This window comes from Patescibacteria group bacterium, assembly GCA_024238995.1.
GTDB lineage: Bacteria > Patescibacteriota > Minisyncoccia > Minisyncoccales > JANBVM01 > JANBVL01.
This window is the reverse complement of sequence record JANBVL010000002.1, coordinates 1-56854: the sequence shown is the minus strand read 5'-3', so window position 1 is coordinate 56854 and position 56854 is coordinate 1. Positions and strand designations below refer to the sequence as shown.

General features: G+C 32.6%; 64 protein-coding genes, 3 tRNA genes and 1 pseudogene (1 of these 68 cut by a window edge). 59 read left to right on the top strand and 9 right to left on the bottom strand.

What is annotated here, in order from left to right:
• The 26 genes from KJI70_01125 to rpsI all read left to right on the top strand — a co-directional run.
• Positions 1-105, top strand: partial view of a type Z 30S ribosomal protein S14 gene (locus KJI70_01125; protein ID MCP6718135.1) — the 3' portion only. 81 nt of this gene lie to the left of the window's left edge; the window shows 105 of its 186 coding nt (coding positions 82-186); its start codon lies off the left edge, out of view; its stop codon occupies positions 103-105.
• Complete coding sequence (rpsH, locus tag KJI70_01120; GenBank protein ID MCP6718134.1) at positions 99-494, top strand: 30S ribosomal protein S8; 396 nt, start codon at positions 99-101, stop codon at positions 492-494. The genes KJI70_01125 and rpsH overlap by 7 nt, the downstream gene beginning before the upstream one ends.
• A gap of 6 nt (positions 495-500) precedes the next feature.
• Positions 501-1049 carry a 50S ribosomal protein L6 gene (gene rplF, locus KJI70_01115; protein ID MCP6718133.1) on the top strand — a complete coding sequence of 183 codons (549 nt, stop codon included), beginning with the start codon at positions 501-503 and terminating at the stop codon, positions 1047-1049.
• A 13-nt stretch (positions 1050-1062) separates the two neighbouring features.
• Positions 1063-1449 (top strand): 50S ribosomal protein L18, encoded by a 387-nt coding sequence (gene rplR, locus KJI70_01110; protein ID MCP6718132.1) that lies wholly within the window; start codon positions 1063-1065, stop codon positions 1447-1449.
• A 7-nt stretch (positions 1450-1456) separates the two neighbouring features.
• Entirely contained in the window at positions 1457-1960 is a 504-nt protein-coding gene (locus tag KJI70_01105) for a 30S ribosomal protein S5 (GenBank protein MCP6718131.1), read from the top strand.
• Positions 1961-1980: 20 nt separating this feature from the next.
• Positions 1981-2412: an uL15 family ribosomal protein gene (locus KJI70_01100; protein MCP6718130.1), complete on the top strand. Its 432-nt coding sequence runs from the start codon at positions 1981-1983 to the stop codon at positions 2410-2412.
• Positions 2413-2424: 12 nt separating this feature from the next.
• Complete coding sequence (secY, locus tag KJI70_01095) at positions 2425-3702, top strand: preprotein translocase subunit SecY (GenBank protein ID MCP6718129.1); 1278 nt, start codon at positions 2425-2427, stop codon at positions 3700-3702.
• A gap of 4 nt (positions 3703-3706) precedes the next feature.
• Positions 3707-4402, top strand: a complete 696-nt coding sequence (locus KJI70_01090) for a nucleoside monophosphate kinase (GenBank protein MCP6718128.1) — start codon at positions 3707-3709, stop codon at positions 4400-4402.
• Positions 4399-5151: a type I methionyl aminopeptidase gene (map, locus tag KJI70_01085; protein MCP6718127.1), complete on the top strand. Its 753-nt coding sequence runs from the start codon at positions 4399-4401 to the stop codon at positions 5149-5151. Before KJI70_01090 ends, map begins: the two co-directional genes overlap by 4 nt.
• Before the next feature lie 244 nt (positions 5152-5395).
• On the top strand, positions 5396-6127 hold the full coding sequence (locus KJI70_01080) for a glycosyltransferase family 2 protein (GenBank protein MCP6718126.1): 732 nt from the start codon (positions 5396-5398) through the stop codon (positions 6125-6127).
• Complete coding sequence (gene galT / locus KJI70_01075; protein MCP6718125.1) at positions 6117-7163, top strand: galactose-1-phosphate uridylyltransferase; 1047 nt, start codon at positions 6117-6119, stop codon at positions 7161-7163. Before KJI70_01080 ends, galT begins: the two co-directional genes overlap by 11 nt.
• A 1-nt stretch (position 7164) precedes the next feature.
• On the top strand, positions 7165-7845 hold the full coding sequence (gene tpiA, locus KJI70_01070) for a triose-phosphate isomerase (GenBank protein ID MCP6718124.1): 681 nt from the start codon (positions 7165-7167) through the stop codon (positions 7843-7845).
• A gap of 112 nt (positions 7846-7957) precedes the next feature.
• On the top strand, positions 7958-8467 hold the full coding sequence (locus KJI70_01065; GenBank protein ID MCP6718123.1) for a ribonuclease H-like YkuK family protein: 510 nt from the start codon (positions 7958-7960) through the stop codon (positions 8465-8467).
• A gap of 2 nt (positions 8468-8469) precedes the next feature.
• Positions 8470-10314: an alanine--tRNA ligase gene (locus KJI70_01060; protein MCP6718122.1), complete on the top strand. Its 1845-nt coding sequence runs from the start codon at positions 8470-8472 to the stop codon at positions 10312-10314.
• Between the two features lie 500 nt (positions 10315-10814).
• Positions 10815-11645, top strand: coding sequence for an FTR1 family protein (locus KJI70_01055; GenBank protein MCP6718121.1), 831 nt, complete (start codon positions 10815-10817; stop codon positions 11643-11645).
• A gap of 172 nt (positions 11646-11817) precedes the next feature.
• Positions 11818-12246, top strand: a complete 429-nt coding sequence (locus KJI70_01050) for a hypothetical protein (GenBank protein ID MCP6718120.1) — start codon at positions 11818-11820, stop codon at positions 12244-12246.
• Positions 12247-12396: 150 nt separating this feature from the next.
• Positions 12397-13695, top strand: a complete 1299-nt coding sequence (locus KJI70_01045) for a hypothetical protein (protein MCP6718119.1) — start codon at positions 12397-12399, stop codon at positions 13693-13695.
• A 53-nt stretch (positions 13696-13748) separates the two neighbouring features.
• Complete coding sequence (gene infA, locus KJI70_01040; protein ID MCP6718118.1) at positions 13749-13967, top strand: translation initiation factor IF-1; 219 nt, start codon at positions 13749-13751, stop codon at positions 13965-13967.
• An 83-nt stretch (positions 13968-14050) separates the two neighbouring features.
• Positions 14051-14167 carry a 50S ribosomal protein L36 gene (gene rpmJ, locus KJI70_01035; GenBank protein ID MCP6718117.1) on the top strand — a complete coding sequence of 39 codons (117 nt, stop codon included), beginning with the start codon at positions 14051-14053 and terminating at the stop codon, positions 14165-14167.
• 5 nt (positions 14168-14172) lie between these two features.
• Positions 14173-14562 carry a 30S ribosomal protein S13 gene (gene rpsM, locus KJI70_01030; protein MCP6718116.1) on the top strand — a complete coding sequence of 130 codons (390 nt, stop codon included), beginning with the start codon at positions 14173-14175 and terminating at the stop codon, positions 14560-14562.
• Between the two features lie 14 nt (positions 14563-14576).
• Complete coding sequence (gene rpsK / locus KJI70_01025; protein MCP6718115.1) at positions 14577-15029, top strand: 30S ribosomal protein S11; 453 nt, start codon at positions 14577-14579, stop codon at positions 15027-15029.
• 2 nt (positions 15030-15031) lie between these two features.
• Entirely contained in the window at positions 15032-15661 is a 630-nt protein-coding gene (rpsD, locus tag KJI70_01020; protein MCP6718114.1) for a 30S ribosomal protein S4, read from the top strand.
• A gap of 80 nt (positions 15662-15741) precedes the next feature.
• Positions 15742-16533, top strand: a complete 792-nt coding sequence (locus tag KJI70_01015; GenBank protein MCP6718113.1) for a DNA-directed RNA polymerase subunit alpha — start codon at positions 15742-15744, stop codon at positions 16531-16533.
• A complete protein-coding gene (gene rplQ / locus KJI70_01010) occupies positions 16502-16852 on the top strand; it encodes a 50S ribosomal protein L17 (GenBank protein MCP6718112.1) in 351 nt (116 codons plus the stop codon). Before KJI70_01015 ends, rplQ begins: the two co-directional genes overlap by 32 nt.
• A gap of 7 nt (positions 16853-16859) precedes the next feature.
• Positions 16860-17216 (top strand): 50S ribosomal protein L13, encoded by a 357-nt coding sequence (rplM, locus tag KJI70_01005; protein MCP6718111.1) that lies wholly within the window; start codon positions 16860-16862, stop codon positions 17214-17216.
• A gap of 170 nt (positions 17217-17386) precedes the next feature.
• On the top strand, positions 17387-17776 hold the full coding sequence (gene rpsI / locus KJI70_01000) for a 30S ribosomal protein S9 (protein MCP6718110.1): 390 nt from the start codon (positions 17387-17389) through the stop codon (positions 17774-17776).
• A 67-nt stretch (positions 17777-17843) separates the two neighbouring features.
• Here the strand turns inward: rpsI and KJI70_00995 are convergent, their stop codons facing one another.
• Entirely contained in the window at positions 17844-19067 is a 1224-nt protein-coding gene (locus tag KJI70_00995; protein ID MCP6718109.1) for a hypothetical protein, read from the bottom strand.
• 143 nt (positions 19068-19210) lie between these two features.
• Here KJI70_00995 and KJI70_00990 point away from each other — a divergent pair, with 143 nt between their 5' ends.
• From KJI70_00990 to gatB, 24 genes are all read left to right on the top strand, one after another.
• Positions 19211-20215: a rod shape-determining protein gene (locus KJI70_00990; protein MCP6718108.1), complete on the top strand. Its 1005-nt coding sequence runs from the start codon at positions 19211-19213 to the stop codon at positions 20213-20215.
• Between the two features lie 7 nt (positions 20216-20222).
• Positions 20223-21071 carry a hypothetical protein gene (locus KJI70_00985; protein MCP6718107.1) on the top strand — a complete coding sequence of 283 codons (849 nt, stop codon included), beginning with the start codon at positions 20223-20225 and terminating at the stop codon, positions 21069-21071.
• 3 nt (positions 21072-21074) lie between these two features.
• The gene (locus KJI70_00980; GenBank protein ID MCP6718106.1) at positions 21075-21650 is read left to right on the top strand and encodes a ribosome recycling factor; all 576 of its coding nucleotides are present in this window, start codon (positions 21075-21077) and stop codon (positions 21648-21650) included.
• A gap of 1 nt (position 21651) precedes the next feature.
• Entirely contained in the window at positions 21652-22731 is a 1080-nt protein-coding gene (locus KJI70_00975) for a site-2 protease family protein (protein MCP6718105.1), read from the top strand.
• Positions 22732-22736: 5 nt separating this feature from the next.
• Positions 22737-24179, top strand: a complete 1443-nt coding sequence (gene proS, locus KJI70_00970; GenBank protein MCP6718104.1) for a proline--tRNA ligase — start codon at positions 22737-22739, stop codon at positions 24177-24179.
• Positions 24180-24199: 20 nt separating this feature from the next.
• Entirely contained in the window at positions 24200-25243 is a 1044-nt protein-coding gene (locus tag KJI70_00965; GenBank protein ID MCP6718103.1) for a rod shape-determining protein, read from the top strand.
• Between the two features lie 11 nt (positions 25244-25254).
• Entirely contained in the window at positions 25255-25542 is a 288-nt protein-coding gene (gatC, locus tag KJI70_00960) for an Asp-tRNA(Asn)/Glu-tRNA(Gln) amidotransferase subunit GatC (protein MCP6718102.1), read from the top strand.
• Entirely contained in the window at positions 25543-26961 is a 1419-nt protein-coding gene (gatA, locus tag KJI70_00955; GenBank protein ID MCP6718101.1) for an Asp-tRNA(Asn)/Glu-tRNA(Gln) amidotransferase subunit GatA, read from the top strand.
• Positions 26958-27470 (top strand): hypothetical protein, encoded by a 513-nt coding sequence (locus KJI70_00950; protein MCP6718100.1) that lies wholly within the window; start codon positions 26958-26960, stop codon positions 27468-27470. Before gatA ends, KJI70_00950 begins: the two co-directional genes overlap by 4 nt.
• Positions 27471-27512: 42 nt before the next feature.
• Positions 27513-27583: transfer RNA gene (locus KJI70_00945), tRNA-Met, on the top strand.
• 15 nt (positions 27584-27598) lie between these two features.
• Positions 27599-27671 (top strand) — tRNA-Met (locus tag KJI70_00940).
• A gap of 30 nt (positions 27672-27701) precedes the next feature.
• Positions 27702-27775: transfer RNA gene (locus tag KJI70_00935), tRNA-Asp, on the top strand.
• Between the two features lie 383 nt (positions 27776-28158).
• Positions 28159-28509: a hypothetical protein gene (locus KJI70_00930; protein ID MCP6718099.1), complete on the top strand. Its 351-nt coding sequence runs from the start codon at positions 28159-28161 to the stop codon at positions 28507-28509.
• Between the two features lie 208 nt (positions 28510-28717).
• Entirely contained in the window at positions 28718-29740 is a 1023-nt protein-coding gene (pheS, locus tag KJI70_00925; GenBank protein ID MCP6718098.1) for a phenylalanine--tRNA ligase subunit alpha, read from the top strand.
• Positions 29741-29745: 5 nt separating this feature from the next.
• Positions 29746-31776, top strand: coding sequence for a phenylalanine--tRNA ligase subunit beta (pheT, locus tag KJI70_00920; GenBank protein MCP6718097.1), 2031 nt, complete (start codon positions 29746-29748; stop codon positions 31774-31776).
• 57 nt (positions 31777-31833) lie between these two features.
• Entirely contained in the window at positions 31834-33795 is a 1962-nt protein-coding gene (gene gyrB / locus KJI70_00915; GenBank protein MCP6718096.1) for a DNA topoisomerase (ATP-hydrolyzing) subunit B, read from the top strand.
• Between the two features lie 36 nt (positions 33796-33831).
• Complete coding sequence (secE, locus tag KJI70_00910) at positions 33832-34035, top strand: preprotein translocase subunit SecE (protein MCP6718095.1); 204 nt, start codon at positions 33832-33834, stop codon at positions 34033-34035.
• 4 nt (positions 34036-34039) lie between these two features.
• On the top strand, positions 34040-34585 hold the full coding sequence (gene nusG / locus KJI70_00905; protein MCP6718094.1) for a transcription termination/antitermination protein NusG: 546 nt from the start codon (positions 34040-34042) through the stop codon (positions 34583-34585).
• Positions 34586-34593: 8 nt separating this feature from the next.
• The gene (gene rplK / locus KJI70_00900; GenBank protein MCP6718093.1) at positions 34594-35016 is read left to right on the top strand and encodes a 50S ribosomal protein L11; all 423 of its coding nucleotides are present in this window, start codon (positions 34594-34596) and stop codon (positions 35014-35016) included.
• 20 nt (positions 35017-35036) lie between these two features.
• Positions 35037-35606 carry a dCTP deaminase gene (dcd, locus tag KJI70_00895; protein ID MCP6718092.1) on the top strand — a complete coding sequence of 190 codons (570 nt, stop codon included), beginning with the start codon at positions 35037-35039 and terminating at the stop codon, positions 35604-35606.
• 161 nt (positions 35607-35767) lie between these two features.
• Positions 35768-36280, top strand: a complete 513-nt coding sequence (locus tag KJI70_00890) for an NYN domain-containing protein (GenBank protein ID MCP6718091.1) — start codon at positions 35768-35770, stop codon at positions 36278-36280.
• 67 nt (positions 36281-36347) lie between these two features.
• Positions 36348-37061, top strand: a complete 714-nt coding sequence (locus tag KJI70_00885) for a thymidylate kinase (GenBank protein ID MCP6718090.1) — start codon at positions 36348-36350, stop codon at positions 37059-37061.
• Positions 37058-37720: a deoxyribose-phosphate aldolase gene (gene deoC / locus KJI70_00880; GenBank protein MCP6718089.1), complete on the top strand. Its 663-nt coding sequence runs from the start codon at positions 37058-37060 to the stop codon at positions 37718-37720. Before KJI70_00885 ends, deoC begins: the two co-directional genes overlap by 4 nt.
• Before the next feature lie 3 nt (positions 37721-37723).
• Entirely contained in the window at positions 37724-39193 is a 1470-nt protein-coding gene (gene gatB, locus KJI70_00875) for an Asp-tRNA(Asn)/Glu-tRNA(Gln) amidotransferase subunit GatB (GenBank protein ID MCP6718088.1), read from the top strand.
• Here gatB and miaB read toward each other — a convergent pair.
• From miaB to KJI70_00855, 4 genes are all read right to left on the bottom strand, one after another.
• A complete protein-coding gene (gene miaB, locus KJI70_00870) occupies positions 39188-41347 on the bottom strand; it encodes a tRNA (N6-isopentenyl adenosine(37)-C2)-methylthiotransferase MiaB (protein MCP6718087.1) in 2160 nt (719 codons plus the stop codon). The genes gatB and miaB overlap by 6 nt on opposite strands.
• 85 nt (positions 41348-41432) lie before the next feature.
• Positions 41433-43193, bottom strand: coding sequence for a DUF5667 domain-containing protein (locus KJI70_00865; protein ID MCP6718086.1), 1761 nt, complete (start codon positions 43191-43193; stop codon positions 41433-41435).
• A gap of 73 nt (positions 43194-43266) precedes the next feature.
• Positions 43267-45021: a threonine--tRNA ligase gene (gene thrS / locus KJI70_00860; GenBank protein ID MCP6718085.1), complete on the bottom strand. Its 1755-nt coding sequence runs from the start codon at positions 45019-45021 to the stop codon at positions 43267-43269.
• A gap of 190 nt (positions 45022-45211) precedes the next feature.
• Entirely contained in the window at positions 45212-48379 is a 3168-nt protein-coding gene (locus KJI70_00855) for a DNA polymerase III subunit alpha (protein MCP6718084.1), read from the bottom strand.
• Positions 48380-48591: 212 nt separating this feature from the next.
• Here KJI70_00855 and KJI70_00850 point away from each other — a divergent pair, with 212 nt between their 5' ends.
• From KJI70_00850 to trmD, 8 genes and pseudogenes are all read left to right on the top strand, one after another.
• On the top strand, positions 48592-48876 hold the full coding sequence (locus tag KJI70_00850; protein ID MCP6718083.1) for a hypothetical protein: 285 nt from the start codon (positions 48592-48594) through the stop codon (positions 48874-48876).
• Between the two features lie 135 nt (positions 48877-49011).
• Complete coding sequence (locus tag KJI70_00845; protein ID MCP6718082.1) at positions 49012-49647, top strand: ribonuclease HII; 636 nt, start codon at positions 49012-49014, stop codon at positions 49645-49647.
• Positions 49648-49691: 44 nt separating this feature from the next.
• Positions 49692-49868: pseudogene (gene rpmF, locus KJI70_00840) on the top strand (50S ribosomal protein L32).
• A gap of 137 nt (positions 49869-50005) precedes the next feature.
• On the top strand, positions 50006-50470 hold the full coding sequence (nusB, locus tag KJI70_00835) for a transcription antitermination factor NusB (GenBank protein ID MCP6718081.1): 465 nt from the start codon (positions 50006-50008) through the stop codon (positions 50468-50470).
• A 90-nt stretch (positions 50471-50560) separates the two neighbouring features.
• A complete protein-coding gene (rnc, locus tag KJI70_00830; GenBank protein MCP6718080.1) occupies positions 50561-51247 on the top strand; it encodes a ribonuclease III in 687 nt (228 codons plus the stop codon).
• A 2-nt stretch (positions 51248-51249) separates the two neighbouring features.
• Positions 51250-51852, top strand: a complete 603-nt coding sequence (rpsP, locus tag KJI70_00825) for a 30S ribosomal protein S16 (GenBank protein ID MCP6718079.1) — start codon at positions 51250-51252, stop codon at positions 51850-51852.
• A gap of 133 nt (positions 51853-51985) precedes the next feature.
• Positions 51986-52300 carry a KH domain-containing protein gene (locus KJI70_00820; protein MCP6718078.1) on the top strand — a complete coding sequence of 105 codons (315 nt, stop codon included), beginning with the start codon at positions 51986-51988 and terminating at the stop codon, positions 52298-52300.
• 76 nt (positions 52301-52376) lie between these two features.
• Complete coding sequence (trmD, locus tag KJI70_00815) at positions 52377-53078, top strand: tRNA (guanosine(37)-N1)-methyltransferase TrmD (protein MCP6718077.1); 702 nt, start codon at positions 52377-52379, stop codon at positions 53076-53078.
• A 69-nt stretch (positions 53079-53147) separates the two neighbouring features.
• On the opposite strand, the gene KJI70_00810 is transcribed toward trmD, so the two are convergent.
• From KJI70_00810 to KJI70_00795, 4 genes are all read right to left on the bottom strand, one after another.
• Positions 53148-53327, bottom strand: coding sequence for a hypothetical protein (locus tag KJI70_00810; protein MCP6718076.1), 180 nt, complete (start codon positions 53325-53327; stop codon positions 53148-53150).
• Between the two features lie 55 nt (positions 53328-53382).
• Positions 53383-53526, bottom strand: coding sequence for a hypothetical protein (locus KJI70_00805; protein MCP6718075.1), 144 nt, complete (start codon positions 53524-53526; stop codon positions 53383-53385).
• Between the two features lie 276 nt (positions 53527-53802).
• Positions 53803-54348 carry a hypothetical protein gene (locus KJI70_00800; GenBank protein MCP6718074.1) on the bottom strand — a complete coding sequence of 182 codons (546 nt, stop codon included), beginning with the start codon at positions 54346-54348 and terminating at the stop codon, positions 53803-53805.
• Positions 54349-54362: 14 nt separating this feature from the next.
• Positions 54363-54674: a hypothetical protein gene (locus KJI70_00795; GenBank protein MCP6718073.1), complete on the bottom strand. Its 312-nt coding sequence runs from the start codon at positions 54672-54674 to the stop codon at positions 54363-54365.
• Positions 54675-55188: 514 nt separating this feature from the next.
• Here KJI70_00795 and KJI70_00790 point away from each other — a divergent pair.
• Positions 55189-56854: hypothetical protein (locus tag KJI70_00790; protein MCP6718072.1), on the top strand; the 1666-nt coding region annotated here is incomplete at its 3' end.

Genomic DNA, 56854 nt, shown 5'->3' with positions numbered 1-56854 from the left:
GGAAGAAAAAGAGCTTACATGAGAAAGTTCGGGCTTTGCAGAATTTGTTTTAGAGAAATGGCAAACAAAGGTCTAATTCCGGGAATAAGAAAAAGTAGCTGGTAAATATGGATCCAATAGCAGACATGTTAACATCAATAAGAAATGCTCAAGCTGTTTTAAAAGAAACAGTGAGTTTTCCTTATTCTGAAATGAAGTTTGAAATTGCCAAAATTTTAAAGCAGGAAAATTTTGTTGGAGAAATAGAGAAAAAAGGGAGAAAGCCTAAAAAGCTTATTACAATAAAACTAAAATACGACAATAATGAGCCAGTCATATCAGGATTAAAAAGAATTTCAAAACCAGGTCAAAGAATTTATACTGCAGCTGGAAAAATTAGAAGAGTAAAATCAGGCTATGGAATATTAATTATTTCAACTTCTAAAGGTTTAATGGCAGATAAAGAAGCCAGAAAAAAGAATTTAGGAGGTGAGATATTGTGCGAAATTTGGTAAATATATATGAGTAAAATAGGAAAAAAACCAATTGAAATACCGGAAAATGTAGAAGTTAAAATTAAAGAGCAGAAAGCTTTGATAAAGGGTCCAAAAGGTGAGCTTTCTTTTGAAGTTAGGCCTGAAATTAAAATTCAATTAAAAGATAAAAAATTACTTGTTTTAGTTAAAAGGCAAACAAAAAACAGCAAGGCTTTTTGGGGTTTAACCAGAGCTATTTTAGCAAACATGGTTAATGGAGTTGTGTCTGGTTATGAAAAGAAACTGGAAATTCATGGTTTAGGCTATAAGGCTAAGATGGAGGAAGAAGAGCTGGTTTTGTCTGCTGGCTTCACTCATCTTGTTAAAATAAAGTCTCCAGAAGGGATTAAAATTACAGTTGAGAAAAACATAATCACAGTTTCTGGTATTGATAAAGATCTTGTTGGTTTGATTGCTGCAAAAATTAAAAAAGTCAGGCCTGCTGAACCTTATAAAGGAAAGGGTTTAAGGTATTATGGAGAAACAATTAGAAGAAAAGCAGGCAAAAAGGTTGCGACTGCTGGTCCAGGTTAATGTAGGTTGAATTATGAATGTTAAAAAGAAAAGAAAAAAAAGATTAAAAAGGCATAAAAAAGTAAGAGCCAAAATTTCAGGGACAGATAAAATTCCAAGACTTTGTGTTTTTCGTTCAAACAAATATATTTATGCCCAGTTAATTGATGATAAGAATAATAAAATATTAGCTTCAGCCCGTGATTCACAAGCAAAGGGAAAGAAAACAGAGGCTAAAAAAGAAAAGGACAAGAAATTATCAAAAAAACTAAGTATTGCATTTGAGACTGGTAAATTAATTGCCAAAAAAGCAAAAGATTTAAAGGTTGAAAAAGTGGTTTTTGATAGAGGAGGATATAAATATCATGGAAGAGTTAAAGCTTTAGCTGACGGCGCTAGAGATGGCGGTTTAAAATTTTAAAACAATTATGAGAGGAAGAAGAATGACAAAAGATTTTAAAAGGAAAGATGAGTTTGACTCAAAGCTTTTGGACTTGGCAAGAGTATCTCATACAAGGGCAGGAGGAAAAAAGATAAGATTTAGAGTTGTTATGGTTATTGGTGATAAAAAAGGAAAAGTTTCCATAGCTTCAGCTTCTGGGCTTGATGTTGCGCAAGCAATAGAAAAAGCAACAAGATTAGCAAAGAAAAGAATTATAGAAGTGCCAATTGTAAATGAAACAATTCCTTATGAGGTTTCTGCAAAATTCAGCTCAGCAAGAGTTTTGTTAAAGCCTCAAAGAAAAGGAAGGGGTTTGGTAGCAGGGGGAACAGTAAGAATTATTTGTTCTTTAGCTGGGATTAAAAATATTTCTTCCAAGGTTTTAGGGTCAACTAGAAACAAGCTTAATAATGGAATGGCAACAATAAAAGCATTGAAAAAGTTAAAGCTATCAAAAAGAGTAAAAAAAGAAAAAACTGTTAAAGAATAATTTTTTATTATTTTAATGCTATGCAAATTCATCAGTTAAAAGCAAAACATAAAAACAAAAAGGGAAAAAGGATAGGAAGGGGAGGAAAAAGAGGAACTCATTCTGGGAGGGGGATAAAAGGCCAGCAAACAAGAGCTGGTCGTAAAAAGGTTCCTGATATCAGGCAGTTGATTAAAAAATACCCTAAATTAAGAGGGTATAAGTTTAAAATAAGAAGGGAAAAGCCAGAAATTGTAAATATTAAAACTTTACAAAAATATTTTAAGGAAAAAGAAATTGTTTCTCCAAAAACCTTGCTTGATAAAAAGCTAATTAGTAGAATAAAAGGCAGATTGCCAAAGGTTAAAATTTTAGGGCAGGGAGAAATAAAAAACAAGTTAATTATTAGAGATTGTATAGTTTCAAAATCAGCAAAAGAAAAGATTGAGAAAACAGGAGGCCAAATAAAATAACAGATGTAGACTATGTGGTACGAGAAAGTTATTCAAATGTTTAAAGTCAAGGAGTTAAGGGATAAGTTCCTTTTTGTTTTTGGGATTTTTGCTGTTTTCAGAATAATGGCCAATATTCCTATTCCAGGGATTAATCCAGAGAACTTAAAAGCTTTTTTTGACCAATTTCAAGTTTTAGGACTTTTAAATATTTTTACAGGCGGTGCTTTAGAAAAACTTTCAATTGTAATGCTTGGTTTAGGTCCTTACATTACTGCCACAATTATTTTGCAGTTGTTGACAATGATTTTTCCCCAACTAGAAGAACTTTATAAAGAAAGCGGGGAAGAGGGGAAAAAGAAGTTTGAACAGTACGGAAGGATTTTAACGGTTCCTTTGGCAGCAGTTCAGGGTTTTTCAATGCTGGTTTTATTTACCAGGCAGGGATTAATTGGAGAAATGGATTTTGCTACTAAGCTTAGTGCTGTTTTAACAATTGCTGCAGGAAGCATTCTCTTAATGTGGTTTGGTGAACTAATTTCAGAAAAAGGTATTGGAAATGGAGTTTCGCTCTTAATTTTTGCTGGTATTATTGCTGAATTTCCCAGGAATATTGGTGAAATGATATCTACTTATGACTCTTCAATGATTGGCTCTTATTTAATATTTTTTATAATGGCGCTTTTGATTATTGCTGGAGTAACATTAGTAAATGAAGCAAGAAGAAACATTTCAGTTTCTTATGCAAAAAGAGTAAGGGGAAGAATGGTTTATGGCGGATCTTCAACTTATCTTCCTTTAAGTATTAACCCTGCTGGAGTAATGCCAATTATTTTTGCCTTGTCAATTTTAACCTTTCCATCATTAATTACTAATTTCTTAAGTGGCTCAGCTGGTTTTTGGGGCAGGGTTTCTCAGCTTGTTGAAGCTTTTTTCAATAACCTTTGGGCTTATGGAATTACTTATTTTGTTTTAGTTTTTGTTTTCACATACTTTTACACTCTTATCACTTTTGAACCTAAATCAATTGCTAGTAATTTGAAAAAAATGGGAGGGTTTGTTCCTGGAATTAGGCCAGGAGAATCAACTGCTAAGTTTTTAGAGTTTGTTCTAAACAGAATTCTGCCTGTTGGAGCTTTCTTTTTAGGTCTTATTGCATTGATGCCAACTATTATGCAGGTAATAACCAATATCGCTGTTTTCAGTTTTTTAGTTGGAGGGACTTCTATAATGATTATTGTTTCAGTTGTTTTAGAAACAATGAGAGAAGTTGATTCTCAGCTTGAAATGAGGGAATACGATAGTTTTTAAATATATGGATAAAAAATCAAAAATCATTATTGTTTTAGGTCTTCCTGGCGCAGGAAAGGGAACTCAGGCCGAGCTTTTATCAGAAAAGTTTGGTTTTTATCATCTTGAAAGCAGCAAAGTTATTCAGGACAAGCTTGCTGATATGAAAAATAGTGATATTGAAGTTGTTGATGGAAAAGAGTATTCATTTTTAGAAGAAAAAAACAAAATTGATGCTGGAATATTAATGAGTCCTCCTTTAATTACTTTCTGGATGAAAAAAAAGATAAAGAAGTTAACAGAAGAAGAAAAAGGAATAATTATGAGCGGTTCTCCTAGAACTCTATATGAAGGAGAATCATTAGTTCCCTTTTTAAAAGATTTATCTGGCGTTACAAACATTAAAGTAGTTTTCATAAATATTAGTGAAGAGAAATCGCTTCACAGAAACTCTCACAGAAAGACTTGTGAACTTGCTCGCCATACCATAATTTATAATGAAGAAACTGATAAGCTTACAAAATGTCCTTTTGATGGTTCAAAGTTTTTAATAAGAAAAGATGATGATCCAGAAGTAATTAAAGTAAGATTTAAACAGTATAAGGATAGAACCATGCCTTTAATTGAGCTTTTCAAAAAACAAGGTTTAAGCATTATTGAGATAGATGGGTCTCCTTCACCAAGTGTTGTGTTTGAAAGTATTTTAAAAGCAGTAGAATGATTTCGATAAAGACTGATTCAGAGATTAAAATAATGAGAGAAAATGGTAAGATTCTGGCCTCTATAATTAATCAATTAAAAGATAAAGTAGAGCCGGGTATTACCACTTTAGAACTAAATAGGCTTGCTCAAAGCCTTGTTTTAAAATATGAAGGAATTCCTTCGTTCAAAGATTATGAGGGATTTCCAGCAACACTGTGCACTTCAATTAATGAACAGATTGTTCATGGTGTTCCATCTGACAGGATTTTAAAAGAAGGTGATATTTTATCTTTAGATCTGGGATTTTTTAAAAATGGATTTCATAGCGATATGGCAATTACTGTTCCTGTTGGAGAAATTGATTCTGAAACAAATAGATTAGTTAAAGCAACTAAGAAAGCCTTAAAGCGCGGGATTAAAAAATCTAAAGTTGGAAATACATTTGGTGACGTTTCAAATACAATTGGCAGGTTTATTGAAGATTCTGGTTTTGTAGTAGTAAAAGATTTATGTGGTCATGGTATTGGGAAAAATTTGCACGAAGAACCTCAGATTTTAAATCATGGAAAAAGACATAAAGGTGAAAAGATTGCAGTTGGCATGGTGTTTTGCTTGGAGCCAATGCTGGCAATGAAGGGGGAGGGAGAAATTAAAAAATCTGAAGATGGTTTCGGTTTTGAGACAAATAATAATCATTTGTCTGCTCACTTTGAACACACAATAGCAATCACTGAGAAGGGTCCAGAGGTATTGACTTTTTTTGAGTAAAGCAGCATGATTTTATTAGAGGTGATTCCTTGAAAAGTAAAATACTAAAAAAATTTAATGATATTGTAGAATGGACATTAGAAGGAATTCTAATGATAATTATTAAAATTCTTTATCCAAAAGGCATAAAGATTAATCTTCCCCCTACTCGTGGTAGCAGTGCTAAAATAAAATAAAAAGAGTGTATTTTTAAAAGCACTCGCTTTTTTTTATTTCTTTTTTAGATGTGATAGAATGTATGAATATGTCTCAAGTATATCTTTCAGTTGTTATCCCTGCTTATAACGAGGCAAAGAAACTTCCTGATACTTTGCCTAACATGTATGAATATTTGAAAAAACAATCATATGATTGGGAGATTTTAATTGTGAATGATGGTTCAAAAGATGATACTGCCCAAGTTGTAAAAGATTTAAGTTCTCAAATCGAGAATTTAAGATTAATTGATAATAAAGAAAATAATGGTAAAGGTTACGTTGTTAAGCAAGGCATGTTATCAGCCAGAGGAAAATACAGACTTTTTACTGATGCCGATAATTCAACCTCACTTGATCAAGTTGAGAAAATGTGGCCAGAATTTGAAAAAGGAAACGAGGTAGTAATAGGTTCTCGCGATATTAAGGGTTCTAAGTTAGCCGTACCTCAGCCTTTCTGGAGAATAATGATAGGGAATGTTTTTAATTTGATGGCCCAAATTTTAACTGGGCTCTGGGGTATTCCAGATACTCAATGCGGTTTTAAAGGGTTTACTGAGCAATCAGCAAAAGATATTTTTTTAAAAACCAGGATTGCAAGATTTGCTTTTGATCCTGAAATATTAGTGATTGCTAAAAAGATGGGATACAAAATAAAAGAGATTCCGGTTTACTGGGTTAATGACAAAAGAAGCTCAGTAAAGTTTAAAAGCATGGTTAAAATGGCAATTGATTTATTTAAGATAAGATTAAACATGATTCAAGGTTTTTATGAAAGGTAAAAAACCTAAATTTCCATCAGAGCTTCGTTTTGATTTAGTTTCTAAAGACTGGGTTATTATTGCGACAGGAAGAGCGAGAAGGCCAAGTTTTTTTAAAAAAAAGAAAAGGATAAAAATTGATATTTCTAAAAAAGATTGCCCTTTTTTTGATTTAAGAACACAAGAGCGTCCTGTTCTAGCTTATTTCAAAGGAAAAGAAGCACTGTTTAAAATGGGTGAGATTCCTAAAAAATGGACAACAATTGTTATTCCCAATAAATATCCTGTGCTTTTACCTTATTCAAAATTAGAGGAAAGAAAAGAAGGTAAGTTTTATAAAACCATGAATGCCGTTGGTTTTGCCGAACTTGTTTTGATGAAAGATCATAAAAAACATTTTCCTCATTTTAATGTTTCTCAAATAAAAGAAGTTTTTGAAGTTTATCAAAAAAGATATTTGGATTTAATGAAAAAAAGGTTTGTAAACTATATTTCAATTTTTCATAATCATGGCATTGAAGCTGGTGCTTCCCAGCCTCATCCTCATTCCCAGATCATTACTACCCCTTTAATTGATGTTGATTTAAAGAAGGCTCTTGTTAATTCAGGAGATTATTTTAAAAAGAACAAGAAATGCATTTATTGTGAAATGAATGCTTGGGAAAGAAAGGTGAGAAAAAGAATCGTTGCTGAGAACAAATATTTTTTAGCAGTTTGTCCTTTTGCTTCTAAACATGCATTTCAGGTTATTGTTTCTCCTAAAAAACATCTTTCATATTTTGAAAAAATCGATGGAGAAGAAAAACAATTCTTAGCAGAGATTTTTAGCAAAGTAATGAAAGCGCTTTACAGGGGTTTAGCAGACCCTTCTTACAATTTCTATCTGCATACTGCTCCTTGTGATGGAAAAGATTATTCATATTACCACTGGCACTGGACAGTGCTTCCTAAAACCGCTATTCCTGCTGGTTTTGAACTTGGCACCAGAATGGAGATTTCAATTATTGAGCCTGAAAAAGCAGCTCAGTATTTAAGAGCTCAGTTTAAGAAAAAATAATATGAAAAAATTAGTTGTTGCAAATTGGAAATGTAATCCTATAACACTAGCTTTAGCTAAAAAACTTTTTAATTCAGTGAAAAAAGGATTAAAAAATATTAAAAAAACTACAGTAGTATTTTGTCCCCCCTTTGTTTATTTGGAGGAATTATCAAAGCTTAAAAAAGAATTAAAGCTTGGAGCTCAAAACTGTTGTTGGCAGGAAAAAGGCGCTTTTACTGGAGAAGTCTCACCAAAAATGCTCAAAGATTTAGGTTGTGAATATGTTATTTTAGGCCATTCTGAAAGAAGAAAATATGGCTGTGAATCAAACAGTTTAATAAACAAAAGAATTAAATCAGCCATCAAGCAAGGATTAAAACCAATTTTATGCATTGATAGTATTTCCCAAATCAAGCCTTGCTTGAAAGGGGTTTCAAAACAAAATGTGATAATAGCTTATGAGCCTGTTTGGGCAATTGGCACTGGCAAAACACCAAGCTTTAAGCAGGCTATGGCGTTTAATAATAAGGTTAAAAAGGCTTTAGATTCCAAAACAATTATTTTATATGGGGGCAGTGTCAGCGCCAAAAATGTTAAAGGCTTTATTAACCAATCAGGGTTTGATGGAGTGCTTTTAGGAGGGGCATCTTTGCAAGTAAAAGAGTTTGCGAGCATAGTTCAAGCTGTTGAGAATATTTGATTTTTCTTATATATTTCTGCTATAATGCGCAATATTTCAAAGTTCTGACAAACTTATTCAAAATATGATTTTAAAAGGGTAAAAACCCCTTTTTTAAGCACTAAAACAGTTTATGAGTAATATACTTAACGGTCATTTTCATAATCCAAGCATTGGAAATTTAGAATTTAATCAAGTGATTGATGAGATTTTTAATTATATAGATAAAAAGCCAGAATGTTTTTATGATATTATTGTTGGTTGCGACTCTTCTTCTCAAGAACATCCTCAATTTCCAGTTGCAATTGTTGTTTTAAGAGTTGGAGAAGGGGGAAGAATATTTTTGAAAAAAATTAGATATGGTGACAGAAAGTTTTATTCTTTAAAAGAAAGGATTTTAGAAGAAGTTTTAATATCTTGTGAACTCTCTTTGGAACTTAAAGATGCGCTTAATGCGAAAATTCAAGAACTTAAAAAAGATTATAATTACCAATTCCGATATATCCATGCTGATATTGGAGAAAATGGCGATACTAAAAACATGATTAAAGAGGTTGTTGGACTTATTAAAGGCAATGGTTTTGAAGCAAAAATTAAGCCTGAAGCTTATGCGGCTTCAACAGTAGCAGACAGATATACTTAAACATGACCTCAAAAGAAATTAGAGAGAAATATTTGGAATTCTTTAAGTCAAAGGGACATGTCATTATTCCAAGTGCTTCTTTAATTCCAGAAGATTCTACAACTCTTTTTATTGGTTCTGGAATGCAGCCACTTGTTCCGTATTTGCTGGGGAAGAAACATCCTAAAGGAACAAAACTAACAAATTCTCAGAAATGTTTTCGTGCAGAAGACATTGAAGAAGTAGGTGATAATCGTCATACTACTTTTTTTGAAATGCTTGGAAATTGGTCTTTGGGTGATTATTTTAAAAAAGAACAGTTAAGCTGGTACTTTGAGTTTTTAATAAAAGAATTAAAGATTAATCCAGAAAAACTTTATGTTACAGTTTTTCGGGGCAATAAAGATATTGGGATTGATAAAGATTCTGAGTCTGTAGAAATATGGAAAAAGTTATTTAAACAAGTTGATATAGAGGCAGAAGATGTTGATTTCGCTGAAAAAAATGGAATAAAAGATGGTAGGATTTTTTATTATGATGAAACAAAAAACTGGTGGTCTCGTTCTGGTATGCCTAAAAATATGCCAGTAGGCGAGTTAGGTGGGCCTGACAGCGAGGTTTTCTATGATTTAGGTGTTGAACTAAAAAGGCATGAAAATTCTGAGTATAAAGGCAAGGTTTGCCATATCAATTGTGACTGTGGAAGATTCATTGAAATTGGAAATAGTGTTTTTATGGAATATGTTAAAACTGAAAAAGGATTTGAACAATTAGAACAAAAGAATGTTGATTTTGGTGGAGGACTAGAAAGAACAACAATAGTTGTCCAGGGAAAAGACAATGCTTTTGAAACAGATTTATTTATTGACGTTATAAATGAAATTAAAAACCTGTCCGGAGGCAAAGAGTATAGAGATAATGTAAAGTCATTTGAAGTTATTGCTGACCATATTAGAGGCACTGTTTTTTTAGCTTCTGAAGACGTTATACCTTCTAATACAGAAAGAGGTTATATTCTAAGAAGGCTAATAAGAAGAGCAATTAGGTTTGGCAAGCTGATTAGTATGCCTAAAAACTTTTTAATTCCTTTAGCTGAAAAAGTTATTGAAACTTACAAGGATGTTTATACTAAAACAAAATCTGAAGAAAAAAATATTTTAACAATTATTCAGGACGAAGAAGAGAAATTTGGAAAAACTTTAAATCAGGGGTTAAAACAATTTGAAAAAGTGGCTGAAAAAGGTGATGTTTCTGGAATTGATGCCTTTCATTTATATGATACATATGGTTTTCCATTGGAGTTGACTGAAGAGCTTTCTAGAGAAAAGGGATTAAAGGTTGATAAGCCTGGCTTTAAGAAAGCTTTTGAAAAACATCAAGAAGTGTCTCGTGCTGGAGCAGAGAAAAAGTTTGGCGGCATTGGTAAAGAAGCTGGTTATGAAGCTACAAAGCTTCACACTGCTACTCACTTGCTTCATCAGGCCCTAAGAGATGTTTTAGGCGATAGTGTTAAACAAATGGGTTCTGATATTACTCATGAGCGTTTAAGGTTTGATTTTTCTTATTCTAAAAAATTAACTGAAAATGAGATTAAAGAAGTTGAGGGGTTGGTGAATAAAAAAATCAAAGAAGATTCAAAAGTTGAGAAAAAAGAAATGAACTATTCTGACGCAATTAAATCTGGCGCTTTAGCATTTTTTAAAGAAAAATATCCTGACAAAGTTACAGTTTATTCTATTGATAAGTTTTCAAAAGAAATTTGTGCAGGTCCTCATGTTAAAAAAACAGGAGAGTTAGGTAGTTTTAAAATTATTAAAGAAAAATCTGTTGGTGTTGGAATAAGAAGAATAAGGGCAGTTATTGAATAAGTTCGAGTCCTGCCACCGGAGTTTTAAAGCCCGAGTATTAAGTTCAGGTTTTTGATATTGACACAGCTTTCAGATATGATAATTTAGTGAACAGGAGGTCAGAACTAAAATGCCCAACAATAAAGAAACAGAGAAAGATTGTCCAGTATGTAAAGAAAGAACTAAACACAAGGAATGGCGATGGAATCTTAATGCAGAATATTGTACGAAATGTAAAGTAGTTAGGGTTCTTGATTAAGAGTAAATTAAAAACTTATTTCCAAAATTAATTATAGAGATAAATTTATCTCTTTTTTATTGAAAACAGGTCCTAACTTTGTCCAGTCTCTTTGGAGTCAATTTATTCTGTTTTTTGGCAAAGTAGTTATTTTGTAAAGAATGAAATATAATAAGGGAGAGATTAATTGTCAAGTAAATTCCTAATCATATACGTTTGTTTAATAAATTAAGCAAACAGTCGATTAAAAAAGATAAATAAAAATTTAAATATATAATAAAATATGATAGCAGGATTTTTAATTACATTTAGAGAAACTCTGGAGGCTGCTTTAGTAGTAGGGATTGTTTTAGCTTATTTGGTGAGAATAAAACAGCCTAACTATAAAAAATTTGTTTGGTGGGGAGTCTTATTCGGCATTTTAGCTTCTATAGCTGGAGCAATAATATTTACAGCATTGTTTGGGGGTCTAAGCGGAAGAACTGAAGAAATTTTTGAGGGAATTCTTATGTTTGTGGCTGCCGGACTTTTAACTACGATGATTCTCTGGATGATGAAGCAGGGCAAATATGTCGCTCAACATTTAGAAGAACAGGTATCCAGGGAAATAAGCGAGAAACATGCTCTTGGTTTAATGGCTTTGGTTTTTTTCGCGGTTTTAAGAGAAGGAATAGAAACAGTAATATTTTTAGGAGCAGCTAGTCGGTTAGAAGGAACTAGTATTTTTGGACCTTTATTAGGAGTTGGAGTGGCTTTGATAGTTAGTTGGTTATTATTCTGGGGAACCACTAAATTAAGAATTGGAATGTTCTTTAAGGTTACCAGCATCATCCTTATATTTTTTGCTGCTGGACTACTTGCTTATGGAATTCATGAGTTTCAAGAAGCAGGAATAATCCCCATAGCTATAGAGCATGTCTGGGATATAAACTGGCTTATCGATGAAAAGGGTGGTTTGGGTACTATTCTTAAAGCTCTTTTTGGCTATAATGGCAACCCTTCACTTTTAGAAGTGACAGGCTGGTCAGTATATTTGATATCAGTTTTTGGAATTTATAGGAATATTGAAAAATTTTCTCGCTCTGAAAATAAAGAGCTTAATTCGAAGCTTTAAATATTTAATTGATAATTGCCTCTCGTAGACAGGTTTTAACGTTGTTCAGCGCGAGGAGTTGAAAAATTCAAACAAGAAACTGCCTAACAGGCGATTTTTTTGGTAAAATAGAATATGCGAGAAAAGTAAATGGGATTTTTATTAATTTAAATAAAAAATATAATAAAATATTATGACTAAAAAAGGCAATTCTATTATTCGTACAATTTATTTATATATTTTCGCTTTAGTTGGGTTAGCTTTTTTAATCAGTGGAGCAGTTCGTTTTATTGATATGGGACTTAAAGCTTTTATTTTCACAAAAGCTGAAGAACAGGAAAAGTTAAACTTTCGTCAGCCAACTACGTTTTATTCAGTTGAAAAAGTTGAGGGTCTTGAGAATAACGAATCTTTAACTGAAGAAGAAAGAGCGCTTGTTAAAGAGTGGCTGGCAGATTATAAAGTGTGGAAAGAAGATTCATCAAAGGTTAATTATGTTGAAATTCAAAGACAAAGAAATGCTTCTTCAAGTCTAGCAAGTATTTTAGTCGGCCTGCCTTTATATCTTTATCATTGGGGTATCATTAAAGAAGATATAAGGAAACGGGAAAGAAGTGGTTAATTTTGAAAAAACAAAAATCGTCTAATCCTTCAGCTATATTCAGGACAATCAGGCGGTTTTTTTAATTGGCTTATCTTTTTAAAAATGAAAGTTTACAATCTGAAAGATTGAAATCTTTGCAAAAAGCAAAGATTTTTATATAATAATCTAATGTCTAAAAAAATATTTGATATCATACCTCCGGGAAAATTTAAAAAAGATAAAGAATCTCTTTCTGTTAAACAGAAGATTAGAGAGAAAATTATTGGACTTGAAAAAAAAGATAAAGAGCCTGAGATTTTAATAACCAAGAAAAAGGTTAAAAAGAAAAAATTTAAGATAGGACAGATTTTTGCACTTGTTTTTTTAATATCTCTTGTTTTTCTTGCTTTTCAAATATCAAAAGCTGAGATTACAATTTGGCCTGAAACAGAACAAATGAGTTTTGAATCAAAGGTTGTTCTTGATATCCAAGCTGATGAAGTTGATTTAACTTATAAATCAATACCAGCTCAAGTTTTTGAAAGCCAAAAAGTTCTTTATGAAGAATTCTATTCTACTGGGCAAATTCTACAAAAAGCTGAAGGAGCAATAAGGCTTTATAATGAATATTCAGCTAAATCTGAAACATGGCTTGCTGGAACAAGATTTGTATCTTCAGATGGAAAATTATTCAAATCAAAAGACAAGATAATTGTGCCTGGTGCTGAACTTAAAGATGGAAAGCTTATTGCCAGATATGTTGATGTTCCTGTAATTGCTGCTGAGGCAAGTGAAGAATATAATATTGAACCAACTCATTTTTCAATTTATGTTTTTAGAGGAACACCAAGATATACTAAGTTTTATGGTGAATCATTGCAAACAATGACAGGTGGAGGAGAATCTTTACAGGTTACAGAAAAAGACTTGGAAACAGCTGAAGAATCTTTAGTTGAAAAAGCAAAGAGTGCTTGCGAGAAAGATTTAAAGAGTAAAATTCCAGAAAACCAGATTTTTATAGAAGATATTTTAGAAACTGAAATTCTGGAAAAGTTTTCTCTGACAAAGTCAGGATATGCAGTAGAAAAGTTTGATTTTAAAGTGAAAAGCAAGTGTAAAACTATCTTGTTCGAGAAACAAGACATTAAAAATTATGTTAAACAGACTATATTATCAAAGGCTTCTGATCATGATTTATTACATGAGGAAAGTTTAACAATAGATTATACTGTTGAAACTATTGATTTTGATTTAGGTAAAGTAAGTGTTTCATTAGATATCTTTGGCGAAGTATATCAAGACCTTAATCTAAACGCTTTAAAAAAAGAACTAATAGGTAAGTCCTTGGATGGTACAAAACTGTTTTTAGAAAGCCAACCTGAAATTAGCAAGGTTGAAGTTGGATTTTGGCCTTTTTGGGTTAAAAATGTACCCAAAGAGAATGAAAAGATTAATATTGAATATAGCTTTACTAATAGTGCAATTTAAGGTATTTTAGAGTTGACCAAAGCATAAGTATTTGGTAAAGTAATCAATCATAAGTGGAAAAAAATAAAGTAAAAAAATTTGGAGGGATTGTTTTAGAAGCGCTTCCAAGCGCTAGTTTCAAGATAAGGCTGGAAGATGGCAGAGAGATTTTAGGTCATTTAGCAGGCAAGATGAGAATGTATAGAATCAGAATTCTTCCTGGAGATAAAGTGACTGTGGAAATGAGCCCTTATGACGATAAAAGAGGGAGAATTGTTTATAGAAACAGATAATGAAATAAAAAAGAAACTAAGAATCTTCTCGAATGAAAATTCGAGAATGTTTGTCATTTAAATAAATTATTAATAAAAACTAAATGAAAGTAAGATCATCAGTGAAAAAAATTTGTAAGAATTGTAAAACAGTTAAAAGAAGAGGCCGAATTTATGTTACTTGTAAAAAAAATCCAAAACATAAACAACGCCAAGGATAATTATTATGCCAAGAATTGCAGGAATAAATATACCAGAACAAAAAAGAATAGTGATTGCTTTAACCTATATTTACGGAATAGGGCTTTCTTTAAGTAAGAAGATTTTAATAGAAGCTGGTATTGGTGCTTCTGTTCAGGCAAAAGAGCTTAATTCTGATGAAATCAACCGATTAAAACAGATAATTGAAAAAGATTATAAAGTTGAGGGAGAAAAAAGAAGGGAAATAATGATTAACATTAAAAGATTAAAAGAAATTGGTTCTTGGAGAGGATTAAGGCACATCAGAGGATTGCCAGTAAGGGGTCAGAGAACAAGAACAAATACAAGAACAGTCAGAGGAAATGTTAGAAAAACAGTGGGTTCTGGAAGAAAAGTAGCTCCAACACCTAAGTAATTATTTATAAACTCATGGGCAAGAAACGAGTAATCAAAAAAACAAAAGAAGAGCTTTTAAAAGAAAGTGATAAGGTAGAAGCAGCGGTAAGAAAAGACGTTCAAATAAAAACTGCTCAAAGAATCAGAGAAGCTAGGCTTTGTGTTTTTTCATCTTACAATAATACTATTTTAACTTTGACTGAACCTTCAGGAAACGTTCTTTATTGGACATCAGCAGGAAGGATTGGGTTTAAAGGAACAAAAAAAGGCACACCTTTTGCTGCTTCAAAAGTAGCTGGAGCAATGGTTCAAGCAATAATAAAGTTTAAAATAAATAAAATAAGAGTCTTTGTAAAAGGCGTAGGTTCTGGCAGAGAATCAGCTATCAGGAGTTTAGCTGGAAGAGAATTCGAAATACTTTCTATAAAAGATATTACCCCAGTTCCTCATAATGGCTGCAGGCCCAAAAAACCAAGGAGAGTGTAATTATGAAAAGAGCAATTTGTAAAATTTGCAGACGTGCAGGAGAGAAACTTTTTTTAAAAGGGGAGCGTTGTAGTTCGCCTAAATGTTCAATGGTAAGAAGACCTTATGCTCCTGGTCAAAAAGGGAAAAGAAGAAGGAGACCGCCTAGTGAATATGCAAAAGAGCTGAGAGAAAAACAAAAACTTAAAAACTGGTATAATCTTGAAGAGAGGCAATTTAAAAAATATATTAAAGCCTTGTTAACTAAAAGGGGGAAAATAGAGGATACTCCTTTGCTGTTGATTAAGAAATTAGAGTCCCGTTTAGATAATACGATTTTTAGATTAGGCTTTGCACCTTCAAGAAAAGGGGCAAGAAGTTTAGTGTCTCACAGCTTTTTTTTAGTTAATGGAAAAACAATGAATATCCCGTCACATTTATTAAAAAAAGGAGATGTTATATCTTTAAAACCACAAAAATTAAAGAAGAATATTACAAAAGAATTCAGGCAGTTAGTTAAAAAACATAAGGTTCCAAGCTGGTTAAAATTAGATGAACAAAAACTAGAAGGAAAAATAATTGGTGAGCCAACTTTAGAAGAAGTTGTTCCTCCAGTAGATTTATTATCAATATTTGAGTTTTATTCACGTTAACCTTTGGGTTTAGAATTTGAGAACTTGAGGTTTTAGAAAAAATTAATACCTCAGATTCTTAAAAACTAGACTCTAAAAATATGATTTCACTTCCAACAAAACCAAAAATCATTAAAAAACAAAAAAATAAAGCTGTTTTTGAAATAGAAGCTCTTTATCCTGGCTATGGCGTGACAATTGGTAACTCTTTAAGAAGAGTGCTTTTGTCATCTTTAGAAGGAGCTGTAATAACACAAGTAAAATTTAAAAATGTTTCTCATGAATTTTCAACAATTGACGGCATTTTAGAAGATGTTGTAAATATCATGCTTAATTTAAAACAAATGAGATTCAAGATTTTATCAGATGAACCCCAGAAAGGAAATTTAAAAGTAAAAGGTAAAAAAGAAGTAAAAGGTTCAGATTTTAAACTTCCAAGTCAGTTGGAATTAGTTAATAAAGATTGTCATATTGCAACTTTAACTGATAGTAAAGCAAATTTGGAAATGGAAATTCAAGTAGAAAAAGGGATAGGATATATTCCAAGAGAATTAAGGAAAAAAGAAAAGCAAGAAATTGGAACAGTCTCTTTAGATGCAGTCTTTACGCCAATAAGGCAAGTTGCTTTTAGAACAGAGAATATGAGAGTTGGTAAAAGAACAGATTTTGACAGGTTATTTTTAGAAATAGAAACAGACGGATCAATTTCTCCAGAACAGGCATTTTCTCAGGCTTCAGAAGTTTTACTAAAACACTTTGATTTGTTTTCAAATACTTTTGATAAAGAAACAGTTATTGAAAAAGCTAAAGAGCCGGACAAAGGAAAAGCAGTTAAAGCTAAAAAAGCAACAAAAGAAAAAGATGAAAAAAAGAAAAAAAGGAAGAAAACTTAAAAGGAAAAGCAACCAAAGAAAAGCTCTTTTAAAGTCTTTAGCTAGAGAGCTTTTTTTAAGAGAAAAGATTAAAACAACTTTAGCAAAAGCTAAAGAGGTTTCAGTTTTTGCTCAAAAACAGATTACCAAAGGAAAGAAGTCTACCTTAAGTTCAAGAAGGCTTTTGGCTAGATATTTTTCAAAAACATTAGTTAAAAAAATAACTGAAGAAATTGCGCCAAGATATGAAAAAAGAAAAGGAGGCTATACTAGAATTATTAAACTGGGTCCAAGAAAATCAGACGGAGCTAAAATGGCGATAATAGAATTGGTTAAGTAGTTATTTTATGGAAAGAAAAATACATACAATTGATGCTAAGAACAAAGTATTAGGCAGATTAGCAACTAGGATTGCTCTGCTTTTGCGTGGAAAACATAAGCCCGATTTTTTCCCTTATAAAGACATAGGCGATATTGTAGTTATAAAGAATGTTTCAAAAATGAAAATTACTGGCAGGAAGATGGAACAAAAAAAATATTACAGACATTCAGGGTATATGGGTGGATTAAAAACTATTCCCTTAAAAAGACTTTTTAAAGAAAAACCTGATGAGGTTTTAAGGAAAGCTGTATCAGGAATGCTTCCTAAAAACAAATTAAGGTCAGAGCAGTTGAAAAGATTAAGGTTTGAAAAAACTGATTAATTAATATTATGGCAAAAACAAAAGCAAAAACTAAAAAAAAGAAAAAGACTGTTAAAAAGACTGTTAAAAAGACTGTTAAGAAATTGAAAAAAGAAAAAAAAGAAACTAAAAAAACTGCTGTTAAAAAAGAAAAAAAAGAAAAGAAGGAAAAGAAAGAAGAGAAGGAAGACATCAGGTATTACGAAGGAATCGGCAGAAGAAAAACAGCAGTAGCAAGAGTAAGAATTTTCACAAAAGGAGGAAAAGAATTCTCAGTCAATAACAAAACTTTAGAAGAATATTTTTCTACTTTAGAACTTCAAAAAACAGCAGCATCTTCTCTTGAAACAATGAAGTGTCTTGAAAAGTTTAAAGTTTCAGTAATTGTCAGAGGTGGGGGATTAAGCGCTCAAGCAGAGGCAGTTCGTCATGGAGCAGCCCGCGCTTTAATTCTTTTTAATCCTGACTTTAGAAAAAGGCTTAAAAAAGCCGGCTTTTTGAAAAGAGACTCACGCATGAGAGAAAGGAAAAAGCCTGGTTTAAAACGTGCTAGAAGAGCACCACAGTGGAAGAAGAGATAGCATTGGTTTGTTAGACTTATAAAAAAGCTCAAGGTAATCTTGAGCTTTTTGTTTAGAAAATATGAAATTATAAAGTAAATTTCTCAGAAACAAATAGATTTCCTCTATCTAAAAGATAGAGTTTATCTGTTTGATGATCTAAAAATAGTTCTGGGTTTTGAACTGTTGCTATCTCGTAGATATTGATTTTATCGCGATTGTCAATTTCAGTAATTTTTAAAGAATTGCCAATATCAATAATTAAATAATCTGAATTAAGCCAAAAAACATTTTTTATTGATTCTGATAATCTCATTAAAAACATGTCTTCTGCCTTATTAAATCTTGGCTGAATGGTTTGAGCTTTTAAAAAGAAAATCCTGATCTCTGAATCAGAAGAATAGACCATTTTTGTAAGATTGGGTGAAACTTTTAATGATATTATATTTTCAGAGAATTTCTCAAATTCTTTATTTTCTTGATTTAAAAGATAAATAGCTTGGTTTTGTTGTAAGAAAATGAATTCATCGAAAACATATAATTTATATAGGGTTTCTTTTTTTACTTCAAAAGGCTTTTCTGTGAGCTGTTCTTTTGATGACAGTGATTTATTGGTTTTATAAAGATGCCCTGAATCATCAATATAATAAATCTGATTATCGTTTTCTTGATAAACTAAAACATCTTCTATTATTGGCTGGGGCGACTTTACTTGCCTTAAGACAGAAGGGATCTTGTCAATTTGAAGTTCAAAATAAATTATTTGTTCATTTTTAGCAATTTCAAGTAAAAGTGTATTGTTGTCTTTAAATCCTAATTGTTCTAACCCGGCACCAGTTTCGTAAATATCAGTTTCCTTTAAAAGATGGGTTTTTATATTTTTTTCAAAATTATAAAGTTTAAGGCTCCAAAAATCTTTATCTTTTTCTTTTATAATTGCTCTTTTTTTATCTTTTGAAAACCATATATTATTAACATTAGTTGCTAAAAGTTTAAAGCCAGGGTCTTCTGGAATAAGAACTATGCTTCTTATTTCAACAACTTGTTTTTCTTTTATTTCTAAATTCTTTTCCCAAGTACGGTAATCATTTTTCTGAATTTTAACATTATATTTTTTAGGCAGAAGATTTTCAATTAAAGCAGAGCTAAAGAAAAAATCTGTGGTTTGGAAAAACTTTCCATCTAAATAAATATCTGCTTGCTTGGGTTGGATTGTTTTAATGAAAAATCCTCCTGTTTGGGTCAGTTTTTTGTTTTCAAAATCAAACCTATATCCTTGGACATAAAGGGTTAAAATAGGCGCAAATGTCATAAAAATCAAGAAAAAAGCAAAAGATAAAAGTTTTCTGGTCTTTTTTTCCATTTTTAGTATTATATTTTACTCTGATATAAAAGCAAGTTTGCAAAATTTATAGCTTTAACTTATACTAAAATTGAAACTTAAGCTTTTTAAATATGAAAATTGGTATTGATTTAGGAACATGTAATTCAGTTGTTTTTCTTCCTAATAAGGGAGTAGTCTTGCAAGAGCCATCAGTTGTGGCAGTTGCTTTAGCTGAGAATGAAATCATGGCAATTGGCAGGCGTGCCAAAGAAATGATGGGCAGAACTCCTGATAACATTAGGATATACAGGCCTTTAAAAGACGGGGTCATAGCTGATTTTAGGGTTACTCAAGCAATGCTCAGATATTTTATTGATAAAGCAACAGGTAGTTTTAGGTTTTTTAAACCAGAGCTTATGATTGGGGTGCCTGCAGGCATTACTTCAACTGAGAAAAGAGCAGTGATTGAAGCAGGGCTTAATGCAGGAGCAAAAGAGGTTTATTTAGCGAAAGAGCCTATTTTAGCAGCAATTGGAGCTGGTATTCCTATTAACAGTTGTTCTGGGAATATGGTTGTTGATATTGGCGGAGGCACCAGTGAGGCAGCTGTTATTTCTTTGGGAGGTGTAGTGAATTTTACATCAGTGAGAGTTGCTGGTAATAAAATGGATATGGCTATTTCAGATTTTATAAAGAAAAAATATAATTTAGCTATTGGCGAGCAGACTGCAGAAGCAATAAAAATGCAAATTGGAACAGCTCTTTATGATAAAGAAAAAGAAGAAAAAACAATGGAAATTAGGGGGAGGGATATAGTTGCAGGATTGCCTAAAAACATTATTATTTCTTCAAATGATGTTCATGAAGCAATGTCTGATATTCTAATAGAGATTGTTCAGGTGATTAAAACAGTGCTTCGTGATACTCCTCCAGAACTTTCAGCTGATATAATAAATAAAGGCATGATTTTAACAGGAGGAGGAGCGCTTTTAAGAAATCTTCCTCAGTTAATCGAAAAATCAGTTGGCGTACCTGCTGTTTCTGCTGAAGAGCCTTTGCTTTGTGTGGCAAAAGGTACGAGCTCAATGCTTGCAAATTTAGATATGTATAAAAAAAGCATAATGGCTAAAAAATAATTGGTTTATGATTATTGGTCATAAAAAACAACAAGAATTTTTAAAGAAAATAATTGAAAGTACAGAGATTCCTCATGCACTTCTTTTTGCTGGCAGTGAAAAATTGGGAAAAAAGAAAATAGCTTTTGAATTTGTTTCTTCAATTTTTAAAGATGATATTCTGAATCACCCAGACTTTACTTTTATTAGTCCAGAAACAAAGCAAATTCAAATTAAACAAATCAGAGATGTTTGTTGGAGATTATCTTTAAAGCCAGTTAAAGCCCCAGTTTCAGCTGTTATTATTGACCAAGCTCATTTAATGACAAGAGAGGCTCAGAATTGTTTTTTGAAAACTTTAGAAGAACCAAAAAGCAGATCTTTGTTAATTTTAATTACAGAACATTTAAGATTTCTTTTGCCAACAATTATTTCAAGATGCCAAACAGTTAAATTTTACCAAGTTGAAAGTCAAGAAATTAAAAAATATTTGAAGACAAAAAAAATTCAAGAAAAGCGAGCTGAAGATTTAGTCTCTATTTCTTTAGGAAGACCAGGCATGGCAATTGAATATTTAGACAATCTAGAAGTGTTTGAAAAAAGAGAAAAAATAATTAAAAGACTGACAAAAATTATTAAATCACCAATAGCTGTTCGTTTTAACTATGCAAAAGAACTTGCAGAGAACGGTGATTTTAAAGAAACATTGTCTGTCTGGCTTTCTTATTTCAGAAAAAGCTTACTGTCTTGTTCTGACAGATTCTCAATGACAAAAATTAAAAATACCCTTAATTTTATTGAAAAAACAATGTTTTTTTTATCAACAACAAATATTAATCCAAGATTGGCATTAGAGGTGTTAATGATGGAGATTTAATTTATGCCAGAAGAAAAAGTTTCATACAAAGATATTATTGATAATATAAAGCCAGAGCTTGATAAAGCAATTGCTTTTTTAGAAAAAGAACTGCAGAAGATAAGAACTGAGAGGGCTAGTCCTTCTTTAGTGGAAAATATTGAAGTTGATTGTTTTGATCAGAAATTTCCCTTAAAACAACTTGCAACTATCAGTATTCCTCAATCAAGAGAAATTGTGATTCAGCCTTGGGATAAAACATATATAGAGGGCATTGTTAGTGCTTTGGAAAAAAACAGCAGTATTGGCGCAGCTCCAGTTGTTGATAAAGACATAATCAGGATTCGTTTGCCGTCGATGAGTGAAGAATTTAGAAAAGATTTAACCCGTTTTGTTTCTGAAAAACAAGAGATTGTCAGAAAAACGATAAGAAGGTGGAGAGATGAAGCTTGGGGTGAAATTCAAGAATCAGAAAGAGATGGTAAAATTAGTGAAGATGATAAGTTCAAAGGAAAAGATGAGCTTCAAGATTTAGTAGATGAATATAATGAGAAAGTTGAAAAATTAGTAGAAAAAAAGAAAAAAGAAATAGAAAATTAAAATGCTGTTAACTATTATCATTGCTTTTTTTAGTCTTATTGGTTTAATGGTTCTTCATGAATTCGGGCATTTTATAGTGGCTAAAAAGTTTGGTGTTAAAGTAGAGGAGTTTGGAATAGGATATCCTCCGAGAATATTTGCAAAAAAAATAGGGGAGACTGTTTACTCTTTAAATCTTATACCGTTCGGCGCTTTTGTAAGATTGCCTGGAGAAATAGAGAAAACAAGTGAGCCAAATAGTTTTTCAAACCAGCCAATTAAAAAAAGAGCTTTAATAATACTGGGCGGGGTTTTAGCTTTTTGGATTATTGCAGCAGTTATTTTTAGTATTGTTTTTAATTTAGGTGCTCCTGTGGCAGTTAGTGATAGTGAAAATAATAATTTAATAAATCCTAAGGTTCAAATTGTTGGGGTGGCAAAAGATTCGCCAGCTGATATCGCAGGATTAGAAGTTGGTGACACAATAAAAGAACTGTCTTTTTCAACTGATGTTTTGGCTCCAGGAAAAACAAAACAAGTTCAGGATTTTACAACCGTGTATTCAGGAAAAGAAATTAAATTAAAGATTGAAAGAGGAAAAGAATTCTTTGAAACAACTCTTACTCCCAGAGTGTCTCCGCCCCAAGGAGAAGGCGCTATGGGAATAGCTTTGGCTAGAGTAGGAATTGTTAAGTATCCTTGGTATTTAGCTCCCTGGCAAGGCATTGTTGCCACTTCAAACCTGACAATAGGGATTGTCAATGGCTATTTTAATGCTATTAAAAATGTTTTTACTGGTCAGCCTTCAGGGGTTCAAATGACGGGACCTATTGGGGTATTTCATATGTTAAGCCAAGCCCAGGAAATGGGGATTAATTATTACTTGAACTTTTTAGCCATGATTTCAATTTACTTAGCTGTTTTTAACCTAATGCCAATCCCAGCCGTTGATGGTGGGAAGCTGGTGTTTTTAGCTATTGAAGCAGTAAGGAAAAAGCCTGTTCCCGAAAAGATAGAAGCAAATATTACAGCAGCGTTTTTTATGCTGCTGATAATTTTAATGATTTTTGTGACAATCAATGATATATCGCGGATATTTTAAAATTTATGAAACAAAAATTTGAGAAAAGAGAAATAACTAAAAAGTCAGAAGATTTTTCAAAGTGGTATATTGATGTAATTTTGAAATCAAAAATGGCTGATTATTCTCCAGTAAAGGGTTGTCAGGTAATAAGGCCTTATGGTTTTGCTATTTGGGAAGGCATCCAACAAGCTCTTGATAAAGAAATGAAAAAAGCTGGAATCAAAAATGCTTATTTTCCCATCTTTATCCCAGAAAAGTTTTTAAAAAAAGAAAAAGAACATGTTAAAGGCTTTTCGCCAGAATTGGCAGTGGTTACTATTGGTGGAGGAAAAAAATTAAAAGAAAAACTTATTGTTCGTCCTACTTCTGAAACAATTATCTATGATATGTATTCAAAGTGGGTAAAATCATGGAGAGATCTGCCAATTTTAATAAATCAATGGTGCAATGTTGTAAGATGGGAAAAAAGAACAAGATTATTTTTAAGAACAACTGAGTTTCTTTGGCAAGAAGGTCATACAGTTCATAGAGCTCACAAACAAGCTTTTGAGGAAGTAATGAGAGCACTTAAAATGTATAATAAGATTTACCGTGAATTTTTTGCTATTGATGGTTTATCTGGGAAAAAATCAGAATTTGATAAATTTCCAGGAGCAGAGGAAACCTATGCCTATGAAATGTTAATGCCTGATGGTAAAGCCCTTCAAGGTTGCACTTCTCATGACTTGGGCCAAAATTTTGCGAAAGCATTTAATATTAAATTTTTAGACAAAGATAGCAAAGAAAAAACAGCCTGGCAGACTTCTTGGGGTCTTTCCACAAGAAGCATTGGTGCTTTAATTATGGCTCATGGCGATGATTTAGGATTAGTACTTCCTCCTAAATTAGCGCCAATTCAAATAATAGTTCTTCCTGTTCTAACGGGGAAAAAACAAGATGAGGTTCTAATCAGAACAGCAGATGATATTAGAAAAAAGTTAAGTGATTTAAAAGTTGAAGTTGATAAAAGAAAGGAATACTCTCTAGGTTGGAAATTTAACGAATGGGAGCTTAAAGGCGTGCCATTAAGAATAGAAATTGGCAAAGATGAAATAAAAAAGAAAAAATTAACTCTAGTGAGAAGGGATAATCAACAAAAATATCAAGTTGCATTTGTCAGTGCAGAAAAAGAGATAAAAAAGATTTTAGATTCTATTCAAAGAAATTTGTTTACAAAAAGTACAAAACATTTAAAAGAAAATACGAGACAGGCTTTAAATTACAAAGAATTTAAAGATACGATGAAATCTAGTAAAGGTTTTATTAGGGCGTTCTGGTGTGAAAATCAAAAATGTGAAAAAAAGATAAAAAAAGAAACAAAAGCCAGCACAAGGCTTTTGGAGATAGATGCTAAAGAACAAAAGGGCAAATGCGTTCATTGCTTGAGTCCTGCTAAAAGAAAGTGGATTTTCGCCCAAGCTTATTAAGTTTATTAAATATGAATCATATAATTAAGAAATTTTTTCAACAATTTTCAGAAGATATTGCTATTGACCTTGGTACTGCTAATAGTGTTGTTTATGTTGATGGCAGAGGAATTGTAATTCAAGAACCTTCTGTTGTGGCTATTAATAATAAAACAGGCCAGATTTTAGCAATAGGGTTTGAAGCTAAGAAAATGGTGGGAAGAACACCTTCTCATATTGTTGCAACAAGACCATTGAGAGCAGGAGTGGTTTCTGATTTTGAGGTTACAGAGCAGATGCTTCAATACTTTATTGAAAAATCTCGTGAAAAAAAATTCATCAGGCCAAGAGTTATTGTCGGTATTCCTGCTGGGGTTACTGAAGTTGAAAAAAAAGCTGTTATTGATGCTACAAAATCAGCTGGAGCAAGAGAAGTGTTTTTAATAGAAGAAGCAATGGCAAGTTCTATTGGTGCAAGACTGCCAGTGCAGGAAGCAGGAGGTAATTTTCTTGTTGATATTGGAGGCGGAACAACTGAAGTGGCAGTTATTTCATTGGGTGGCATTGTTCTATCAAAAAGTTTAAGAGTGGCAGGAGACAGGCTTAATGAAGATATAATCCGTTTTGCTCAGGAAGAATACAAGTTATTAATAGGTGAAAGGACTGCTGAAACTATTAAAATTGCAATAGGCACAGCTTATCCTACGAAAGAGAAAAAAGAAATGCCTATGAGGGGGAGAAATATTGTTACAGGTCTGCCTGAAGAGATTATTGTTTCAAACAAAGACATTAAAAGAGCAATGGAAAAGTCAGTAAATATTATTGTTGATGAAATTAAAACAGCAATTGAAGAAACTCCTCCAGAGTTATTAGCTGACATAATGACAGATGGTATTTATATGGCAGGAGGAGGTTCTCTCCTTCACGGTTTTGATACTTTAATCCAAAAGGAAACTAAGATTCTTACAAAGATAATTGAGGATCCAATGACAGCAGTAGTTCGTGGTGCTGGTATGGTTTTGGAAAATTTAAATGAATTAGAAGAAGTTTTAGTAGAAACAAGCGTGCTTGAACCTCTACGCTAAATTTTAAATCCATGATTTCAAAAGATGAGATAAAACATATTGCTAAATTAGCTCGTTTAGAATTAGATAAAAAAGAGCTTCAGAAAATGGGAAGAGAGCTTTCCTTGATTTTAGATTATATGGAAAAACTGAAACAAGTTGATATTTCAAAAGTGGATTTAAAAAAAAGCTTATATGAAAGCAAGGGTGTTACAAGAGAAGACAAGGAAATTTCTACTTCTCTTGAGGACAGGTTAAGAATAATGGATTTAGTTCCTGAAAAAAAAGATAATTATTTAAAAACAAGAAAGATTCTTTAAATGGATTTAACAAGTCTTACAATTAAACAGGCTCATCAGGGTTTAATAAATAAAGAATTTTCTGCTTTGGAACTTGCCAAAGCTTATTTGAATGAAATTGAAAGACAGGACAAAGAAATTTCTGCCTTTTTGACAGTTTGTGAAAAATCAGCTTTTTCGCAGGCTCAGAAAGTAGATGAAAAAATAGCTAAGGGAGCCAGCGTAGATGTTCTAGCTGGCATTCCTATGGCAGTTAAAGATATAATTGTGGTTAAAGATGTTAAAGCCACTGCAGGTTCTAAGATTTTAGAAAACTATATAGCTCCTTATGATGCCACTTGCATTAAAAAGTTAAAAGAAAAAGGAGTGGTCATTTTAGGTAAAACTAATATGGATGAATTTGCCATGGGTTCTTCTACTGAGCGTTCTGCTTTTTTTCCTACTAAGAATCCTCATGATTTGACTAGAGTGCCAGGCGGTTCTTCTGGAGGGTCAGCAGCTGCAGTAGCTGCTAATATGTCTGGTTATGCTTTGGGCACAGACACTTGTGGCTCTATTCGTCAGCCTGCAGGCTTTTGCGGGGTAGTGGGATTTAAACCTACTTATGGAGCAGTGTCTCGTTATGGTTTGATTGCCATGGCTTCTTCTTTAGATCACATCGGGCCTTTTACTAAAACAGTTCAAGACTGCAGAATTGTTTTTAATGCAATTAAAGGAGAAGATGATCTGGATTCAACCAGCATAGAATTGCCTGAAAATGATTTTTCTGATTTTAAAATAAAAGGAATGAAAATTGGCATTCCTAAAGAATATTTTAGCGAAGGGATTGATGAAGGGGTAGAAAAAATTGTCAAAAATGCTATAAAAAAGTATGAGGACTTAGGAGCAAAAATTGAAGAGATAAGTCTTCCTCATTGCACTGACCATGCTTTAGCCACTTATTATATTATTATGCCCTGTGAAGTGTCTGCTAATCTTGCCAGATATGATGGAATAAAATATGGTCATTTTACAAAAGAGGCTAAAGATTTATTTGATTTTTATTTAAAAACCAGGGGAGAAGGATTTGGTGATGAAGTAAGAAGAAGGATTATGTTAGGCACTTATGCATTATCAGCAGGTTATTACGAAGCATATTATTTAAGGGCTCAAAAAATTAGAACTTTAATTAAACAGGATTTTGAAAGAGCATTTAAAAAAGTTGATGTTTTAATGGCTCCAGTAGCGCCAACCCCAGCTTTTAAATTAGGAGAAAAAATGATGGACCCTCTTTCAATGTATCTTACTGATATTTATATGGCAGCAGTCAGTTTGGCAGGATTGCCAGGGATTTCTGTGCCTTGCGGTAAGGTTGATAATCTGCCAGTGGGACTTCAGATTATTGGAAAATATTTTGAAGATAATAAAATTATTAAAATAGCTGAGTTTTTAGAATCATGACTTTAGAAACAATTATCCAGTTCATTTTAGATCCAACTTTTTTTGGTAGTTTTTTAATATTAAAACTAGTTTTTATCATTTTTAGTTTACTTTTAACAGGATTTATTATTTTTGCTTTAATTAAAACTGATTGGATTCATCAATTAATGATTTGGGATTGGATGGAATTTCTAACTTACAGGCATCACGGTTTAGCAACTATTAATAAAAGATGGAAAAAAATTAAGGAAAAATCACGCACCAATGAAGCTGAAGCACGATTAGCTGTTATTGAAGCAGATACTTTGTTAGAAGATACATTAAAAAGAATGGGTTTTAGAGGACAGGTTTTAAAAGAAAGGCTTAATATTTTAACTGTTGATATTCTAGAAAACGTAGAACAAGTCAAAAGAGCCAATGAAATTCGTCAAAAACTTGTTGATGATCCTAATTATCACTTGGATTTAGATTCAGCCTATAAGGTTTTAGATGTGTACGAAAAAGCTTTGGAAAATTTACAGGTTCTTTAATTGACTTAGAAAATGAAAAAAGATAGAATATTACTATTATATCGCGGTGTAGAGGAGTAGTACCTCGCCAGTCCCATAAGCTGGAGACCCTGGTGCAATTCCAGGCACCGCAACAAGTTTTAATAGTTGCCGGTGTAGCTCAATGGTTAGAGCGGGAACATCATAAGTTCAAGGTTACGGGTTCGACTCCTGTCACCGGCACAAAAACCACTATTTGTGATTTTTGAATAAGGGGACGTAGCTCAATTGGTTAGAGCTCTGGATTGTCGATCCAGAGATTGCGGGTTCGAGTCCCGTCGTCCCCGCAAAATTGGATAGAATTGTATGTAATTGTATATCAACGAAATCGCTCTTTGAGCGGTTTTTTGGTAGAACAAAGCTATGAAAGAAAAAATTAAGAAAATTTTTAACACAATCTTTTTTTTAATAAACACCGTTTTGTTCATTAGTTGAGAAGTGATATAATGCAAATAGAAAATTAACATTTATAAACAGCCTAACCCTTTTAAGGTGAAATAATTAAGAGGTATGGCATTATAAATAACCCATCCCTGATACTAAACTCCTCGTCAGAGTGCTCAGGGATGGGTCTATAGCTGAAAGGTTATAGGGTAGTCGAGAGGCTATCACTGGCGAGGAGCTTTGTGTTCTTAGTCAGTAGACATAGAAATTAAAACCTATCCCTGCTATGTTAAATCAAAAGAAGCTTTGGAAAGTCAAACTTTCTGTTCTTTCTCTAATTTTGCTATTCTTAATAGCTTTACCTGTTCAGGCTGTTCTTTACAATAAAAACGGTTTTCTCCTTCATGGAAGTTCAAAAGAGGGTTGGATATTTCTTACTCCAAAAGTAGATTATTTTGCTATGTGGCTAGGTGAGGATTTGGGGGCTATTTGGATAAACAAAGAAACCAGGCTAAGTACTTGCTTAACGATTAGAGGTGGGCAAGAAGATGAATGTACTTTAAGGGAGTTTAGTATTTTATTGGCTAACTTCCCTTATGAGCTAATTGAGGATTTGAAGAAAAATCAAAAAAACTAAAATTTGAAGGACTGAAAAGAGAAAGATTTTACTGATTCTAAGACCGAAAGTCTAGACCAGTACTCAGTTCTAACTATGTCCAACCATCCCCGCATTGTATAAAATTGGGCGTAATTGTATATTAAAAAAACCGCCAGAAAAGCGGTTTTTTTATTCACAGCTGGGCTTGATTTCAAGCTATTTTTAAGCTAAAATTAAGGTAGAGAATATGGCTAAAACAGAGCTTAAGACCATTCAAAAAAGGGCTGAAAAAGAGATTAAAAACAGTAAAAATCTCAAGGATTTAGATGGTGTTTATAAGAAATATTTGGACAAGCAAGGTGAGTTGTCTCAGATTTTGCGTTCTTTGAAAAAGATGTCAAAGGTTAAAAGAATGAAATTGGGAAAAGAAGCAAATGAATTAAAGGTTTATTTGAAAAAAACTATTGAGCAAAAGAATAAAAAATTAAAACAAAAAGTCAGAAAACAAGTTTATGAAAAAGAGTGGATTGATATTACTATTCCAGCAAAAAAACCTACTTTGGGACATCTTCATCCATTAACTCAAGTGAAGCGAGAAATGGAAAACATTTTTGAGCTAATGGGATTTTCAATAATTGAAGGGCCTGAAGTAGAGACTGAGTGGTATAATTTTGACGCTTTAAATGTTCCTAAAGACCATCCAGTCAGGGATTTGTGGGATACATTTTATTTGAAAAATGGAATGCTTTTAAGAACTCATACTTCGCCAGTTCAAATAAGGTATATGGAAAAGAATAATCCTCCTTTTAGAATTATTGTGCCAGGAAGAATTTTCCGGCATGAAGCTACTGACGCTAATCATGAGTTTAATTTTTATCACCTTGAAGGCTTAATGATTGATAAACAAATTTCAGCTGCTAATTTTAAAGCAGTTATTGAAGAATTTTACAGGAGATTTTTTAAAAAACCAGTTAAAATCCGCATGAGGCCCAGTTATTTTCCTTTCACTGAGCCATCTTTTGAAATTGATATGACCTGCACTGTTTGTTTAAGCAAAGGATGTTCAGCTTGCGGAAAAACTGGCTGGCAGGAAATGATGGGCGCTGGAATGGCGCATCCCAACGTCTTAAAGAATTCAGGGTTAAATCCTAAAAATTGGCAAGGTTTTGCTTTTGGAATGGGAGTAGAGAGATTGGTAATGATGAAATATAAAATCAATGATATCAGGTTTTTGTATAAAAACGATTTAAGATTTTTAAAACAGTTTTAGCATTTATGGTTTTTTCATACAACATACTTCAATCATTTTTTAAAAAGAAGCTGCCTAAAGCAGAAAAATTGGCAGAGATTTTAAATCTCCACTTCTTTGAAGTTGAGGAAGTAGAAAAACAGGGGAATGATTTTGCGATTGATATTGACGTATTGCCTAATAGGGGATCTGACTGCTTTTCTCATTCGGGAATAGCAAGAGAGATTTCAGCTCTTTTGAACTTTCAACTAAAAGAGCCTGAAGTTAAAATTCAAGAAACAGACAACAATACTTCTGATTTTATAAAACTTCAAGTTAGCAGTAAAAAAGATTGTGACAGATATACTGTAAAAGTGATTAATGATGTAAAGGTTGGCTCTTCGCCCGGTTGGATTAAAGAGAGGTTAAAGGTTTTAGGACTGAAATCAATTAATAACATAGTTGATATTGTAAACTATGTAATGCTTGAAACTGGCCAGCCTTTACATGCTTTTGATTTAGAGAAAATTACAGATAGAAAAATAATTGTCAGGCGTGCTCAAAAAAGAGAAAGAATCACAACCTTAGATAATGAAAGATATGCTTTAGACGAAAATATTTTAGTAATTGCTGATAATAGAAGGCCAATAGCTATTGCAGGAATTAAAGGGGGGAAAAAAACAGAGATAGATAGAAAAACAAAAAATATTGTTTTAGAATCAGCTAATTTCAATGCTAAAACAGTGCGCAAGGGTTCCAAGACAATAGACTTAAAGACTGATGCCTCCTGGCGCTTTGAGCATGGTATTGATCTAAATCTAACAGAAATTGCAATTAACAGGGCTGCTTATTTAATTCAAGAAATAGCTAAAGGAAAGGTCTGCAAAGGGTTAGTCGATTTTTATCCTAAAAAACCAGTAGCAGGCAAAATTAAATTAGACCTGGACTACATTCAGAGTTTGTTGGGAGTAAAAATTCCTGTCTCAAGAATAAAAAATATTTTGAAAAAATTAGGATTTAATATTCTGAAAAGCTCGGATTCACAATTTTTAATTGGCGTGCCTACGTTCAGATTAGATATATCAATTCCTGAAGATATAATTGAAGAGGTTGGCAGGATTTATGGCTATGAAAACATTAAGCCATCTTTTCCTATAGGAGCTTTAATTCCTCCTAAAATAAATTTTAATGTTTTTTGGAAAAATAAAATAAAAGATATTTTAAAAGAAATTGGATTTAACGAGCTATACAATTATTCTTTTGTTAGTAAAAAACAGGGAGCAATGTTTGGTTATGATGTTTCTGATATGTTAGAGCTCGAAAATCCTTTAAGTGATAACTATCAGTATTTAAGGCCAAGTTTAGTGCCTAATATATTAAAAGTTTTTAAAGAAAATCAAAAGAATTTTAAGAACATTAAGATTTTTGAGCTCGGCAATATTTTCCTTAAAAAAAGAAAAACAGAAGAAAAAAGAATGTTAACAGGAGTCATGAGCGGAGATTCCTTTTATGAAATGAAAGGAATAGTTGATGCGTTTTTAAATAAATTAGGGATAAGTGATATCTGGTATGATGAGTATGAAGCAACGCCAGAAGATTCTAAAAAATCTATCTGGCACCCTAAAAAAGTTGCCGAAATTAAAGTTGGGCAAGACGAAATTGGATTTTTAGGTGAGATTTCCTCAAGCATTCTTGAAGAATTAAAGATTGAATCAAAGGTAGTGGTATTTGATTTTGATTTTGAAAAATTAAGAAAATTAGCTTCAGAAGAGGCTGAATTCGTTCCAATTTCTCCTTATCCATCTGCAGTCAGAGATATTGCAGTATTGGTTCCAAGGGGGGTTTTAGTTGAAAAAGTTTTAAATAAAATTAATGTGATAGGCGGCAATTTAATTAAAGATATTGATTTATTTGATATTTATGAAGGAGAAGAAATGCCAGAGGGCAAAAAGAATTTAGCTTTTCATATTATTTATCAGGCACAGGATAAAACCCTGTCTTCAAAAGAAATAGATGAAATTCAAACCCAAATTATTAAAAGTTTAGACAAAGACCCGGACTGGGAAGTGAGAAAATAATAACTAATTACTAATAAACACGAATAAAAATTCGTTATATTTATTTTTAATTTAAAAATGAAAAAAACAAAGAAAGTAAAAGTTGTAAAAGCAAAAAAAACAACTAGACCAAAGCCTAAGTCATCCTATACTGCTAAGGACATTTTTGTATTAAAAGGACTGGATCCTGTTAGAAAAAGACCAGCAATGTATATTGGTTCAACTGGCACAGAAGGACTGCATCATTTAGTTAAAGAAATTGTTGGAAACAGTATTGATGAAGCAATAATGGGATATTGTGATGAAATTAAAATTTGGCTTTTGCCTAATAATAGAGTTAGGGTTGAGGATAATGGCAGGGGAATCCCAGTTGATAAGCATGCTGAAACTAAAAAATCAGCACTTGAAACCATAATGACAACACTTCACGCTGGTGGAAAGTTTGGAGGAAAAGCTTATGTTACTAGTGGCGGTCTTCATGGCGTTGGTATTTCTGTTGTTTGCGCTCTGTCAGAGTACATGAAAGTAGAGGTATGCCGTGGCGGTTATAGATATGCTCAGGAATATGCAAAAGGAAAGAAAAAAACAGCTGTTAAGAAAATTGGGAAATGCAGAGCCAATGGGACGATCGTTACATTTGAACCTGATATAAGTATTTTTAAAGAAATTAATTTTAATGAAAAAAAGATACTTACTTATCTTCGGCAGCAGGCATATTTAACAAAAGGCGTAAAAATTAGTTTTTTTGACCAAAGAATCAAGCCCCATAAATCCTATTCTTTTTATTTTGAAGGAGGAATAATTTCTTATGTTAAATATTTAACCAAAAGTTCAGCATTAATTAATAAGGATATTTTTTACTGTTCAGGAGAAAAAAACGGAATTATAGTTGAAGTAGCCTTTGGTTATTCTGATGATCTTGAATGCGTTGAGGAGAGTTTCGCAAACAATGTTCATACTCAAGATGGTGGGTTTCATTTAACTGGTTTTAGATCTGCTCTGACAAGAACCTTTAATGATTATGCAAAAAAGAACGGGTTTTTAAAAGATAATGATGATAACTTTTCTGGAGAAGATATAAGAGAGGGGTTAACAGCAGTAATATCAGTAAAAGTTAGAGAGCCTCAATTTGAAGGCCAGACCAAAGCAAAGTTAGGCAATTCTGAAGCCAAGCCAATAGCTGAAGCTGTTGTTAGTTATGCTTTAACTGATTATTTAGAAAGAAATCCTAATGATGCCAGGGTTATTATTCAGAAATTTACTTTAGCTCAAAAGGCACGAAAAGCTGCTAAAGCTGCCAAAGACACTATTTTAAGAAAAAAGATTTTAGATGGTTTGTCTTTACCTGGCAAACTAGCTGATTGTGCATCTAAAAAACCAGAAGAATCAGAGTTATTTATCGTTGAGGGCGAGAGTGCTGGAGGTTCGAGTCGTCAGGCCCGTGACCGTCATTTTCAAGCTATACTGCCTTTAAGAGGCAAGATTTTGAATGTTGAAAGGGCAAGGCTTGATAAGATTTTGAATTCAAAAGAAATTAAATCTTTAATTATTGCTTTGGGCACTGCTGTTTCGGATGATTTTAATATTGAAAAAGCAAGATATCATAGGATTATCATAATGTGTGATGCTGACAGTGATGGCAATCATATTAAAACATTACTCTTGACTTTGTTCTATAGATACTTTAAACCATTAATTGAGAGCGGATATTTATATATTGCTCAGCCTCCTTTATATAAAATTCAGAGCGGTAAGAAGTTTAAATATGCTTATACTGAAGATCAGAAAAAAAAGGTTTTAAAAGAATTTGGAAAAACTACTAATGTTTCTATTCAAAGGTATAAAGGTTTGGGTGAAATGAATGCTGGAGAACTTTGGGAAACCACAATGAATCCAGAAAACAGGATTCTTCTTCAAGTTAATATTGAAGACGCAAGAGAAGCAGACAGGATTTTTGATATTTTAATGGGCAAAGAAGTTATGCCAAGGAAAAAGTTTATCCAATCTTATGCTAAACAGGTAAAGAATCTTGATATTTAACCACTAATTAATCACGAATTAAATAAGAATGTAATTATGCCAAGTATAATGAACATTTTTAGTAAAATTGATAACTTTTTTAAGGAAGTTAAGCTTGAAATTAAAAAAGTAAATTGGCCAACAACAAAAGAAACTATAAGATATACTTTAATTATTATTGGTGTTTCTATAGTTACAGCAGCGTTTTTAGGTGGAATAGATTTTCTTTTTACAAGAGTTTTAGATAAATTCATACTTTAAAATTATGCCAAAGCAGAAATTACCACAAAAAAGATCTTGGTACGTTCTTCATACCTACTCAGGATACGAAGAATCAGTTGCTAAAAACCTTAAACAGCGCATAGAGTCTTTAGGCATGGAAGATAAGATTTTTAGTGTTATTGTGCCTAAGGAAAAAAAGATAAAGATTAAAGACGGAAAAAGAAAAACAGTTGAAGAAAAGATTTATCCTGGATACGTATTAGTTGAAATGATTGTTACTGATGATTCTTGGTATGTTGTTAGAAATACACCCAATGTTACTGGGTTTATTGGTGCTGGAACAACACCAATTCCAGTTTCTAAAAAAGAAATAGACAGTTTAATGGAAAGAATAGAAGAAAAAGAGCCTCAATACAAGATTGAAGTAAAACCTGGTGATTTAGTTAAAATCATAGATGGTCCATTTAAAGATTTTGATGGCAGGGTTTCAGATATTGATGAAGAAAAAGGAAAAGTAAAAGTATTGGTAAATATGTTTGGCAGAGATACTCCAGTAGAATTAGATTCGCTTCAAATTAAAAAATTATAAATAAGATTATGGCTAAAAAAGTAATTGCTAAAATTAAGGTTCAGATTCCAGCAGGCAAGGCTACTCCAGCTCCTCCAGTGGGTCCTGCTTTAGCTCAATACGGCTTAAATATTGCTGATTTTTGCAGGAAGTTTAATGATATGACTGGCGATCAGCAGGGTTTTGTTGTGCCAGTTGAAATCACTGTTTTTGAAGATAGAACATATATATTCAAGTTAAAAAAACCTCCTATATCAGAATTGCTTAAAAAAGCAGCTGGTATTGAAAAAGGTTCTGGCCAGCCAAATAAAATAAAAGTTGCTAAAATTACTAAAGAGCAATTAAAGAGAATAGCTGAGCAAAAAATGCCTGATTTTAATACTGATGATATTGAAGCAGCAATGAGAATAGTAGAGGGAACTGCTAAGAATATGGGCATTGAAATTAAATAATAGTTTCTATTTGAAATTCAATGATTCTTTCAGATCAAGATATTGAAAAATATATTCAGCAAGGGAAAATTAAAATTAGCCCAACCCCTGATTTTGAAAAACAATTAGGCCCAGCTTCTTTGGATTTAAGACTGGGTAGTGAATTTAAAGTTTTTAACCATTCAATGAGATCGCACATTGATCCAAGAGACCACCGGACTTTTGAAGGCTTGACTAAGATGATAAAAATCCAAGACGACCAACCTTTTATTCTTCATCCCAAAGAATTTGTTTTAGCTGCAACGCTGGAAAAAGTTTCTTTAGGCGCTGATATTGGAGCTAGGATTGAAGGAAGAAGCAGCTGGGGAAGGTTGGGGTTAATTGTCCATTCCACAGCTGGATATGTTGATCCAGGATTTTCTGGAAGACTTACTTTAGAAATGACCAATATTGGCCCAATATCAATCCTTTTATATGACAAAACGAGAATTTGTCAGCTGGCTTTTGAAACTTTATCTTCACCGGCTAAAGTTCCTTATTCTCAGAGAAAAGGCTCAAAATATATTTCTGATATGCTTCCTCAAGAAAGCAGGCTTTATGATGATGAATAAAAAGCCAAGCTTGTTTGCAAAAGGCTTAAATTAGGCTTCTGTTAATCTAACAGGCTTTTTTTATTTGGGGATTGACAATCTTCTTATATTGATGTATTTTAGAACGTAGTAACTTCAAAAGAGGTGAAAAAAACTTGGAAAGTATTGACAATAATAATGAAATGAAAATAAGGGTTTTTATTGATTATGAAAACCTTATGGGGGCCATAATAAGCATTCTTAAAAAGATGAAGCCGTCTCCAAAATTTAAATATGAACAACTCAAGAAATTTTTTAAGTGGTTGGCAAAAGGCAAAAACACTGAAATTTTTTGTTATTACGAAGACAAAAAACCAAAAGAAGAAGAAAGGAAAACTAGACTTGTAGATTATTTTCCTATATTGAAGCAACAATTAGAACAAGAAAGAATATCTTTTAATTTCTCTGGTGCGAGTAGGGTCAGCGTAGATTCAAGGATATTTGCTGCCTTTGCTAGAATGATTACAGAAGACGTAGCTCAAATATACTTAGTTTCTGGCGACGGAGATTATGCCGAAACGCTTCAGGTACTAAGGGAGCAAAAGAAAAAGATAGTTGTTGTTTCTGGTAAAGATTGCTTATCAGGATTGCTTATAGCAGTAGCTGACGAGATTTACTATATTGATGATGAGATAAACAATATTATGTCTTCTTAGTTCTCTTCTAAAAGGGTTAATACCCTATTTTTTTATTTTCTTCCAACCTTATGTTAAAATAATGGATATGTTAAAGAATAATTATAAGGGGAAGTTCATTGCTTTGGAGGGTATTGATGGTTCAGGCAAATCAACCCAATCAAAGCTATTAACTAATCGTCTTAAAAAAGAAGGATATAAAATTGCTTTCATAGATTTTCCTCAATATGGTAAAAAATCAGCAGGGCTAGTTGAAGAGTATTTAAATGGTAACTATGGCACATCAAAAGAAGTTGGGCCTTATAGGGCATCAATATTTTATGCTTGTGATCGTTTTGATGCTAGTTTTCAGATCAGAGACTGGTTAAAACAGGGTAAGATTATTATTACAGACAGGTATGTTGGATCTAATATAGGGCATCAGGGTGGCAAGATAAAGAATAGAAAAGAAAGGAACAAGTTTTTAAACTGGTTATATGAATTAGAGTATAGTATTTTTAATATTCCTAAACCAAACTTTTCTTTTATTTTTAAAATGCCTCCTTTGATAGCGCGTGACTTGTCTGGAAAGATTACTGATAAAATTAAAAAAGCTAAGAAAAAGATTTATTTGGGAAGAAAAAAAAGGGATATCCATGAAAAAGATTTAAAACACCTTTCAGATACTGAAAAATCATATTTAGAGATTGCTAAACAATTCCCAAAAGATTTTAAGATTATTGAGTGTTTTAAAAACGGAAAATTATTATCACCAAATATCATTCATGATGATGTTTGGAGAATAATTCAAAAGACATTATGACTAAAAATATTGCAAAAATCATTGATCATACCAATGTCAGCAGCAAAGCAACTAAAAAAGACATTGAAAAACTTTGTGAAGAAGTTAAAAGGCATGGTTTTGGAGGAATTTGCATTCGCCCTGAATGGGTAAGTTTTGTTAAAAAACAAATTAAAGGAGTTTATGTTAAGATTGTGGTTTTGGTTGATGAGCCAATAGGTGATAGTTCTCACAAAGAAAGAGTTTTAATTTGTAAAAAGATTAAGAAAGACGGGGGTGATCATATTGATATTGTTAATTCAATTCCTGATGTAAAGCACGGTTTGTGGAATAAAGTATTAAAAGATTTGAAACCAATTTGCAAGATATTGCCAACTAAAATAATTATTGGTTCAGGTTATTTAACTGATGATGAGATTATTAAAGCTTGTCAGATTGCAAAAAAAGCTGGAGCAATTTGTGTTAAAACTGCTACTAGTAAAGATCCATTAGAGCACAGGGAATTAAAAGAAAAATTCTATCATCTTAAATTAATGAAAAAATCAGCCCCCGGCTTATTAGTTAAAGCTTCTGGGAAAATAAAGACACTCAAGGATTTAAAAGAAGCAGTAAAAGCTGGGGCTGATATTATTGGAACAAGCTCAGGAGTTAAAATAATGAAGGAATTTTTTAAAAAATAATTTATGGAAAAAAATGAATTTGAACCAGTAATAGGGTTGGAGATTCATGCCGAATTAAAAACTAATTCAAAAATGTTTTGTTCGTGTCGTAATGATCCTGACGAAAGGCATCCAAATACTAATATTTGCCCAATATGCACAGCGCAACCGGGAACGCTTCCAGTTATAAATAAAGAAGCAGTTAGAAAAGTTATTAAAACTGGCTTGGCTTTGAAATGCAAGATTTCTAATCCTACAAAATTTGATAGGAAAAATTATTTTTACCCTGATCTGCCAAAAGGCTATCAGATTTCTCAGTATGATATGCCCATAGCTTATAAAGGAGAGTTAAAGTTGAATATCAAAGGACAAGGATCTAAAAGCGTGAGAATTACAAGGATTCACTTAGAAGAAGACACTGGCAGTTCAATACATGCAAAAGGTGCAGATTATAGCTTGGTTAACTTTAATAGAGCTGGCATTCCTTTAATGGAGCTTGTTACTGAACCTGATATTAATTCATCCTTAGAGGCCAAGAAATTCGGTCAGGAGCTTCAATTAATACTGAGATACTTAGATGTATCTGAGGCTAATATGGAAAAAGGCCAGTTAAGAGTAGAGGCTAATGTGTCAGTGAAGCCTAGAGGCTCAAAAGACCTGGGCACAAAAGTAGAAATTAAAAATCTTAACTCTTTTAAAGTAGTAGAAAAAGCAGTTGACTATGAGATTAAGAGGCAGGCCAAGCTTTTAAAATCAGGAAAAAAAGTACTCCATGAAACTAGAGGTTGGGATGAATCTAAAATGGTTACAGTTTCCCAGCGCGAAAAAGAACAAGCTCATGATTATAGGTATTTTCCAGAGCCTGATTTAAAGCCTTTAGTTTTTGATGACAATGAGATTAATAGTATCAAGGCCGAGATTCCTGAATTGCCTTCTAATAAAAGGATAAGGTTTGCTGAAGAATATGGTTTAGACGAAGATAGTGTAGAATTTTTTATACATAATAAAGAGTTGTCAGAGTATTTTGAAAAAGTAACAAGTGAATTTGAACCGAACATTCCACAAGACAAACTCAAGAGATTGATTGCCTTGGCAGTAAATTACATTATTACTGACCTCCAAAGTTTATTAAAAGAAAAAGCAGTTGAGGGTGAAGACTTTTTAATAACTCCAGAAAACTTCGCTGAATTCATTAGTTTAATTGAGAACAAAACAATACTAAGTAAGGTTGCCAAAACTGTTCTTTTGGAAATGTTTCAAACAGGCGCTGATCCTTCAAATGTTATTGAAGAAAAGGGGTTAAATTTAATGCAAGATGAGAACGAGATTATAGGCATTGTAAAGGATGTAATCTTAAAAAATGAAAGAGCAGTGCTAGATTTTAAAAAAGGAAAGCAGAATGCAATCCAGTTTTTAATAGGTCAGGTAATGGCAAGAACAAAAGGAAGAGTAAATCCTGAAACAGCAGAAAAGATTTTAAAAGACAACCTATAAAAAGCGTTTTATGAGTTTTTCTGCTTGAGAATAGTTTTTAATCCAGTTAATTGTTTTATCTTTTTTGAACCAAGTCATCTGGCGATTAGTGAATTGTATTGTGTGGAGCTTGATGGCTTTTTTAATTTTGTTTTTATCTTTATTCTTAAACCATTCAGTATAACCAATAGTTGAAAGCAGGGGAGACTTCCTATATTTTTTAGCTAATTTTTTAACTTCTTTTTCAAGTCCTAATTTGAACATTTTATCAGTTCTTTTTGAAATCCTTTGTTCCAGTTCTTTTTTAGAAAGTTTTATTCCAATTTGTAGAACTTCAAACAAAGGTTCTTTTTTTTGTCTTTGAACCCAATATGGTTTTTTAGTAATTTCAGAAACTTCAATTGCCCGCACCAATCTTCTTTTGTTATTTCTATCAATCAATTCAGCTCCCTTAGGATCCAGCTTTTTATATATTTCAAATAGTTGTCTGACGCTTTTTTTCTCAAGCTGCTTCCTTAATTTTTTATTGGGTTTTACCTTAGGAAAATCAATATTGTTTACAATTGAGCTAATATATAGTCCTGTTCCGCCAACCAAAAATGGGATTTTTGCTGTTTTCTGAATTTTATCAATAGCTTTTAAAGCTTTATTTTTATACAAAGCAACATTAAAATCTTTGTTTGGAAGAAGAAAGTTAATTAGATGGTGGGGGATAGCTTTAGTTTCTTTTTTAGTTGGCTTTGCGGTGCCAATAGCCATTTCTTTATAAATCTGTCTTGAGTCAGCTGAAACTATTTCACCATTAAACTGCTTAGCTAATTTAATCGCTAAACCTGTTTTTCCAGTTGCAGTAGAGCCTAAAACAACAATTAGTTTTGGTTTAGCTAAAATGCCTTTTAGCCCCCAGGGCAGAGCACTGGTAATTTTTACCTTAATGATTTTGCCTATTAAGTCTTTATCATCATTTTTAATTTTCACTGTTTTATATGTTCTGGTCTTTCCCAGTATAAAGCCATTTTTATAATCATTTACAAGTATTTCCACTTCCTTCCCAATGTATTTTTTATTCTTTTTCAAACTAGTTTTCTCAAGGGTTTTTGTTAGAGCCTCCCATCTAATCTGTTTTTCTTTTTTAGAAATATCATCTTTTAATTTATTAGCTTTTGTGCGGGGGCGGGGAGAGTACTTTGCAATATAGGCCATGTCAAATTTAACATCTTTAAAAAGCTTGAGTGTGTTTTGAAACTGGCTTTTAGTTTCAGTTGGAAAACCAACAATAGCATCAGTGGATAAACTGATATTCGGAATTTTCTTCCTTATTTTTGTAACTAAATCTTTATACTTTTTTATCGTATAACTGCGATTCATTTCTTTTAAGATTTTGTTATCTCCGGACTGAACTGGAAGATTAAGATATTCTGTTACCTTTTTAAGATTAGCTATTGCATTAATTATTTCGCTTGAAAAATCTTTGGGATTTGGAGATGTAAATCTTATCCAAAAATCAGCATTAATATTATTAATCATTTCTAAAAGTTTTGAGAAGTTTATTTTAGAATTAGCGGGGGATTTATAATCATTAACATTTTGACCCAAAAGCCATATTTCTTTAGCGCCATTTTTTATTGCACTTTTAGTTTCTTTAATAATTTCCTTGTGGCTTCTACAGGTTAAGGGCCCGCGGGTAAAAGGAACTACACAATAAGCGCAGGAATTATTGCAACCAGATGATATTGGAATTAAAGCTGAAAATTTACTAATTTGTTTGGGCTGTATTTTAAAATATTGGTTATCTTGTCTTAGTAAGGGCGGCCATAATTCTGATAAAAATCCAGCTTCAAAATATTTTGGCCATTGAGACAAGCTTTTAATATTTAAAACCAAATCAAATATTTTAATGAATTTTTTATGATCTTTTTTTGAAACACAGCCTGTTAAGATTGTTTTTAAATTCCTGTTCTTTTTTTTAAGCTTTTTTATTTTTTCTCCAAGTCCATAAACTCTGTTTACTGCAGACTGTCGAACTGAACACATATTGATTACAATTAAATCAGCCATGGTTTCATTTAAAGCTTGTTGATATCCTTGATTTTCCAACAAAAAAGCAATTCTTTCTGAATCAGACATATTCATCTGGCAGCCATAAGTAAGGATAAAGTATTTTTTGGCAATCATATTCTTTGTATAACATAAAAACAGCCCTATTCAAGGCTGTTTTTTTTAATCAGCTCTCTGTTTATTGATCAGCCTCTATCTTGGTTTATAATTGAGATTCTATTTTTTGCTGTAATCGCAGAATTCCACAGGAAGCATCTTTGATCCATCCACTTGGAACATCACAAGGGGTTGAGAAGATTTTACATTCTCCTGTTGTTCGGTTTTTAGCAGGAGTAATAACTTGAATACAAACTACTGGTTCTTCACAGTGAGGAATAACACATTTTCCTTCAACGCATTTTGAAGTTGAATCTATGCTTGTTAAACAGCGGGACAAAGGACAGTCTATGTCTTCCCTGCACTCAAAAGAAACACCAGGTTTCTTACAGATGCTATAGGATTTAGTTGCTCTTATTTCTTCTAGTCCTTCACAGCAGTGTTCTTCAACTGTTCCTAAAATTGGGTTTCTGTTGACTTTTTCACCTTCTCTGGCACACACAATATTGGTTTTACATTCTCCACGATGAACAATTTCTGCTGTATTTCTCTTTGCTTCACATATGTTTCTATATGTTTTTCCATCCTTCCCACAAACTGGAGTTGTAATGTCAGAGCAAACTAAAGATCCTGTTGCGCTGTTGTCTTGGTATCCAGCTCTAATCTTCATAATTCTAATAGCATTTTCAGCTAAAGATCTGGCAGCTATTGCCTGGCCATATGCTTTACCATAATTTCCTTGCTCAAACTCTTGTTTAGTCAGTGTTAGTTTTTTCTCAGCCTCTTGAACTAATCGAAACGCATCAGGTATTTCTTGTATGGTGGCATTTTTTTCTGTAATGATATTTGTTATTTTCCCCAGCAAACTTTGAGCTTCTTTAATTACTGCCTCTGCCTTTTCTTTTGTTATTGTTCCCTGATAGTTGTCTGTTATTCCTTCAATGCTTTTTTCTCTTACCCTTTCAATTACGGTCCTGAGTTTTTCTGAAAGCTCTCCTCCTTCAAGAGAATTTATAATATCCAAATGTTTTATTTTATCTCCACTTATTTTTCCGATATATTCTTGAAGCCTTTCCTGACGTTGTTCAGGAAGATTCTCCAGTCTTTTCCTGAAACTCTCAAGCATTCCTTCTTTTTTCTCTTCAATTCTTATTCTGATGTTTTCAGGAAGTTTTTCTTTTAATGCATCAAGTATTGTTAAGTTTTTGAACTCTTTAAAATCACCACCTTTTATTAGATTCAAATTCTTTTCTAATCTTTCAGGAATCTTGTCTTCATCTTCAAGATTGACCATTACGTCTCTAAATCTTTCTAAATGTTCTTCTCTGGCTGCTTTTATTTTTTCAAAAGCCTCAGCAGGAACTTGTTCTTCAAGCTTTTCAAGAACTCTTTGGTGCAGTAGCTGTTGTTGAATGTATTTATCTAGGAAGTTTCCCACTTGTTCATTTTCCTGGGCAGTGACTTTGATTCTTTCTGCAAATATTTTTACTGTTTTAATTTCATTCTCATAGCTTTCAGTAGCTTTTTTTATGGCTTGAGGATTTTTATTCATTTCAACCATTTTTTTAAGTTCCATTAACTTCTCATTGGCAAATCCTTCTCTTAGCTCTGTTTTAGCTAGTGGATTAAAAGTAAAGAAAGTCCTAATTCCTCTTCCCAAATTTTTAAAAAAATAAAAGGGACTGTCAGGTAAAATAGTAGGCGGGCTGATTTCTAAATCAGCTGGCTGAACATCTTCATCTAACTCAATTTCTTGCTGAGCTTCTTCAGAAATTACTGTTTCTTCATCGGCAATAACAAAACTAGTTGTCATTCCCAATAAGAAAACCACCAAACTAATAGTTAAATATTTAGCTAGTTTAGACATGTTTGAGAATTATAAACAGATAAATTAGAGCTAAACTAAACATTTTTAGTTTTGCCTGTTAAACCTATTTAGATTATTTATATTTTTCAATTTCTATTTTCGCTTTTTTGATAAACTCTGTCAATTTAATTTTCCCCAAGTCTTTCCCTTTATTTCTTATTCTTACTGATTTTGATTTTGATTCTTCATCTCCAATAACTAATAAATAGGGGATTCTCTGTATTTCACCATTTCTTATCTTTTTAGAAACACTTTCATTTTCATCTTTTAACTGATATCTGAAATCATTTTCAGCTAATTCTTTGGCAATGTTTTCAGCATATTTTTTATGCTTAACTCCAACTGGAATAACCCAGATTTGTTCAGGAGCCAGCCAGAGAGGAAAGTTTCCTGCATAGTGTTCAATTAAAAATGCCATAGTACGTTCCAGTGATCCAATAGAAGACCTGTGAATCACTATTGGCTGTTCTTTTTTACCTTTTTCGTTAATGTATTGTAGTTTAAAGCGAGCCGGCATGCAGAAATCATACTGAACAGTAAAAGCAGTATCTTCTTTGCCTGCCACATTTTTCATTTGGACATCAATTTTAGGGCCATAGAAAACAGCTTCGTCTTTAGCAATAACATAAGGAGCCTTCATTTTTTCAAGCACGTTTTTAAGAATCTTTTCTCCTTGCTTCCAATTTTTAGGATCATCATAATATTTTTTCTTATTCTTTGGATCGCCAAGCGACAACCTAAACCAATAATCTTCACCTTTTTTTAACTTTAGTGTTTTTGCCACAAAGTTTATGAGATCAATGACTTCTTTTATCACTGAAGCTGCTTGATCATTTCTGCAGAAAATATGGGAGTCAGCCAAGCAAAAGCTTCTTACTCTCATTAGCCCTGTTAATTCTCCTGACTTTTCATAACGATATAGTTTGGCCACTTCAGCAATTTTAAGAGGAAGTTCTTTATAACTTCTTGGTTTGCTTTTAAAAAGCATAAAATGATGAGGACAGGACATTGGTCTTAAAATCAATTCATCTTCATCAACCTTCATAACAGGATACATAGTGTCTTTGTAATATGGATAATGACCAGAGATCTCGTAAAGTTTAACCTTAGCTAAATCAGGAGTGTAAACATGCTTGTACCCTCTTTTAATTTCTTCATCAATTATAAATCTTTCAAGCTTTCGTCTGATAGTAGCACCTTTCTCAGTAAGAAGAGGCAGTCCTGGCCCCACTTCTTCTGCAAAAATAAATAGATCTAGTTTTTTGCCTAATTTTCTGTGGTCTCTTTTTTTAGCATCTTCTTGCATTTTAATATATTCATCTAGCTCCTTCTTTGTTTCAAAAGCAGTGCCATAAATCCTGGTTAACATTTTATTCTTTTCATCTCCATGCCAATAAGCTCCAGCAACAGATAAAAGCTTAAAAGCTCCAATTTTGCCAGTAGATTTAACATGAGGACCTCCGCACAAGTCAGTGAATTCATCTCCAGTTCTGTAAATCACTGCTTTTTCTTTTCTTTGCGCTATTTCATCCAGCCATTCTTGTTTATAAGGATTATTAGGAAAGAGTTTTCTGGCTTCAGAAACTTCTATAACCTGTTTTTTAAAAGGCAGGTTTTTGTTAATGATTTTCTGCATCTCTTTTTTAATTTTTGGAAAATCTTTTTCATTAATTTGTTTGGAATAATCAAAATCAAAATAAAACCCATCTTCAGTAGCAGGGCCCATTGCCATTTTAAGGCCTGGGTAGAGTTTTATCATTACCTGAGTTAGAACGTGTTCAGCGCTGTGGCGCATTACTCCTAGATTTTTATTTTCTTTTTTTAACATATTATTTTGTTTACTTATCTAATTATATATTTTTTCGACTAATAAAACAAAAACCTCTTTTAAAGAGGCTAGTTCTTAAATATTTTAAAAACTTAAGGCCTAGCCTCGCCTAAAAGAGGTTGTAGTTGTTGTGTTAAGTTTTCTATTAATGCTTAACATGTTTTAAATTTAGAATTTTCAAAAACTATTGTCAAGCTTCAATAATTTCTTCAATATCTTCGCAGATTATTTTTGGAGTAGTGCTTTTAGAGCTTATTCTTCCAGAAACAAAAACTATTTTATTTTCTTTAAATAGAGCCGACTTTTTTTCCATGATTGATGGAAATACTACTACTTCAATTTTATCAGATAAATCTTCAATGCTCATAAAAAGCATTGGCCTTCCATTTTTGGTCATTATTTTTTTAATCTTTGAAATTATGCCTCCTATTTTAATGCTTCCACGAGTTTGAACAGTGCTTAAATTTGATATTTTAGTTGTTTTTTTATCTAAAATATTCTTGTAATCTTCTAGGGGGTGGGCGCTTACAAAAAGACCTAAAAGTTCTTTTTCCCAACTAAGTTTTTCACTTTTAGTAGCCACTTCTGTTGTTTCAAGCTTAATTTTTGCTGGCGCTAAAACTGTATCAAAGAGGCCGATTTGTCCATTTTCTTTCATTTTTTGGTTCTCTCTATTCCACTCTAGCAGTCTTTCTAAGTTAAAAAGAAGCTGGTTTCTTTCTATAAACTTATCAAAAGCTCCAGCCTTAATTAGACTTTGCAATGATTTTTTATTTAAATCTTTTGTATTAATTCTTGTTATAAAGTCATTAATCGAAGTATATGGTCCGTTTTCTTTTCTTTCAGCTACAATCGTATTGGTAATTCCTTCGCCAACATTTTTAATTGCAAACAAGCCGAAACGAATTTGTTTTTTATGAGGTATAACACTAAAATGTCTCCAGCTTTCATTTATATCAGGAGCCAGCACTTCAATCCCCATATTTTTACATTCATCAATAACAAAACCAATTCTTTCAACATCAGCTTTTTCTGAAGTTAAAAGAGCTGACATAAATTCAATTGGATAATGGGTTTTTAAATAAGCGGTTTGATAAGCAATAGTAGCATAAGCTACGCTATGACTTTTGTTAAAACCATAGTGTGCAAAGGGTAAAATCCATTCCCAGATTTTTCTTGCTATATTTTCTTGAATATTATTTTTCTTCATTCCTTGAATTAATTTTTCTTTTTGTTCAAGAAGTAATTTTTCAATTTTTTTCCCAACAGCTTTTCGTAAAATATCTGCTTCAGCCAAACTAAATCCAGCCAGTGTTTGAGCAATAAGCATTATGCTTTCTTGATAAACAAGTAATCCATAGGTTTCTTTTAAAATATTTTTTAATTTGGGGTGCAGATATTCAATCCTGCTCTGTCCTCTTTTTCTTGAAATATATTCAGGAATCAAAGACATTGGACCAGGCCTATAAAGAGCAAGCATCACCACAATATCATTGAATTCATCAGGTTTTAATTGTTTTAAGTAGCGCTGCATACCGCTAGACTCTAACTGAAATACACCAATTGTTTTCCCTTTTTGAAATAGTTTGTAAGTTTGCCTGTCGTTTAAAGGAAGATTTTCAATATCAATCTTTTTTTTGTGAATCACATAAATTTTTGCCAGCGTATCTTCAATAATTGTTAAATTTTTTAATCCTAAAAAGTCCATTTTTAAAAGTCCCAAATCTTCAATGGCATGCATTTCATATTGAGTTACAATTTCCTCATGATTCTGGGTAGGATGCTGCAAAGGAACGACATTATCTAATGGTTCAGCTGAAATCACTACTCCACAGGCATGAGTTGAAGCGTGGCGGGCCACTCCTTCTAGTTTTTTTGCCAAGTTAATTAGTTTCTCAGCTTTTTGGTCTGTTTCATAAAGCTGACGGAACTCAGGAACTTTTGACAAAGTATTGTCTAACGTAAAGCCAAAAGGAATCATTTTTGCAATCTGATCACAATAGCTATAACTATAACTTAAAGCTCTTCCTACATCTCTTATAACAGCTCTGGCTGCCATTGTTCCAAATGTGATAATCTGGGCAACTTTATCTTTGCCATATTTTTCAGTAACATAATTAATTACTTCATCTCTTCTTCTGTCAGCAAAATCTAAATCAATATCTGGCATTGAAATACGTGCTGGGTTCAAAAATCTTTCAAAAAGAAGATTATATTTTAATGGATCAATACTTGTGATATTCAACAGATAAGAAACTAAAGAGCCTGCCACTGATCCTCTGCCTGGACCTACAACAATTCTTTTTTCTTTTGCCCAGTTAACAAAATCAGCAACAATTAAAAAATATGCAGTAAAGCCCATTTTATTAATCATTTCCAGTTCATAATTTAATCTTTCTTTGATTTCTTTGCTGGGCAAAGGACCATATTTTTTCTTTAATCCTGTTTTACAAAGCTCTCTCAAATAATCTTGGGGAGTTTGTTTGTTTGGTGTTTGAAATCTAGGAAGTCTGATTTGGCCAAGCTTAAATTCAAAATTGCAAAGCTCAGCTATTTTCTGAGTGTTATCAATTGCCTCTGGAACATCTTTAAATTCTTTGGCCATTTGCGCAGGTGGTTTTATTGAGAAATCATCTGCTTTGATTGTCATTCTTTCAGGGTCATTAGGATCAGCACCAGTGTTGATAAGCATTAAAGTGTCTTGGGCGTCAGCATCTTCTGCTCTCAAATAATGGCTGTCATTTGTTGCTACTAAAGGAATTTTTAATTCTTTTGAAAGAGATATTAAAACTTCATTTGCTTTTTGCTGCTCTGGTATTTTAGAATGATGTTGGATCTCTAAATAAAAACTATCCTTTTCAAATATCTTTTTATACTTTAAGGCTTTTTCTTTTGCTTCTTTCAGCTTGTTTTCTAAGATTAGTTGAGGAATTCTGCCTTTTATACATGCCGACAAGCCAATTAATCCTTCAGAATGTTTAGCTAAAAGTTCGTCATCAATTCTTGGCTTGTAATAAAAACCTTCTAAATGAGCTTTTGTAATAAGTTTTACCAGGTTTTTATAGCCAACTTTGTTTTTGGCAAGAAGAATTAAATGATATATCTTATTATCAATATGCGGTCTTTTCTGGTTCATTGATTCAAAAGCAGTATATGCCTCACAACCTATTATTGGTTTTACTCCATATTTTTTTGCTTTTTTGAAGAATTCAACCGCACTATACAAAACACCGTGGTCAGTTATAGCAATGGAATCCATGCCAAGTTTTTTTGTATAATCCAAAAGCTCATCGATTTTTGGTAGACCATCTAAAAGAGAATAGTGACTATGGACATGGAGGTGAGTAAATTTTGACATAATTAAATCATTTTACTTTTTCTCCTGAAGTGAGTCAAATTCCATAGTTTATGTTTGACAAATCATAAATTGTTTGTTATAATTTAAGCATAATTAGTTCTTTGAAATTTATAAAAGAGAGAAAGAAATTGGGTAGCCAAATTTGTTTATCAAACAATGATAGATAGATTTGGCTGCCTGATGAACAAGGTGGTCAGTAGTTGAAAAACTAAATGACTCAAACAGAAAAAGAAACAAAAATCGAAATTGTAGAATCGTTCCTAATAGGGGAAATGAAAACAAGGTTCAAATATCAAGGAAAGGTATTTGAAATGATAGGAAATAAAAGCCAGCAAATATTCGTCAGAGAATACACAAGTGACGAATATTGGAACGTTCAAAAAGAACCTGAAACTCCTTATGAAGAAAAACTCAGAGAAGCTTTTTCAGTGTACATAGAAAAATGCTGTCCAGATTTGCCTGATAGCGCGCGTAGAAAATTAAAATTACTAACATAGAATAACCACCAGCTAATCAGCCAACTTTCTCTCTTAATCTCCATTTTTAAGCTCATAATTACATATTGTGATCTGAAAAAAGAAGATTAACAAAGACTGCTCATTATTGAGCGGTTTTTGTATTATAATGGAAGAATGAGATACCCAAATTTTTCTGAAGAGAAAAGATTATGGAAAAAGAGATTTAAGATTGTGGTTGGGATAGATGAGGCAGGAAGAGGACCTTTAGCAGGACCAGTATTTGCCTGTGCTGTTGTTGTTTATAAAATGCCAAAATCTAAAATCCAAATGCTGAAGATAAGAGATTCAAAAAAACTAACTCCAAAACAAAGAGAAGAGTTTTATGACGTCCTTATAAATCACAAACAGATTCAATGGGGGATAGGCAGGGCTTCTGAAAGAGTTGTTGATGGAATAAATGTTCTACAAGCTACAAAACTAGCCATGAAAAGAGCGGTGAAGAATTTAGAAAAAAAACTTGGCCAAAAAGCCGACTTCCTAATTTTAGATGGAAGAATAAAGCTTGATTTAGATGTGGGTCAGAAATCAATTATTAAAGCTGATAATAAGGTTTTTTCTTGCGCTGCAGCTTCAATTATTGCCAAGGTGAGCCGGGACAGATTGATGAGACGACACCATAGAAAATACCCCGAATACGGTTTTTTTAGCCATAAAGGGTATGGAACAAGAAAGCACATAGCAGTTTTAGCTGAATTGGGTCCTTGTAAGCTTCATAGAAAAACCTTTAAACCAGTGATAAAATACAGTTAATTTTACTTGCAATTTCATTAATATTAGCTTAAACTTATTGGATTATGGCTGTTCCTAAGAAAAGAGGTACAAAATCAAAAAGAGACAAGAGAAGACTGCATATTTTTTTAAAGGAGCCCGGTTTAACCAAATGTCCAAGATGCGGGGTTTTAAGATTATCCCACAGTGCTTGTTTATCTTGTGGGTATTATAAAGACAATCAAGTTATTGATGTTTTGGCTAAATTAGATAAAAAGGAAAGAAAAGCAAAGGAAAAAGAAATGAAAGCTAAGGAAGAGACACAAGAAGTACCTGCGAAGAAACCATTAGACTGGAAAACTTTGTCTAAAAAATAATTAACTATTTAACAATTTAATTCATGGCTAGCCGTCATCTTTCTCGTTCGATAGCAATGCAGTCATTATATGAATGGGATTTTTCTAACAAAAAAGTGGATTTAAACATTATTGTTGAGAGAAATCTTGAAGAGTTTGGTCCTGGATTAGAGGATAAAAACTTTATTTGGGAGCTTGTAACTGGAGTGATAAAGCATTTAGAAGAGGTTGATAATATTATAAAAACAGCTGCTCCTCAGTGGCCGATTACTCAGATTTCAATTGTTGATAGAAATATTTTAAGACTTGGAATTTACGAACTTTTATACGAAGATAAAAAAGCTGTTCCTCCAAAAGTTGCTATTAATGAAGCAATTGAGCTTGCAAAGTCATTTGGGGGTGAGAATTCAGGCAAATTTATAAATGGAGTATTAGGAACTGTATATAAAAACCTTCCTGGTTATGAGGAAGACATGAAAAAAGGTAAACAAGAAAAAAAGAAAAAATAATTAATATTAAGTTGGTGATTGGTAAATGGCAGTTCGGTTTCTTAAAAAATTATTCCTAACTGCCAACTACTAACTACTAGCTAAGAATTTGTGAAAGATTTTCCAATTTTAGAAAAAAAACTAAATTTAAAATTTAAAAATAAAGATTTATTAACACAAGCATTTGTCCACAGATCTTATTTAAATGAAAATCCAGACTTTCATTTACATCATAATGAAAGACTGGAATTTTTAGGCGATGCTGTGTTAGAATTAGTTGTTACTGAAGACTTGTATCTTAGTTATCCCGATAAGGCAGAAGGAGAGCTTACTAACTGGAGAGCAGCTTTAGTTAATTCAAAAATATTGTCAAGAATTGCTAAGGAATTAAAGTTTAGTGATTTTCTTCTTTTATCAAAAGGGCAATCAAAAGAAGCTGGCAAGGCAAGAAAATATATTTTAGCTAATGTTTTTGAAGCAATTATTGGAGCAATTTATCTTGACCAAGGTTACGACGCTACTAAGAAATTTATTAAAAAGTATTTAATGAAAGAACTGCCTAATATTCTTGAAAAAGGACTTTATAAAGATGCTAAATCAAGATTTCAGGAACAGACACAGGAAAAAATAGGGATTACCCCAACTTACAAAGTATTAAAAGAATGGGGGCCTGACCATGATAAAAACTTTGTTATAGGTGTTTATTTAGAAAAGAAATTAATAGCTAAGGGTGAAGGTTCTTCTAAACAAGAAGCAGAAGAGCAAGCAGCCCAAAACGCATTAGAAGCTGAAAACTAAACATGTTAGTCATTAGATTATTTAGAATAGGCAAAAAGAATCAGCCAGCATTTAAGATTGTTGTAACTGATAAAAAAAACCCTCCTAGAAGCGGTCGTTTCGTTGAAGAGGTTGGTTTTTGGAATCCTTTAATTAAACAAAAAGGATTAAAAAAAGATAGAATTAAGTATTGGCTTTCAGTTGGAGCGCAGCCTTCAGAAACTATTCATAATTTATTGATTTCAGAAAAGATTATTGAGGGTAAAAAAATAGCTAAACATAAAAAATCAAAGAAAAAAGAGGAAAAGCCAGCTGAAGAAAAGTCTGCAGCAGAAGTTAAAAAAGAGGAGAAAAAAGAGGAAGTTAAGTCTGAAAAGGAAAAAGAGTCAGAATCTAAACCAGAAAAACCTGAAGAGAAAAAACAAGAGTCAATTGCAGATGCAGAGGTTAAAAAAGAGGTAAAAGAGCTGAAAGAGGAGAAAGTAGAGGAGAAACCTGTTGAAGAGAAAAAAGAAGAACCCAAAGAAGAATCTAAACCAGAAGAAAAACCTGTCAAAGAAAAGAAAGAAGAAGTAAAGGAAGAGAAAAAAGAAATGAAGGAAAAGGTAGAAAAAGACAAAGAATAAAGTTGACAAATACTTAAAAACCATTAAAATTTTAGACAAGTAGCGTTAATCTAATTAGCTGATTCTCCGATTGATTAATGGAGGGGTAAGCTGAAAGGTCGGGCTACTGAATGAAAAATTATTGATTGATAATATGGCAACTAAACAAAACGATAAGGAATTCTTAGAGTTTATTGTGAAAGCCTTAGTTGATAATCCAGATGATGTTAAAGTTGACCGCAAGGTTGATGAAATGGGAGTTTTACTTTCTTTAAAAGTAAACCCTGAAGACATGGGTCAGATTATTGGTAAGGCCGGATCAACTGCCAGAGCTATTAGAAACTTGGTTCGAATCGTCGGTCTTAAGAATCACGCTAGAGTGAACTTAAAGATCGAAGAGCCAGAAGGTTCTACTAGAGAAAGAAAAGCTCCAGCAGCTGGTGAAGAATTAAGTGACTTGAAATTGTAATCTCGTCCTTGTAGATTTACTACTAACAAAAGCAGTGCTAATATATTGGTAGCGCTGTTTTTGTTAGACTAAAATTATGCTTAAATTTGATATTATTACAATTTTTCCAGAAATATTTAACTCTTATTTAAAAGAGAGTTTAATTGATAGGGCTCAAAAAAAGAAATTTATTAAAGTTCGGGTTCATAATTTAAGAAAATGGACTACTGATAATCACCAGACAGTTGATGATAAGCCTTATGGCGGGGGACTGGGAATGGTTTTTAAAGTTGAACCAATTTTTAAAGCTATAAAGGAAATTTTAAAAAAAACAAAGATTAAAAAGAATAAGAGAAAAATTATTCTTTTTACGCCTCGTGGAAAAAAGTTTAATCAACAAACAGCTTATAAATTATCAAAGCTTGATCAGATTGTTATGATTTGCGGTCGTTATGAAGGAGTTGATGAAAGAGTGGCAAAACATATTGCTGATATGGAATTATCAATAGGCGATTATGATTTAATGGGAGGAGAGCTTCCATCAATGGTGGTTCTTGAAACTGTTTCAAGATTGATTCCTGGGGTTTTAGGAAAACCAGCATTGTTAAAAGAAAGAATCACAAAAGAAAAGGGATTTATTGAATACCCTCAATACACAAGACCAGAAGTTTTTGAGCCTAAAGGTAAAATTAAGGCAAAAAGTTCTAAAAAATGGCTTGTGCCAAAAGTTTTATTGTCTGGTAACCATAAAGAAATTGAAAAATGGCGAAATAAGCATAAAAAAGAAGTAGGGAAGTAATAAAAATAAGGTTAGAGATTCAGCTTTAAAGGGTAAGTGTGTAGCTAAAGCAAGTAAAAATAAATCCTATTATTCTTCGTCTTCATCTTCATCTTCCATCATGTATGGATTCCAATCAACACGTGGTGGTTGCAAGTCAGCTATCTCATCTTCTATATTATCCAATCTGTTGTTTATTTCATCAAACTTCCAAACCAAATAAGCAATAGGAAGCCCAATAAGTAATATGCTTAAAAAATCAATTTTCATATTCTTTATTATAACCCAAAAGCTCCCTTTTGGGAGCTGATAGTGATTAAGGTAGTTATTCTCTTTTGTCTTCTTCCTCTGCTACTTTCTTGATAGCTTTCATAATTAGTTCTATCTGCATATAGCTTTTGTCTTTAGCATTTCCTCCTTTAAAGTAGGCCTCAATCAATTCTTTTGTATACTCATTATTTACTGCCATATTATTTTGCAATGTTATTTAATTACGCGACCTTTCCTATATCATTAAGTATATTCCATAAACTAAAACCCCTTAGGCGGACACCCCTGTGAGTTTCCAAATCTTTCAATTTGAATTCGCACAGACTTTAACATCTGTAGATTGGTATTAACCTACCCACAGAGTTGTCTCCCTAAAGGGTTTGTTAAGACACGTATCCGCCGTTTCCTAATGGAAACAATATTGAATGTTCTTACTATATTTATTTTAACTTTAATCAAGAAACCTTGTCAAGCTCTACCAAGGTGAATTTAATACTATTGTGTCGTAATCAAAAATCATAACATCTTGATTGTATTCGTATTTGCTGTTAAACCCACTATCTTTTGATAAAATCGCAATTTTATCAGAAACATCGATAGCGTTCTTTGTTGCAACAAAGATAGACAAATCTCCTATTTCAATGACCGGATTGCTTGGATTAATGAAATTAATAATTTCTTTTTTGTCAGCATTTCTTTCTTCCATATTCTCTAGTATTGGTAAAACCTCTTTTACTATAGCTTTATAGTTTTTCTTTTTATTGTAGTCTACATAAAAATGACCACAAGTTTCTGAAAGAACGTGTGGAGTAATAAGATATTTCCATCTATTAGGAATTTTAATACGATTTAAAAATTTTAAGAGTTTATCATACTCAGGATTAAGAATCTTTTTAAATCTAATCTCTATCAGTCCGTCTATAAGGATTTTTATTACGCTTGTATCAATTAGCACTCCATTTCTAATATATGGCACAATATCTTTGTCGTAGTTTTTGTCTGAGAGATTTGTTAAAATCATTTTTATGATATTAACTATTCCTTTTTTTCTTCCTTAGGTACAACTTCAAATGTTTTCACCTCTTGAGAACCTGCAGTTAAATGTTTAATTGCAACTGTATTATTTTCTAAATCTATTATTATTTCATAACGTGAAGGTTCTCTACTGCCTAATGTTTGATAGAAAGTACAAATCAATTTCCAATTTTTTGATTCTTCATCAACAGCACCATTAATAGGCTCAAGAGTTTCAATATTAAACTTCAGCAATCCGAGATTGCCGTACGCTGATTCAAGCACCCTTCTTGCCAATTCAATGGCTTGAATAGACTTTGATTTATCTGTCATATTATTACTTCAAGATGTGTCTATTATCTTAATTATACCCTAATAACAAGTAATAACAACAATACCAACCCTGTGGAAAAAAAACAACCCTTTACTTTTATGACGGGAGAAGAGAGGTTTTATTACTTTTTTTGGGTTATAATAAAAATATGAAATGGTTTAAGGAAAATTTAGATAAAATAATTGCAATTTCAGTATTTGTGGGGCTATTCTTTGTAGCTTATTTAATAGGACGGTTTTTCCCCCAATTAAGTAATAACTTAGCTGACCTTTTGAAATTTATATTTGTATGTGTTCTGATTTGGTTTGTTGTTAGTATAATCATTGATAGTTTTAAGAAATAAAGCTACTTGCTTTGTCTACATACTTACCCTTTAAAGGGTGTTGACAGCACCTTTTTGTTGTTTCATAATATAACTAGATCATTTAAAAGTTAGCTTTGGCTAGTTCTTTTAAAAAATCTAAGGAGTTAATAATATTGAAACGAATAATTTCTAAAATAAACACGAAAAGAATGAAAAGCGGAACGATTGTTTTGCTTTTGACGACTATGATGATTTTTGTCTTAATACAAGATACAAGTCATCAGGCAGAGATTGCTATTGCTAAAGAATCAGTAGTAGTAGATTATCGAGCAAAGAGCGTTGTTGCTGAAGAATCAATAGTTGCTGTAAGTAGAGCTTTTTCTGATTTTGATGTAGAGATAGAGTGGAGTAACACATGGGGTGGACAGAAATATGATCACGGGTACTCTATCTGGAGTAATGGAACCTATCTCTATACGCTTGGAGACACTGACAGCCTTGGAGCAGGTTCTTATGATTTTGCTCTTCTCAAGTGGGACACAGATGGAAACATCCTTTGGAACCGCACTTGGGGTGGATCAGAGAATGACAAAGGATACTCTATCTGGAGCAATGGAACCTATCTCTATACGCTTGGAGACACTAGAAGTTTTGGAGCAGGTTCTTCTGACTTTGCCTTACTCAAGTGGGACACAGATGGAAACATTCTCTGGAACCGCACATGGGGTGGACAGGGCTATGATCAGGGACGTTCTATCTGGGGCGATGGAACCTATCTCTACACACTTGGAAACGCTGAAAGAGTCACAGGTTCTTATCATACTTACTCTGATCTTGCCTTGGTTAAATGGGACACAGATGGAAACATTCTCTGGAACCGCACATGGGGAGGAACAGTCCATGATCACGGGTACTCTATCTGGAGCAATGGAACCTATCTCTACACTCTTGGTGATACTAGAAACTATGGAGCAGGAGATTATGACTTTGCCTTACTCAAGTGGGACACAGATGGAAACATTGTTTGGAACCGTACTTGGAGCGGACAGGGCTATGACCGTGGATACTCTATCTGGGGTGATGGAACATATCTCTATGCACTTGGATACACTAGAAGCTTTGGAGCAAGTTATGATGTTGCTTTGCTCAAGTGGAGGGCAGATATGACTGTTCCTGAGTTAAACAATCCCTCTGATATCACTTACTCAGAAGAAAGCACGGGCCATAGAATCACTTGGACTGTTATAGAATATAACCCTGACAGATATGTTGTCTACAAGGACGGCACAGAAATCGTTTCAGGCACTTGGATCTCTGGCAGCTCAATAGTAATCAATGTAGATGGACTCTTGGTTGGCTCATATGAGTATGTTGTTGTTGTTTATGACACATCCAACAATTCTGATGAAGATACAGTGATTGTAACTGTTGTAGATACTACTGCTCCTGTTCTAACTAGTCCTTCTGACATCACCTATGAGCAAGGAGAAGTAGGTAACAACATAACATGGACTATTGCAGATTCTTATCCTGACACTTATATTATCTACAAGGATGATACAGAAATTGCTTCTGGTGTTTGGGTTTCTGGAGATGTAATGACAGTCAATGTAGATGGGTTACTTCCTGGTTTGTACGATTATACGATTGTTGTGTTTGATTTTTATGGCAATTTGGCCAGAGACACAGTAATTGTAGTTGTAGTGGACAACATTGTTCCCGTCCTAACCACCCTAGCTGATATTGTATATGAGCAAGGAGAAGTAGGTAACAACATAATCTGGACTGCTAGTGATGCTAACCCTGACAGATATGTTGTCTACAAGGACGGCACAGAAATCGTTTCAGGCACTTGGATCTCTGGCAGCTCAATAG

Excerpts from the sequence above, each read along its gene's own strand:
- rplF (MCP6718133.1), top strand. The coding sequence starts at position 501 with ATGAGTAAAATAGGAAAAAAACCAATTGAAATACCGGAAAATGTAGAA.
- rplR (MCP6718132.1), top strand. The coding sequence starts at position 1,063 with ATGAATGTTAAAAAGAAAAGAAAAAAAAGATTAAAAAGGCATAAAAAA.
- KJI70_01105 (MCP6718131.1), top strand. The coding sequence starts at position 1,457 with ATGAGAGGAAGAAGAATGACAAAAGATTTTAAAAGGAAAGATGAGTTT.
- KJI70_01100 (MCP6718130.1), top strand. The coding sequence starts at position 1,981 with ATGCAAATTCATCAGTTAAAAGCAAAACATAAAAACAAAAAGGGAAAA.
- secY (MCP6718129.1), top strand. The coding sequence starts at position 2,425 with ATGTGGTACGAGAAAGTTATTCAAATGTTTAAAGTCAAGGAGTTAAGG.
- KJI70_01090 (MCP6718128.1), top strand. The coding sequence starts at position 3,707 with ATGGATAAAAAATCAAAAATCATTATTGTTTTAGGTCTTCCTGGCGCA.
- map (MCP6718127.1), top strand. The coding sequence starts at position 4,399 with ATGATTTCGATAAAGACTGATTCAGAGATTAAAATAATGAGAGAAAAT.
- KJI70_01080 (MCP6718126.1), top strand. The coding sequence starts at position 5,396 with ATGTCTCAAGTATATCTTTCAGTTGTTATCCCTGCTTATAACGAGGCA.
- galT (MCP6718125.1), top strand. The coding sequence starts at position 6,117 with ATGAAAGGTAAAAAACCTAAATTTCCATCAGAGCTTCGTTTTGATTTA.
- tpiA (MCP6718124.1), top strand. The coding sequence starts at position 7,165 with ATGAAAAAATTAGTTGTTGCAAATTGGAAATGTAATCCTATAACACTA.
- KJI70_01065 (MCP6718123.1), top strand. The coding sequence starts at position 7,958 with ATGAGTAATATACTTAACGGTCATTTTCATAATCCAAGCATTGGAAAT.
- KJI70_01060 (MCP6718122.1), top strand. The coding sequence starts at position 8,470 with ATGACCTCAAAAGAAATTAGAGAGAAATATTTGGAATTCTTTAAGTCA.
- KJI70_01055 (MCP6718121.1), top strand. The coding sequence starts at position 10,815 with ATGATAGCAGGATTTTTAATTACATTTAGAGAAACTCTGGAGGCTGCT.
- KJI70_01050 (MCP6718120.1), top strand. The coding sequence starts at position 11,818 with ATGACTAAAAAAGGCAATTCTATTATTCGTACAATTTATTTATATATT.
- KJI70_01045 (MCP6718119.1), top strand. The coding sequence starts at position 12,397 with ATGTCTAAAAAAATATTTGATATCATACCTCCGGGAAAATTTAAAAAA.
- rpmJ (MCP6718117.1), top strand. The coding sequence starts at position 14,051 with ATGAAAGTAAGATCATCAGTGAAAAAAATTTGTAAGAATTGTAAAACA.
- rpsM (MCP6718116.1), top strand. The coding sequence starts at position 14,173 with ATGCCAAGAATTGCAGGAATAAATATACCAGAACAAAAAAGAATAGTG.
- rpsK (MCP6718115.1), top strand. The coding sequence starts at position 14,577 with ATGGGCAAGAAACGAGTAATCAAAAAAACAAAAGAAGAGCTTTTAAAA.
- rpsD (MCP6718114.1), top strand. The coding sequence starts at position 15,032 with ATGAAAAGAGCAATTTGTAAAATTTGCAGACGTGCAGGAGAGAAACTT.
- KJI70_01015 (MCP6718113.1), top strand. The coding sequence starts at position 15,742 with ATGATTTCACTTCCAACAAAACCAAAAATCATTAAAAAACAAAAAAAT.
- rplQ (MCP6718112.1), top strand. The coding sequence starts at position 16,502 with ATGAAAAAAAGAAAAAAAGGAAGAAAACTTAAAAGGAAAAGCAACCAA.
- rplM (MCP6718111.1), top strand. The coding sequence starts at position 16,860 with ATGGAAAGAAAAATACATACAATTGATGCTAAGAACAAAGTATTAGGC.
- KJI70_00995 (MCP6718109.1), bottom strand. The coding sequence starts at position 19,067 with ATGACATTTGCGCCTATTTTAACCCTTTATGTCCAAGGATATAGGTTT.
- KJI70_00990 (MCP6718108.1), top strand. The coding sequence starts at position 19,211 with ATGAAAATTGGTATTGATTTAGGAACATGTAATTCAGTTGTTTTTCTT.
- KJI70_00985 (MCP6718107.1), top strand. The coding sequence starts at position 20,223 with ATGATTATTGGTCATAAAAAACAACAAGAATTTTTAAAGAAAATAATT.
- KJI70_00980 (MCP6718106.1), top strand. The coding sequence starts at position 21,075 with ATGCCAGAAGAAAAAGTTTCATACAAAGATATTATTGATAATATAAAG.
- KJI70_00975 (MCP6718105.1), top strand. The coding sequence starts at position 21,652 with ATGCTGTTAACTATTATCATTGCTTTTTTTAGTCTTATTGGTTTAATG.
- proS (MCP6718104.1), top strand. The coding sequence starts at position 22,737 with ATGAAACAAAAATTTGAGAAAAGAGAAATAACTAAAAAGTCAGAAGAT.
- gatC (MCP6718102.1), top strand. The coding sequence starts at position 25,255 with ATGATTTCAAAAGATGAGATAAAACATATTGCTAAATTAGCTCGTTTA.
- gatA (MCP6718101.1), top strand. The coding sequence starts at position 25,543 with ATGGATTTAACAAGTCTTACAATTAAACAGGCTCATCAGGGTTTAATA.
- KJI70_00950 (MCP6718100.1), top strand. The coding sequence starts at position 26,958 with ATGACTTTAGAAACAATTATCCAGTTCATTTTAGATCCAACTTTTTTT.
- KJI70_00930 (MCP6718099.1), top strand. The coding sequence starts at position 28,159 with ATGTTAAATCAAAAGAAGCTTTGGAAAGTCAAACTTTCTGTTCTTTCT.
- pheS (MCP6718098.1), top strand. The coding sequence starts at position 28,718 with ATGGCTAAAACAGAGCTTAAGACCATTCAAAAAAGGGCTGAAAAAGAG.
- pheT (MCP6718097.1), top strand. The coding sequence starts at position 29,746 with ATGGTTTTTTCATACAACATACTTCAATCATTTTTTAAAAAGAAGCTG.
- gyrB (MCP6718096.1), top strand. The coding sequence starts at position 31,834 with ATGAAAAAAACAAAGAAAGTAAAAGTTGTAAAAGCAAAAAAAACAACT.
- secE (MCP6718095.1), top strand. The coding sequence starts at position 33,832 with ATGCCAAGTATAATGAACATTTTTAGTAAAATTGATAACTTTTTTAAG.
- nusG (MCP6718094.1), top strand. The coding sequence starts at position 34,040 with ATGCCAAAGCAGAAATTACCACAAAAAAGATCTTGGTACGTTCTTCAT.
- rplK (MCP6718093.1), top strand. The coding sequence starts at position 34,594 with ATGGCTAAAAAAGTAATTGCTAAAATTAAGGTTCAGATTCCAGCAGGC.
- dcd (MCP6718092.1), top strand. The coding sequence starts at position 35,037 with ATGATTCTTTCAGATCAAGATATTGAAAAATATATTCAGCAAGGGAAA.
- KJI70_00890 (MCP6718091.1), top strand. The coding sequence starts at position 35,768 with ATGAAAATAAGGGTTTTTATTGATTATGAAAACCTTATGGGGGCCATA.
- KJI70_00885 (MCP6718090.1), top strand. The coding sequence starts at position 36,348 with ATGTTAAAGAATAATTATAAGGGGAAGTTCATTGCTTTGGAGGGTATT.
- deoC (MCP6718089.1), top strand. The coding sequence starts at position 37,058 with ATGACTAAAAATATTGCAAAAATCATTGATCATACCAATGTCAGCAGC.
- gatB (MCP6718088.1), top strand. The coding sequence starts at position 37,724 with ATGGAAAAAAATGAATTTGAACCAGTAATAGGGTTGGAGATTCATGCC.
- miaB (MCP6718087.1), bottom strand. The coding sequence starts at position 41,347 with ATGATTGCCAAAAAATACTTTATCCTTACTTATGGCTGCCAGATGAAT.
- KJI70_00865 (MCP6718086.1), bottom strand. The coding sequence starts at position 43,193 with ATGTCTAAACTAGCTAAATATTTAACTATTAGTTTGGTGGTTTTCTTA.
- thrS (MCP6718085.1), bottom strand. The coding sequence starts at position 45,021 with ATGTTAAAAAAAGAAAATAAAAATCTAGGAGTAATGCGCCACAGCGCT.
- KJI70_00855 (MCP6718084.1), bottom strand. The coding sequence starts at position 48,379 with ATGTCAAAATTTACTCACCTCCATGTCCATAGTCACTATTCTCTTTTA.
- KJI70_00850 (MCP6718083.1), top strand. The coding sequence starts at position 48,592 with ATGACTCAAACAGAAAAAGAAACAAAAATCGAAATTGTAGAATCGTTC.
- KJI70_00845 (MCP6718082.1), top strand. The coding sequence starts at position 49,012 with ATGAGATACCCAAATTTTTCTGAAGAGAAAAGATTATGGAAAAAGAGA.
- nusB (MCP6718081.1), top strand. The coding sequence starts at position 50,006 with ATGGCTAGCCGTCATCTTTCTCGTTCGATAGCAATGCAGTCATTATAT.
- rpsP (MCP6718079.1), top strand. The coding sequence starts at position 51,250 with ATGTTAGTCATTAGATTATTTAGAATAGGCAAAAAGAATCAGCCAGCA.
- KJI70_00820 (MCP6718078.1), top strand. The coding sequence starts at position 51,986 with ATGGCAACTAAACAAAACGATAAGGAATTCTTAGAGTTTATTGTGAAA.
- trmD (MCP6718077.1), top strand. The coding sequence starts at position 52,377 with ATGCTTAAATTTGATATTATTACAATTTTTCCAGAAATATTTAACTCT.
- KJI70_00810 (MCP6718076.1), bottom strand. The coding sequence starts at position 53,327 with ATGAAAATTGATTTTTTAAGCATATTACTTATTGGGCTTCCTATTGCT.
- KJI70_00805 (MCP6718075.1), bottom strand. The coding sequence starts at position 53,526 with ATGGCAGTAAATAATGAGTATACAAAAGAATTGATTGAGGCCTACTTT.
- KJI70_00800 (MCP6718074.1), bottom strand. The coding sequence starts at position 54,348 with ATGATTTTAACAAATCTCTCAGACAAAAACTACGACAAAGATATTGTG.
- KJI70_00795 (MCP6718073.1), bottom strand. The coding sequence starts at position 54,674 with ATGACAGATAAATCAAAGTCTATTCAAGCCATTGAATTGGCAAGAAGG.